The organism is Psychrobacter sp. TB20-MNA-CIBAN-0197 (genome assembly GCF_040309765.1).
In the GTDB taxonomy this organism is placed as follows: domain Bacteria; phylum Pseudomonadota; class Gammaproteobacteria; order Pseudomonadales; family Moraxellaceae; genus Psychrobacter; species Psychrobacter submarinus.
This window is the reverse complement of the sequence record NZ_JBEOPC010000006.1, coordinates 1-57,671: the sequence shown is the minus strand read 5'-3', so window position 1 is coordinate 57,671 and position 57,671 is coordinate 1. Positions and strand designations below refer to the sequence as shown.

44 protein-coding genes and 1 pseudogene (1 of these 45 running past the window's edge) are annotated in these 57,671 nt (G+C 45.9%); 22 read left to right on the top strand and 23 right to left on the bottom strand.

Annotated elements, in window-relative coordinates; genetic code table 11:
- Nucleotides 1–343, top strand: the 3' portion of a protein-coding gene (locus tag AAEY83_RS03070; protein ID WP_025646963.1) for a TetR/AcrR family transcriptional regulator. The gene continues 368 nt to the left of window position 1, outside the view; only the last 343 of its 711 coding nucleotides appear in the window; its start codon lies off the left edge, out of view; the stop codon is at nt 341–343.
- 181 nt (nt 344–524) lie between these two features.
- On the opposite strand, the gene AAEY83_RS03060 is transcribed toward AAEY83_RS03070, so the two are convergent.
- From AAEY83_RS03060 to AAEY83_RS03025, 8 genes are all read right to left on the bottom strand, one after another.
- Entirely contained in the window at nt 525–2,114 is a 1,590-nt protein-coding gene (locus AAEY83_RS03060; protein ID WP_227501960.1) for an AMP-binding protein, read from the bottom strand.
- Nucleotides 2,115–2,187: 73 nt separating this feature from the next.
- Entirely contained in the window at nt 2,188–3,276 is a 1,089-nt protein-coding gene (locus AAEY83_RS03055; RefSeq protein WP_025646962.1) for a CaiB/BaiF CoA transferase family protein, read from the bottom strand.
- Nucleotides 3,269–5,449 (bottom strand): 3-hydroxyacyl-CoA dehydrogenase NAD-binding domain-containing protein, encoded by a 2,181-nt coding sequence (locus AAEY83_RS03050; protein ID WP_025646961.1) that lies wholly within the window; start codon nt 5,447–5,449, stop codon nt 3,269–3,271. The genes AAEY83_RS03055 and AAEY83_RS03050 overlap by 8 nt, the downstream gene beginning before the upstream one ends.
- A 55-nt stretch (nt 5,450–5,504) precedes the next feature.
- Nucleotides 5,505–6,713, bottom strand: coding sequence for an acetyl-CoA C-acetyltransferase (locus AAEY83_RS03045; RefSeq protein WP_025646960.1), 1,209 nt, complete (start codon nt 6,711–6,713; stop codon nt 5,505–5,507).
- A gap of 280 nt (nt 6,714–6,993) precedes the next feature.
- Nucleotides 6,994–8,145, bottom strand: coding sequence for an acyl-CoA dehydrogenase family protein (locus tag AAEY83_RS03040; protein WP_025646959.1), 1,152 nt, complete (start codon nt 8,143–8,145; stop codon nt 6,994–6,996).
- A 546-nt stretch (nt 8,146–8,691) separates the two neighbouring features.
- The gene (locus AAEY83_RS03035; RefSeq protein ID WP_025646958.1) at nt 8,692–9,894 is read right to left on the bottom strand and encodes a 3-oxoadipyl-CoA thiolase; all 1,203 of its coding nucleotides are present in this window, start codon (nt 9,892–9,894) and stop codon (nt 8,692–8,694) included.
- A gap of 90 nt (nt 9,895–9,984) precedes the next feature.
- Nucleotides 9,985–11,565 (bottom strand): 3-hydroxyacyl-CoA dehydrogenase, encoded by a 1,581-nt coding sequence (locus AAEY83_RS03030; protein WP_037059738.1) that lies wholly within the window; start codon nt 11,563–11,565, stop codon nt 9,985–9,987.
- 45 nt (nt 11,566–11,610) lie between these two features.
- Nucleotides 11,611–12,387 (bottom strand): enoyl-CoA hydratase, encoded by a 777-nt coding sequence (locus AAEY83_RS03025; protein ID WP_025646956.1) that lies wholly within the window; start codon nt 12,385–12,387, stop codon nt 11,611–11,613.
- 365 nt (nt 12,388–12,752) lie between these two features.
- Between AAEY83_RS03025 and AAEY83_RS03020 the strand changes: the two genes are divergently transcribed.
- Together AAEY83_RS03020 and AAEY83_RS03015 are read left to right on the top strand one after the other, a co-directional pair.
- A complete protein-coding gene (locus AAEY83_RS03020; RefSeq protein ID WP_025646955.1) occupies nt 12,753–13,907 on the top strand; it encodes an acyl-CoA dehydrogenase family protein in 1,155 nt (384 codons plus the stop codon).
- A gap of 36 nt (nt 13,908–13,943) precedes the next feature.
- Entirely contained in the window at nt 13,944–14,762 is an 819-nt protein-coding gene (locus AAEY83_RS03015) for an IclR family transcriptional regulator (protein ID WP_025646954.1), read from the top strand.
- Nucleotides 14,763–14,799: 37 nt separating this feature from the next.
- On the opposite strand, the gene AAEY83_RS03010 is transcribed toward AAEY83_RS03015, so the two are convergent.
- Together AAEY83_RS03010 and cadR are read right to left on the bottom strand one after the other, a co-directional pair.
- On the bottom strand, nt 14,800–15,726 hold the full coding sequence (locus AAEY83_RS03010; RefSeq protein ID WP_025646953.1) for a bestrophin family protein: 927 nt from the start codon (nt 15,724–15,726) through the stop codon (nt 14,800–14,802).
- Between the two features lie 161 nt (nt 15,727–15,887).
- Nucleotides 15,888–16,310, bottom strand: coding sequence for a Cd(II)/Pb(II)-responsive transcriptional regulator (gene cadR, locus AAEY83_RS03005; protein WP_037059735.1), 423 nt, complete (start codon nt 16,308–16,310; stop codon nt 15,888–15,890).
- A 99-nt stretch (nt 16,311–16,409) separates the two neighbouring features.
- Here cadR and AAEY83_RS03000 point away from each other — a divergent pair, with 99 nt between their 5' ends.
- Nucleotides 16,410–17,066, top strand: coding sequence for an IS1595 family transposase (locus tag AAEY83_RS03000; protein WP_025646951.1), 657 nt, complete (start codon nt 16,410–16,412; stop codon nt 17,064–17,066).
- A 111-nt stretch (nt 17,067–17,177) separates the two neighbouring features.
- Here AAEY83_RS03000 and AAEY83_RS02995 read toward each other — a convergent pair whose 3' ends face one another.
- Entirely contained in the window at nt 17,178–18,086 is a 909-nt protein-coding gene (locus tag AAEY83_RS02995) for a LysR family transcriptional regulator (RefSeq protein ID WP_025646950.1), read from the bottom strand.
- 112 nt (nt 18,087–18,198) lie between these two features.
- Nucleotides 18,199–18,807, bottom strand: coding sequence for a YceI family protein (locus tag AAEY83_RS02990; RefSeq protein ID WP_025646949.1), 609 nt, complete (start codon nt 18,805–18,807; stop codon nt 18,199–18,201).
- Between the two features lie 703 nt (nt 18,808–19,510).
- On the opposite strand from AAEY83_RS02990, the gene AAEY83_RS19115 reads away from it, so the two are divergent.
- Both AAEY83_RS19115 and AAEY83_RS02980 read left to right on the top strand, forming a co-directional pair.
- Nucleotides 19,511–19,657, top strand: coding sequence for a hypothetical protein (locus AAEY83_RS19115; protein ID WP_413771578.1), 147 nt, complete (start codon nt 19,511–19,513; stop codon nt 19,655–19,657).
- Nucleotides 19,597–19,764, top strand: a pseudogene (locus tag AAEY83_RS02980) (YoaK family protein); the annotation flags it as partial. The gene AAEY83_RS19115 and the pseudogene AAEY83_RS02980, both read left to right, overlap by 61 nt.
- Before the next feature lie 111 nt (nt 19,765–19,875).
- Here AAEY83_RS02980 and AAEY83_RS02975 read toward each other — a convergent pair.
- Together AAEY83_RS02975 and AAEY83_RS02970 are read right to left on the bottom strand one after the other, a co-directional pair.
- A complete protein-coding gene (locus AAEY83_RS02975) occupies nt 19,876–20,202 on the bottom strand; it encodes a GNAT family N-acetyltransferase (protein WP_051397508.1) in 327 nt (108 codons plus the stop codon).
- A 347-nt stretch (nt 20,203–20,549) separates the two neighbouring features.
- Nucleotides 20,550–21,335 (bottom strand): UTRA domain-containing protein, encoded by a 786-nt coding sequence (locus AAEY83_RS02970; protein WP_025646946.1) that lies wholly within the window; start codon nt 21,333–21,335, stop codon nt 20,550–20,552.
- Nucleotides 21,336–21,586: 251 nt separating this feature from the next.
- Here AAEY83_RS02970 and hutU point away from each other — a divergent pair, with 251 nt between their 5' ends.
- From hutU to hutI, 5 genes are all read left to right on the top strand, one after another.
- Nucleotides 21,587–23,302, top strand: a complete 1,716-nt coding sequence (gene hutU, locus AAEY83_RS02965; RefSeq protein WP_198013376.1) for a urocanate hydratase — start codon at nt 21,587–21,589, stop codon at nt 23,300–23,302.
- Nucleotides 23,303–23,373: 71 nt separating this feature from the next.
- Complete coding sequence (locus tag AAEY83_RS02960) at nt 23,374–24,738, top strand: YjiH family protein (protein ID WP_025646944.1); 1,365 nt, start codon at nt 23,374–23,376, stop codon at nt 24,736–24,738.
- Nucleotides 24,739–24,866: 128 nt separating this feature from the next.
- Nucleotides 24,867–26,429: a histidine ammonia-lyase gene (gene hutH, locus AAEY83_RS02955; RefSeq protein ID WP_037059733.1), complete on the top strand. Its 1,563-nt coding sequence runs from the start codon at nt 24,867–24,869 to the stop codon at nt 26,427–26,429.
- 38 nt (nt 26,430–26,467) lie between these two features.
- Nucleotides 26,468–27,550, top strand: coding sequence for a formimidoylglutamase (gene hutG / locus AAEY83_RS02950; protein ID WP_025646942.1), 1,083 nt, complete (start codon nt 26,468–26,470; stop codon nt 27,548–27,550).
- A gap of 123 nt (nt 27,551–27,673) precedes the next feature.
- Nucleotides 27,674–28,969 (top strand): imidazolonepropionase, encoded by a 1,296-nt coding sequence (gene hutI / locus AAEY83_RS02945; RefSeq protein WP_025646941.1) that lies wholly within the window; start codon nt 27,674–27,676, stop codon nt 28,967–28,969.
- Nucleotides 28,970–29,080: 111 nt separating this feature from the next.
- On the opposite strand, the gene AAEY83_RS02940 is transcribed toward hutI, so the two are convergent.
- Together AAEY83_RS02940 and AAEY83_RS02935 are read right to left on the bottom strand one after the other, a co-directional pair.
- Nucleotides 29,081–30,934 carry a hypothetical protein gene (locus AAEY83_RS02940; RefSeq protein WP_025646940.1) on the bottom strand — a complete coding sequence of 618 codons (1,854 nt, stop codon included), beginning with the start codon at nt 30,932–30,934 and terminating at the stop codon, nt 29,081–29,083.
- 51 nt (nt 30,935–30,985) lie between these two features.
- The gene (locus AAEY83_RS02935) at nt 30,986–32,977 is read right to left on the bottom strand and encodes a hypothetical protein (RefSeq protein WP_025646939.1); all 1,992 of its coding nucleotides are present in this window, start codon (nt 32,975–32,977) and stop codon (nt 30,986–30,988) included.
- Between the two features lie 478 nt (nt 32,978–33,455).
- Here AAEY83_RS02935 and AAEY83_RS02930 point away from each other — a divergent pair, with 478 nt between their 5' ends.
- The 8 genes from AAEY83_RS02930 to cysE all read left to right on the top strand — a co-directional run bounded on the left by AAEY83_RS02930 (nt 33,456) and on the right by cysE (nt 46,581).
- Complete coding sequence (locus AAEY83_RS02930) at nt 33,456–36,098, top strand: alpha/beta fold hydrolase (RefSeq protein WP_198013375.1); 2,643 nt, start codon at nt 33,456–33,458, stop codon at nt 36,096–36,098.
- Nucleotides 36,099–36,104: 6 nt separating this feature from the next.
- A complete protein-coding gene (locus tag AAEY83_RS02925) occupies nt 36,105–37,295 on the top strand; it encodes a patatin-like phospholipase family protein (protein ID WP_025646937.1) in 1,191 nt (396 codons plus the stop codon).
- 112 nt (nt 37,296–37,407) lie between these two features.
- The gene (ggt, locus tag AAEY83_RS02920; protein WP_025646936.1) at nt 37,408–39,309 is read left to right on the top strand and encodes a gamma-glutamyltransferase; all 1,902 of its coding nucleotides are present in this window, start codon (nt 37,408–37,410) and stop codon (nt 39,307–39,309) included.
- Nucleotides 39,310–39,830: 521 nt separating this feature from the next.
- A complete protein-coding gene (dnaE, locus tag AAEY83_RS02915) occupies nt 39,831–43,517 on the top strand; it encodes a DNA polymerase III subunit alpha (RefSeq protein ID WP_025646935.1) in 3,687 nt (1,228 codons plus the stop codon).
- Nucleotides 43,518–43,600: 83 nt separating this feature from the next.
- Complete coding sequence (locus AAEY83_RS02910) at nt 43,601–43,999, top strand: Hpt domain-containing protein (protein WP_025646934.1); 399 nt, start codon at nt 43,601–43,603, stop codon at nt 43,997–43,999.
- Between the two features lie 2 nt (nt 44,000–44,001).
- Nucleotides 44,002–44,895, top strand: a complete 894-nt coding sequence (locus AAEY83_RS02905) for an RNA methyltransferase (protein WP_051397507.1) — start codon at nt 44,002–44,004, stop codon at nt 44,893–44,895.
- 66 nt (nt 44,896–44,961) lie between these two features.
- A complete protein-coding gene (locus tag AAEY83_RS02900) occupies nt 44,962–45,405 on the top strand; it encodes a YtoQ family protein (protein ID WP_025646932.1) in 444 nt (147 codons plus the stop codon).
- 240 nt (nt 45,406–45,645) lie between these two features.
- Nucleotides 45,646–46,581, top strand: coding sequence for a serine O-acetyltransferase (gene cysE, locus AAEY83_RS02895; protein WP_025646931.1), 936 nt, complete (start codon nt 45,646–45,648; stop codon nt 46,579–46,581).
- A 135-nt stretch (nt 46,582–46,716) separates the two neighbouring features.
- Here the strand turns inward: cysE and AAEY83_RS02890 are convergent, their stop codons facing one another.
- The 6 genes from AAEY83_RS02890 to pheA form a co-directional block, all read right to left on the bottom strand.
- Nucleotides 46,717–47,280 (bottom strand): 2-amino-4-hydroxy-6-hydroxymethyldihydropteridine diphosphokinase, encoded by a 564-nt coding sequence (locus AAEY83_RS02890; RefSeq protein ID WP_025646930.1) that lies wholly within the window; start codon nt 47,278–47,280, stop codon nt 46,717–46,719.
- Nucleotides 47,281–47,283: 3 nt separating this feature from the next.
- The gene (gene folB / locus AAEY83_RS02885; RefSeq protein WP_025646929.1) at nt 47,284–47,664 is read right to left on the bottom strand and encodes a dihydroneopterin aldolase; all 381 of its coding nucleotides are present in this window, start codon (nt 47,662–47,664) and stop codon (nt 47,284–47,286) included.
- Between the two features lie 66 nt (nt 47,665–47,730).
- Entirely contained in the window at nt 47,731–48,663 is a 933-nt protein-coding gene (rarD, locus tag AAEY83_RS02880) for an EamA family transporter RarD (protein ID WP_025646928.1), read from the bottom strand.
- A gap of 313 nt (nt 48,664–48,976) precedes the next feature.
- A complete protein-coding gene (locus AAEY83_RS02875; RefSeq protein WP_025646927.1) occupies nt 48,977–51,328 on the bottom strand; it encodes a bifunctional prephenate dehydrogenase/3-phosphoshikimate 1-carboxyvinyltransferase in 2,352 nt (783 codons plus the stop codon).
- Between the two features lie 172 nt (nt 51,329–51,500).
- Entirely contained in the window at nt 51,501–52,628 is a 1,128-nt protein-coding gene (hisC, locus tag AAEY83_RS02870; protein WP_025646926.1) for a histidinol-phosphate transaminase, read from the bottom strand.
- A 64-nt stretch (nt 52,629–52,692) separates the two neighbouring features.
- The gene (pheA, locus tag AAEY83_RS02865; RefSeq protein WP_025646925.1) at nt 52,693–53,832 is read right to left on the bottom strand and encodes a prephenate dehydratase; all 1,140 of its coding nucleotides are present in this window, start codon (nt 53,830–53,832) and stop codon (nt 52,693–52,695) included.
- 480 nt (nt 53,833–54,312) lie between these two features.
- On the opposite strand from pheA, the gene AAEY83_RS02860 reads away from it, so the two are divergent.
- Nucleotides 54,313–55,251 carry a transaldolase gene (locus AAEY83_RS02860; RefSeq protein ID WP_025646923.1) on the top strand — a complete coding sequence of 313 codons (939 nt, stop codon included), beginning with the start codon at nt 54,313–54,315 and terminating at the stop codon, nt 55,249–55,251.
- Between the two features lie 110 nt (nt 55,252–55,361).
- Here the strand turns inward: AAEY83_RS02860 and AAEY83_RS02855 are convergent, their stop codons facing one another.
- Nucleotides 55,362–55,931, bottom strand: coding sequence for an adenine phosphoribosyltransferase (locus AAEY83_RS02855; protein WP_025646922.1), 570 nt, complete (start codon nt 55,929–55,931; stop codon nt 55,362–55,364).
- A gap of 282 nt (nt 55,932–56,213) precedes the next feature.
- On the opposite strand from AAEY83_RS02855, the gene AAEY83_RS02850 reads away from it, so the two are divergent.
- Together AAEY83_RS02850 and AAEY83_RS02845 are read left to right on the top strand one after the other, a co-directional pair.
- The gene (locus AAEY83_RS02850; protein WP_025646921.1) at nt 56,214–56,378 is read left to right on the top strand and encodes a rubredoxin; all 165 of its coding nucleotides are present in this window, start codon (nt 56,214–56,216) and stop codon (nt 56,376–56,378) included.
- A gap of 276 nt (nt 56,379–56,654) precedes the next feature.
- Nucleotides 56,655–57,545, top strand: coding sequence for an alpha/beta fold hydrolase (locus AAEY83_RS02845; protein WP_051397510.1), 891 nt, complete (start codon nt 56,655–56,657; stop codon nt 57,543–57,545).
- Nucleotides 57,546–57,671 lie beyond the last annotated feature (126 nt).

The following is a 57,671-nucleotide window of genomic DNA, read 5'->3' as shown; positions in this document are numbered from 1 at the left end:
GCGTAAAACGCTATGGGTATGCTTAGATTTTGTCGATACGCATCCAGACGCGGTGATGGTGCTGTCTAAAGTCTCGATAGCGCGTTTTCATAACATCGCAATTTATAATAATAAAGAGCTAATTAATGCATTTTTAAGCGTGCTTGAAGATGGTCAAAAGCGCGGAGTATTAGTAGACACTGTGCCACTGCACATCTTATTTGATGTGTTTATGGGCTTTATTAGTCGCCTTGGTATTATGCAAACAATTCGTCAAGCAGAGGCACCACTAAACGCAAATTTTGATGCTTTATTTAGTATATTGTGGCGCTCTATGTCGAAGCCTGAGTTATCCGACTTATAAGCAGATCATTCATTCAAACCCAGCTATTAAAAAGCTAATTTAGTTAAACTCAGTTTTTTAATAGCCTTTAAACTAAAGCGTTTTTTACGCTTTATTGGCCGCTTTTCTCAGCTCATGACGTAATATTTTACCGACAGTAGATTTTGGCAGCTCGTCTATAAATTCGATATGGCGAGGACATTTATAGCCGGCTAAATTTTTCTTTACACAGCATTTTTATATCCTCCGCCATTAAGTTTTCATCAGCCTTAACGATATAGGCTTTGACCGCCTGTCCTTGGCTTTTATCAGCAATACCAACGACAGAGCACTCGGCAACATTGGGTTGAGTCTCGATGACGTTTTCGACTTCATTAGGATAAACATTAAAGCCGCTGACGATGATCATATCTTTTTTGCGGTCGTATATTTTGATGAAACCTTGCTCATTCATCGAGGCGATATCACCGGTTTTTAGGTAGCCATCAGCAGTGAAAAATTTGGCATTATCGATATTATGATAGGTTGTGATGACGTTATCGCCTTTGATACACATCTCGCCCACCTCATTTAAACCTAGCACCTCATCCCCATCATTGCGAATACTAATATCCACGCCAGGTAGCGGCAAACCGACGTTGCCCGTGTACTCGGTACCATCAAATGGATTGGCAGTTCCTACGCCTAGTGTCTCAGACATCCCCCAGCCTTCCAAAATAGGCAGTCCTGTGATTTCAAGCCAGCGTTTGGCCGTCTCAGGCGTGGCTGCCATACCGCCCACTACCGTTAATTTACATTCTGAGAAATCCAGTTTACGAAAGTCAGAATGGCTGACAAAAGCTTGAAACAGCGTGTTCACCCCGGGCAGCAGATGAAAAGGACGTTTGGCTAAAATTTTAATAAAGCTATCAAGGTCACGCGGGTTAGTGACTAAAGTCAGATGCTGACCGACCGTTAAGCCAACTATCGAGCAGATAAAAGCATAGATATGATACAGCGGCAGGGCAATAATGGTATTCATCTGCACGTTATCAGCCATACCAGCATAGACCGGTTTGAACCATTCAACGTACTGATAAGTCGCGGTGACGACATTTTTATTATTGATTAAGATACCTTTAGCAACCCCTGTCGTGCCGCCAGTATATTGCAACATGAGTAAATCATCTGGGCTGATGTCTGGACGCGTATAAGGTAGGATTTTGGCTTGTTTTAGTAGCGCTTTATAACTGATGACGCTGTAGCTAGCATTGGATGTCAGCTGATAACTAGGAACGGCTTTTTTTAGATATTTTGCGGCGATATCTATTGCCATCCCCTTAGCCGCTCCTAACATATCGCCAATTTTACTAACGACGACGGTTCTGATAAGAGTTTCATCGATTATTGTTTCAAGCGTATTACAAAAAGGTTCTAAAATAAAAATGGCTTTTGCATCGGAGTCAATCAGCTGATGCTTTAACTCGCGAGGGCTATACAGCGGGTTAATGAGGGTGGTCACCATACCTGCACGTATAACACCGATGACAATAGGCAGGTACTGATGAACATTCGGCATCATAATAGCTATGACTGAGCCTTTAGCGAGTCCCAAATTTTGAATCCAAGCGGCAATCTGCAATGACATGCTATCGATTTGCGCATAGGAGTAGCTGACGCCCATATTGCTAGTAAACTGACGATCAGCAAACGCTTGCAATTTATCATCAAATATATCTAGCACCGTACTATGTGGTCGATCTATATAGGCATTAACCCCCGCTGGATAACCCTGTGTCCAAAACTTATCCATAACTTACCTTCCTTGGTAATCGATTTATAGTAGATAATGTTGACCCTGCATCCACAAAAACTAGCTTTTAAATTCAGTCTTTTATAACTTGCCATCCTAATGTTGTCTGGTGCTCATCTTGATGGGCAAATAGTGGATGACTCTTGGCCTCCTCTAAGCTCAGTACTGGCGTTACACAAACGTCTGTAGTCTCAAAAGCTTGCTGCCAAAACTCAAGCGGTTGACTGGCAAACTTATCACTGACTTTTGTGGCCGCCTCACGGCTTTCAGGCAGGTTTGGCATCACCCCGCGCTGCCAATGCGCGTCTTTGAGCTCAGGCAGCCCCAATACCTCGCACAGCCCTTGCCAAAATTTTAGCTCTAGTGAGCCTACCGCTATGTAGCGTTTATCAGACGTTTGATATAAGCGATAACAAGGCAATAGTCCACCCAAGAAGTCATAATTTGGCGGCGGGTTTTGTCCTGAGAAGCTTTTGACGAGCTCCCCTGTCGCTTTTGGCATGACCATATGGTTATACAAGCTATGAGTCATACTCATCGCAACATGGCGACCTTTACCTGTGCGCTGTGCGGCGAATACCGCTGCTAACAAGGCAATTACTGCCGTATCACTACCACCTGCCAAATCGGCAAACTGAATGTTAGGCATGGCCTGCTCACCAGTTGCTGTGCGCAGCTGATCAAGTACGCCACTCATCGCCATAAAGTTGATATCATGACCGGCTTTATCTGCCCAGTCGTGAGCGATTTGAGCGTTATCACTATCGTTAGTCATGCCGTAACCCGTAATAGAGACGATAACCAATTTTGGATTAATAGCATGTAAGGTTTGGGCGTCTAACCCCATCCCTTTTAGCACCCCAGGGCGAAAGCTATCGAGCATGACATCAGCGTCTTTGAGATGCGCTTTGATAACCTCTATGCCTTTGGGGTCGCGAAAATCAACCTTACCGATAGTTTTGCCGTGATTTAAAGCTTCAAACAAGCCGCCTAAAGCGCGGGCAGGATCGCCGCTTTTTGGCTCAACCTTGGTAATCTCAGCGCCCAAATCCGCAAGCAGACGCGTGGCAAAGGGCCCAGGTAGGTTGCGCGTCAAATCTACAACGCGCAGTCCTTGTAAGCAGTCGCTCATACCCTCTATTGCGTGAGCTAAATTAGCCATCCACAAACTCCTCGCCACTTGCAGCCATATCTACCAAAATCTTAGCCGGCTCAAAACGCTCGCCATATTGCTTGGCTAGCTCACGGCTACGAGCGACAAAGCGCTCGACACCCATGGAGTTGATAAACTGCAAAGTGCCGCCTTGGTTTGGAGCAAAACCCCAACCAAAGATAGAGCCGATGTTGGTATCTGCGACCGAGCGCACCACGTTTTCTTCAAAACATTTCGCCGACTCGTTGGCTTGAATAAACATCAAGCGATCGACTAGATCTTGTTGCGAGGGCTGCTCGCTACTGGTTGGATAGAGCTCGGTCAGCTTAGGCCATAGATGCTTGTCGCCTTTGTCTGGATAGTCATAAAAGCCTTTGCCGTTCTTTTTACCTTCGCGCTCATGCTCTTTGACTAAGGTTTTAAGAATGTCGTAAGAGGGACGCATCGCCATGGTTTTACCCTCCACCTCCATATCTTTTTGCTGTTGCTCGCTAACATGCAGCGCTAAGCTTAACGACACCTCATCTTGTAGCGCTAAGGGCGGCATAGGCATACCCGTCTTTAGACCTGCGACCTCAATACTGCGGGGATGCACGCCTTCGCCTAGCATAGCGACGCCTTCTGAGACATAAGTACCAAACACCCGCGAGGTATAAAAGCCGCGACTATCATTGACGACGATTGGGGTTTTGCCGATTTGACCGACGTAATCAAAAGCTTTGGCTAAAGTTGCATCATCGGTTTGCGCGCCTACGATAATCTCAACCAACGGCATCTTATCAACTGGCGAGAAGAAATGCAGACCGATAAACTGCTGCGGGCGCTGGCTGGCCTCAGCCAGTCCGGTGATAGGCAGAGTTGAGGTATTAGACGCATAAACGGCCGTTTCTGGTATAACGGCTTCCGCTTGCTCAGTACACTTAGCTTTGATTTCACGGTTTTCAAACACCGCTTCAATTATCAAATCACAATCTTTTAGGTCGTCATAGGAGACGGTTGGTTTAATACGAGCTAGCAGCGCTTGTTTTTTGTCCTCGGTAGAACGTTTACGGCTGATGGCTTTATCTAAAATAGTCTCAGAATAGGCTTTGCCCTTTTCAGCTCCTGCTATATCTGTATCGAGTAAAACCACATCGATACCGACTTTAGCCGTGACATAAGCGATGCCTGCGCCCATCATACCCGCACCTAAGATACCCACCTTTTTGGTTTGATAGCGCTCAAAGCTATCAGGACGTGATTGGCCTTTTTTGATGTTGTTAAGCTGCGTCCAAAGCGTGCTGATCATATTTCTAGATTCAGGCGATAGCACACAAGCGGCAAAATAGCGCGACTCAAGCTCAAGGCCAGTGTCGATATCGACAATGCATCCTTCAAAGACGCAAGACATTATATGAGTGGTCGCAGGATAATTACCATGCGACTTTTGATTCGCCATCGCAGGCGCGATAGAGAATACTTGTACTACTTTTGGATGCTTGCTATCACCGCCGGGAATTTTAAAGCCCTTTTTATCCCAAGGCTGCTTTGCTTGCGGATTGGCTTTGATCCACGCTTTGGCTTGCGCTAACATATCTTCATTGTCCGTCGCTATAGCGTCGATAAGACCGATATCCATTGCGGCTTTAGGCCGTAGCTCTTTGCCTTGGGTCATTAGCTCTAGCGATTTTTGAATGCCAACTAGCCTTGGTAGACGCTGAGTACCACCGCCGCCAGGTAGCAAGCCAAGTTTGACTTCTGGCAGACCCAGCTTAGTCTTTGGCGAGTCAATCGCAATGCGATAATGACAAGCTAATGCCAGCTCCAACCCGCCGCCAAGCGCCGTTCCTGTCATCGCAGCCACGACGGGCTTGCCTGCGGTCTCAAGCCTGCGGAGGCTGCCTTTTAATTCTTCAACCAAGTCAAAGGCTTGCTGCGCGGTTTGTATATTAGAGAGCTGATCGATATCTGCGCCAACCACGAAACTGTTTTTTGCCGAGGTTAGAATTAAGCCTTTCGCAGAATCATCACCAATAAAGCTGTCCGTCACAGTCGCAAAAGCGTCGTTAAAACCATCGCCGATAACGTTCATTTTACGATCGCTTTGATCGATAGATACGGTGATGATACCCTCATCATCCCGCTCAGCTGAAAAATTTGCTAGCTTGTTTATTGCATCAAAGCTGTCTGTAGTCGTTGTCATTTTTTGTCCCTTAAATGATCTCTTAGTTATCACTATCTATTTAACAGGTAGAGTGTTATACGCGCTCAATGATGGTGGCAATACCCATACCACCGCCGACACATAAGGTAAGCATGGCGGTTTTAAGATCACGGCGCTCAAGCTCGTCGAGCACCGTTGTCATCAGCATCGCACCTGTAGCACCAAGCGGATGACCCATAGCGATAGCGCCGCCATTGACGTTGACGATATCAAGCGAGATGCCAAGATCATCCGCTGTATTCATAGGGACAGCGGCAAAAGCTTCATTAATCTCCCAAAGATCGATATCGGAGGCTTGCATACCCGCCTTGTCGAGTGCTTTTCTACAAGCAGGGGTTGGACCTGTGAGCATGATCGAAGGCTCAGAGCCTATGACTGAGGCCATCGTAATCTTGGCTCGTGGTTTCAGACCGGCTTTTTTGCCTGCAGCAGCGCTGCCGACTAGGCATAACGCGGCACCATCGACGATGCCTGAGGAATTGCCCGCATGATGCACATGATTGACAGTTTCGATAGTGGTGTATTTATCTAAAATCACACTATCAAAACCCATTTGACCAGGCATAGCAAAAGAAGGGTTTAGGCCTGCTAGCGTCTCAGGCGTCGTACTGGGACGAATAGTCTCATCTTTCGCTAATAGCAGCATACCGTTGAGATCTTTGACAGGTACTACTGACTTATCAAAATAGCCCTGCTCCCAAGCTTTGGCAGCTCTTTGGTGTGACTGGGTAGCGAACGCATCGACATCGCTGCGACTAAAACCTTTGAGCGTGGCTATGGTATCGGCACCCACCCCTTGTGGGACAAAACCAGTACCGTCATTGACCCGTGGATCCATGTACCAAGCACCGCCATCAGAACCCATAGGCACACGGCTCATTGACTCGACGCCACCAGCGACGACCATGTCCTCCATACCCGACATGACTTTTGCTGCGGCAAGGTTGATCGACTCAAGCCCTGAGGCGCAGTATCTAGACAGCGTGACGCCTGCAACGCTTTGATCCCAATCGGCATCGAGCACGGCAATACGCGCGATATCAGAACCTTGTTCGCCAACGGGTGTCACACAGCCGAGTACCACATCATCGACTAGACTTGTATCCAAATGATGACGCTGCTGCATCTCTTTTAATAAACCACGCACCAGCCAAATCGGCGATGCTTGATACAAAGAGCCGTCCTGCTTACCCTTGCCGCGCGGCGTACGGATACTGTCAAAAATATAAGCCGTCTCAGTCATAAAATTCCCTTTTTCTGTCCTTCAAATAAATTATTGTCACTAAGCCTTAATTCTAAGGCTGAACTTAATTGTCATAAATCCAGCTCTAGCTTTTATACTATATTCAGTTCGAAATACAACCGATACGCTAATGTATTCGTGCAGTTGTTATAAATTTTACTTGCGTGCTGTGTCGTTGCAGTCAGAGGCTGCGAAAAATTCATCCCAACCGCACTGTATCGTTTTTAAAGTGAATTAACTATAGCGATAATATCAATAAAACAGTGACTTAAAAAAATGGTTACATAAAGCGTGACGCCAGCTCTTTCATAATCTCATTAGTGCCGCCGTATATTTTTTGTACCCGAGCATCGGCATACATGCGAGCGATTGGATACTCTGACATATAGCCATAACCGCCAAACAGTTGCAGACACTCATCCATCGTTTTGCACTGTTTTTCTGTCACCCAGTACTTAATGAGCGAGGCTTGCGCGGCATCAAGTTTACCTTCTATTTGTGCCTCTACTGCTGAATCGCATAAGGTTTTTACCGCTAAATAATCCGCTTGCACCTCAGCGAGCTTAAAGCGCGTATTTTGGAAACCCCAAATCGGCTTGCCAAAAGCTTCACGCTGTTTGACATAATCGAGGGTCAGCTCTAAAGCCAGTTTCATAGCGCCGCAGCCACTCAGAGCAATAATCAGGCGCTCTTGTGGCAACTCCTGCATCATATGCATAAAGCCTAGACCTTCCATACCGCCGAGTATGTTTTTTTGTGGCACACGGACATTATCGAAGAATAGCTCTGAGGTATCTTGTCCGGTAAGGCCCGTCTTTTTGAGGTTACGACCGCGCGAAAACCCTTGTAGATCGTCTGTCTCAACTAGGATAAGAGAGACGCCTTGCGCGCCTTTGTCACGATCTGTTTTACACGCGAGTAGCACAACATTGGCATGCTGACCGTTAGTGATAAAGGTTTTTGAACCATTAATAATATAGTCGTCACCGTCTTTTGTCGCATAAGTCTTAATGGCCTGTAAGTCAGAACCCGTACCCGGTTCGGTCATCGCAATCGCGCCGATATAGTCGCCTGTTGCCATTTTTGGTAATATCGACTTTTTCTGATCTTCTGTGCCAAGCTTATAGATATAAGGCGCCACAATACCTGAATGCACCATACCGCCATACCCGGCTTGGTTCGCCTGCGCTTGCGCCAAAATGATAGCCGCTTCATGACCAAAATCACCGCCACCGCCGCCGTATGCTTCTGGTATTGAGGCACATAAAAAGCCCATCTCGCCCGCCTCTTCCCAAGCATCGCGATCGATCATGCCAGCCTCGCGCCATCCTTCGTCTCTGTCCTCCCAGCTTTGAAACATTTTTAGAGCACTGTCGTACACCATTTCGTGCTCTTCGGTCATCCACTTTGCTGAAAATGTTCTGATGCTCATAATGTCTTTCCTTGACAAGGTTTTCTAGTAATAATTAAATCAATAATGATAGTGCAAAACTTTTTATGGCAGGTTAATAATAAATAGTAATATTTATTACCCTTATAAATTCTTTGATACCGTCTTCAGATATCAAGCCATGGGATTTATACTAGAATAGCAAGTATTATGTTGCAACTCATATTTAAACAATGGTAATTATAATTACCATTGTTTAAATATGAGTTAATAGTTTGTATCAGTAACGCAATTGCTCATACTGATTATGAAAAAGTAAATAGCCGCGGGGTAGCAGCATAGGTAGATAAAATTAGATAACTGAAATGAGACTGAGATGAGATTGCTGGAGCTTTAAGAATTCTATATTAAGAGTCTTAAGTAAAGATGCTTGGTTAAAGAAGCTTAGTTGTGGAAGCTCGATTAAAAAAATGAAAATAAATCAGCATATAAGGGCCATATCGTTGATAACCTATCAAAGAATAGATAAGTAGAACAAGGTGAAAAAACAGGCCCTTTTGCATGAGATTTGAGAGATGACTTATAGGCTCAGACCCGCTCTATGACCATAGCCAGCCCTTGCCCGATACCAATGCATAAGCTAACGACCGCATATCGTCCACCCGTGCGCTGTAGCTCGCGCGCCGTACTTAACGCGAGCCTTGCACCTGATGCACCTAGCGGATGACCGACCGCAATCGCCCCGCCGTTTGGATTAACGCGGGTGTCATCAAAGTGAATATTCAAACCCTTTAGACAACCCAGTACTTGCGAGGCAAAGGCTTCGTTAATCTCGATGATGGACATATCATCAAGGGTCAAATTGGCACGTTTTAGTGCCAGTTTAATCGCCTCAACAGGACCCACGCCCATAATATTTGGCTCAACGCCCATCGCGCCTGAGGATAAAATCTTAGCGATAGGTTTAAACCCTAACCTTTCTTCTGCCTGCGTTGAGCCAATAATTAGCGCCGCTGCGCCATCGTTAATACCCGACGCGTTGCCTGCTGTGACCACGCCATTCTCATTCAAAGGTTTCAGTTTTTGCAAAGCATCCACAGTAGAGCTAGCGCGAGGATGCTCATCTTCCATTATCGCTTCGTCTGGTAATTTTTTACCTTGCGATACCCTAATGGGCGTGATTTCATCGTCAAAGAACCCGGCTTGTTTAGCAGCTTGATATTTCGCTTGCGAGGCGGCTGCGAATTTATCTGCTTCTTCTCGGCTGATATCGTATTTGCGCGCGACATTATCGCCCGTTTGCGGCATACTGTCGCTACCAAATGCTTTGGTTAAAACAGGATTGGGAAATCGGCTACCAATAGTGGTATCAAATACTTTAAAGTCGCGACTAAAAGGCTGCTCAGTTTTGGCAAACACAAATGGCGCGCGGGTCATGGACTCAACGCCACCTGCCAAAAATACATCCCCCTCGTTACAAGTGATACTACGAGCGGCATCAATGACAGTAGATAGCCCTGACGCACATAGACGATTGACGGTTTGACCGGGCGTTGTCACATCTAATCCCCCTAGTAATGCGGCATTGCGAGCAATATTGCGTGAGTCTTCACCCGCTTGGTTGGTATTGCCGATGAGCACTTCATCAAAGATATCGCTGGGCAGTTGGTGCTTTTCAACCAAAGCTTTTATCACTGCCGCGATCATATTATCGGGACGCACGGTGGCAAGTGCGCCGCCATGGCGACCAAAAGGGCTTCTTAAGCCATCATAAATATAGGCATCTAACATCACTTATCCTTGTTGTGTTTTAAGAGTGTATTTGATTAAAATATGGGATTTCGTAACTATACTTGGGCGCGCTAAGTCATTAATAAGCCATTAACCTAAATAGTTGTTTTGTTGAGTAAACAGAGAAATACTAAGCTTAGCGCGGCGCTGTAGCCAAGGGCTGGGACGATAGCGCGGATCACCTGTTAGGGCGTAAATACGCTGTAAGATAAGTAAAATACGCTTGGCTCCCAGCGCATCGCCCCACGAAATCGGACCGAACGGATAACCCAAGCCAAGCTTGACGGCATTGTCGATATCCTTTGGTGTAGCTATGCCTTGCTGCGCCATATCACAACCCAAATTAATTACCATCGCGACCACTCGCTGCGCCACAAAGCCCGTGCTTTCTTTAATTAGCGAAGCACCATCTGAGCCTTCATCCAAACTTTTACCGAATAAAGTATAAGCCTGCATGACAAATTTGTCCTCTGTAACAATACTAGGCATCAACGTACGATGCTTCGATAAGTCCGTTAGCATATCGATGGCAACTGCTTGCTTAGGATCAACTTGATAACGCATAGCGGCATTGGTGGTATCTTCGCCATAAATTGCTAGTAATATTAAACTGTTAGGGTTTGGGGTATTGTTATCGTCGATAGTGATGTCATTAGCGTTTAGATAATCAACCAGCTGTTGTTTATCTGCCGCTAAATCTGCGCCAATCCAAACTGAATTAACGGCTTTGTCAAACACAGCGTTAGAAAAAGACTCTTGAGCGGTATCTGCTGTTGCTTTTTTACCGTCTTGCTTTTTACCATCTATGTACTGATAAAACCCCTCGTCAACTTTACGACCCAGCTTGTTGCCTTCTAACATTTGCCGCGTCAACGGATGCGGGCGGTAGCGCGGCTCGAAGTAATATTGATTATAAATCGACTCCATAACGGGATGCGAGACATCGACCCCTGTCAGATCCATCAGCTCAAACGGTCCCATACGAAAGCCTGCGCCATCGCGCAAAATACGGTCAATCTGCTCAAGACTAGCGACTCCTTCGCCTAGTATTTTTAGCGCCTCTGTACCAAAAGCTCTACCACCATGGTTGACGATAAACCCTGGCGTATCTTTTGCCACGACACCTAAATGTCCCATACGTTTGGCTAAACTGGTAAGTGTCTCTACAACACAATGGTCAGTAGAGATGCCCGGAATCACCTCAACGATTTTCATTAGCGGCACAGGATTAAAGAAGTGAAACCCTGCTACCCGCTCTGGATGCTGACAAACCGAGGCAATGGCAGTCACTGATAGCGATGAGGTATTGGTTGCTAAAATGGTGTCGGTAGGAACAAGGCTGTCTAATTGCTTAAACAACTGCTGTTTGATCTCTAAATTTTCAATAATGGCTTCGATAACGATGTCTACTTCAGCAATTTGCGCGATATCTTCAATCACGGTTAAGTTTGATAGAGTCGCTTGCAATTGCTCATCAGTAAACTTCCCCTTAGCCGCAAGTTTTTCAAGCGTCGCTTGAAGCGATTGGCGTCCTTGCTCAGCGGTTCCTGCTTTGGCATCAAATAACAATACGTTAATGCCTGCTTGCGCGGCGATTTGGGCGATGCCCATACCCATGATACCCGTACCAACAATGGCTAATGATTGCATATCTGATAATGTGATAGTCATAATATTCCTTTATATGATTTAGCGGTGTCTTAAACCCTTAAACGACTACTGTCCTTTGTAGTTGGCGTCGCGCTTTTCCAAAAATGCTTTCGCGCCTTCTTTTTGATCTTCGGTATCGAATAAAATCTGAAAGGCTTTACGCTCTAAGGCCAATGCCGCGGGTAGTGGCATGTCTACCCCAAGGTTGGCGACTTCTTTGATTTGGGTTAAAGCAATAGGCGAATAGCTTGCCAACTGCTCAGCAATCTCGATAGCACGCTTAATAGTCGCCTCATCGTCCACCACTTCAGACACTAGCCCCATTTGATCCGCCTGATCAGCGCTTATCATATCGCCCGTTAAAATGAGCTTCATGGCTTTATGTTTGCCTATGACACGAAACAACCGCTGCGTGCCCCCTGCCCCTGGCATTAATCCTATTTTTATTTCTGGTTGTCCAAACTTCGCAGACTTGCCCGCGACAATGATATCGGCATGCATGGCAAGCTCACAGCCACCGCCCAGCGCATAACCATTGACCGCGGCAATAATGGGCTTACGGCAATCAGTGATGGCATCCCAATAGCGTTCGCTATGACGCAAATAAACATCGACGGTCTTTGCGGTCAAAAAGTCGTTAATATCGGCGCCCGCGGCAAACACTTTATTGCCGCCAGTGAGCACAATAGCCTTGGTCTTTGGGTCATTGTTTAATCGAATAAAAATCTCTGCCATCTGTGCGCGTAACTCAGCGTTTAGGGCGTTGCGCACTTTGGGGCGATTGAGGGTTATCACACTTACGCCATTATCTAGCGTCTCACAAGTAATAATGAGCTCTTCCATGATGCTATCCTTAATAGGTACTTGAGTAGTAGGTTTTTATAGCCAATCCAATATAAGATAAATACAGTGCTACTGGGATGAATTTTGCGCAGCCTCTGGGAACGCAGCACGCAAGGAAAATTTGTAGCAGTAGCACGCTACTGTAGCTATACTCTTTTTATTTAAGATTAGCTATATAACAATAATCCATAAATATCGCACTGCGGTTTTCATAACTGAAATCATTGTAATATGCTTTAGTATAGATTATGCTATTTAGCTCATACAAGCGCTTTATGTAAAACCGTTATTCGTACTATTAGTCATAAACGTCAAACTTATCCAAACTGTGTTTAACATTTACTCCCATCAGACAAGGAAGTCTCATGATTAGAGATCAAGAAGTCCTCGACCACATCGTCGACACCGTGCGCCAGTTTGTCAATAACCAGCTGATACCTATGGAGGATTGGGTCGCAGAAAATGATCGCCTGCCAGAAGAGATTATCGATCAAATGCGCGAGCTGGGTCTATTTGGGCTGACCATTCCAGAAGAATACGGCGGTCTTGGACTCACGATGGAAGAAGAAGTAATTGTCGCTTTTGAGATGGGTCGTACCTCCCCTGCGTTTCGCTCACTTATCGGTACCAATAATGGTATTGGCTCTTCAGGTCTGGTCATCGACGGCACCGAAGAGCAAAAGCAAAAGTACCTCCCCAAACTTGCCAGCGGCGAGATCATTGGCTCGTTTTGTTTGACTGAGCCTGAAGCAGGCTCGGATGCTGCGTCGCTTAGAACCACCGCTATCAAAGACGGCGATACTTATGTCATTAACGGCACCAAGCGCTATATCACTAACGCGCCAGAGGCCGGTGTTTTCACTGTCATGGCACGTACGGACCCTGAAAACAAACGCGCGGGCGGCATCTCCGCCTTTATCGTTGAGAGCGATACCCCAGGTATTACCTTAGGTAAGTGGGATAAAAAAATGGGGCAAAAAGGCGCCCATACTTGTGATGTCATCTTTGATAACTGCGTGGTGCCAGCGAGTGCTTTGATCGGCGGCGTCGAAGGTATCGGCTTTAAAACGGCGATGAAGGTGCTGGATAAAGGTCGCTTGCATATCGCGGCTGCCAGTACTGCCGCTGCCACGCGTATGTTAGATGATGCGCTGCGTTATGCGGTGGATCGCAAACAGTTTGGTCAACCGATTGCCAGTTTTCAGCTCATCCAAGCAATGCTCGCAGACTCAAAGGCGGAGATTTATGCCGCCAAATCTATGGTGCTTGATGCCTCGCGCCTGCGTGATGAAGGTAAAGATGTGGTGACTGAGTCCTCCTGTGCTAAGATGTTCGCCACTGAGATGTGTGGCCGCGTGGCAGATCGTGCGGTGCAGATACATGGCGGCGCAGGCTATATTGCGGATTATGGTATTGAGCGCTTTTATCGTGATGTGCGTCTGTATCGTCTCTATGAAGGCACCACGCAAATCCAGCAAATCATTATCGCACGCAACATGATAAAAGAAGCGAGCGAATAACCTTAACCTAGAATACTACCTACAATACTACGCCCTATGACGATTCGTAATACTACGAGCAGCGCTCTTGAGCTGCTAGAGCCTATAAGTGAGATGAAAGATCAAAGCGATCGGCAATTCGTCACCGCGCTCGCTCGCGGGCTTGAGCTACTCCGATGTTTTACTCCGCAGCAGCCCATGCTTGGCAATCAAGAGCTCAGCCAATTAACGGGACTACCGAAAGGTACGGTGACTCGCCTGACCTACACCTTAGTCAAGCTTGGTTATCTAAAGCAGGCGACAAACAAAGGCAAATATCAGCTAGCGGCTGGAGTTTTAGGCTTTGGCTATACGATGATCGCGAACATGGCTATCAATAACTTAGTCACGCCTTACATGGAGGCGCTAGCAGATTATGCCGATAGCGCCGTCGCTATGGCAACCCGCGATCGGCTGATGATGGTGTATCTCAATGTGGTACAAGGCGCTAGCGCCACGACGATGCGGCGTAACGTTGGCTCATATCTACCTATGTACTCAACAGCTATGGGCCGCGCGTGCTTAGCAAGCATGCCACCTGCTGAACAAGATTTTATGATGAATGCGATACGTCATAAGTACGATAAAGACTGGTTAAACATCAAGTCAAGCCTAGAGCAAGCGTTTAAAGATTATGAGGATTTTGGCTACTGCTTCTCATTTGGTGATTGGCAAAAAGAGGTCAATGCCGTTGCCACAGCTATCATGCACCCTACCGAGGGTCTACTCACCTTTAACTGCGGCGCGCCAAGTTTTGTACTTAGCTGTACTAAGATTGAAGAGGACATTGCGCCGCGTCTACTGCATATGAAGTATAATATTGAGAGCAGCCTTTAGTTCAATCAAGAAAAACGAGCACTTACACTCAAACCAACTACTGTAAATAACCGCCCTCAGACATAAGCTCAGGCGGCAGATCCGTTTCGCCCAGAGCTTCTAGCAAATTGATCTCGATAGTGCGAGAAATAGAAGTCAAAGCCAAATTATTAGCATCCACGCCAAATGGATTGGTAATTTCCTCATTGAGAGCATCTAAGCCAAAAAAGGTGTACGCAATGACGCCGCAGACTAAAGGGGTGACCCAGCCTAAAGACGTCGCCAAGCCAAAAGGCAGCATAAAGCAGTACAGGTAAGTGGTACGGTGCACCAGCAAGGTGTAAGCAAATGGCAATGGCGTGTTATGAATGCGCTCGCAAGCTGCCAAAACTATAGTCATCGAGGTGACGCGTTCGTCCATATTTTGGATCATAAGATCAGATGTCAGCTGCTCACGTCGACTACGGCTAAGCTCTTTGCCGATTAATCGCAAGAGATATTCAGGAAGGTTACCGGCTTTACGCATACTGGCGTGATGCTCCGGCGCTACAAAACGCTCAACATCCTCCCAAGGGCAAGTATTACGAAGTCTGTGCCTGAGGGCGTGAGTAAAAGCAATCGTCAGCTGCACCATAGAGCGCTGCGCGCGCTGTCCACTATCAGTGTCGTCGTCTATAAAGGATAGTACCTGCCGAGTAAAGCTACGAGCATCGTATACCAACTGACCCCATAAGCAGCGTCCCTCCCACCAGCGCTGGTAGCTGGCATTATTCCGAAAGCCGAGAAACAAAGATAAAGCAATACCCAGTAAGGTAAAAGGCGCAGCACCATAAGAGGGAAAGGAGCCTGGAATCCAGTGCTGGACGGCTGAGATGACTGCGCTAAGTAAAGTAATCAGTAAAACTTGCAGATAGATATGAGGAATGACAGAACCGCGTAAGGTGAAGAGTATTCTAAAGGCATTCGGTTTTTGCCAAACGATCATGACAGCTTCCTATAAATCTGATATCGAGGTACGCGGGGTCAACTACTTGGGTACTAGCTACTGAGAAATAATGACTGGCGATTTTAGCATGAAACTTTTCCATGCGGTGGCAGTGCTTAGGTAATAACTTGCATACCGTTATTAATCATTAGAATATTCGACTAATCATGACAAGAGTCATCCGCAAGCGCGTGTAGTATCCCGCACGATTCAGCAGGTGCCTCTGTTGTACACTTTTGGCGCAGCTGTATTAAGTGCTGCTTTAATTGCCGCAATTCTTGCATGCGTGTCTCTACGGTTTCAATATGCTCCTCTAATAACTCATTGACCTCTCCGCAGTTTTTATCTGGAGTATCCCAGTACTGCAGTAACACGCGCACTTCATCCAAACTCATATCAAGCGTACGACAGTGCAATATAAACTGCAGGCGCTCGATGTGCTCTTCACGATATAACCGATAATTGCCTTGGCTACGAAAAGGCTCCGGCAATAACTGCTCTTTTTCATAATAACGAATGGTCTCAACCGTCGCCCCTGTGCGCCGAGCAAGCTCACCGATTTTAATGGGTGCTTTGACTGCCATTACCCTCCCCTTTTATTGCTCTAAACCATAAAGTAGCTATAAGGTTCATTATAAAAATCTGGGGGCTATAGTAGATAAGCACTATGCTAGACTACTTTTATGAAGATAACCCGTTGTAAACTCAGTAAAAAAGTACAGAGACGACTGTTAGAGTTTTTCACAGCTGAAGTGACTGCTAGAACAGCCGCAGATTTGCTTGATATTCAGCCTAATACTGCTGCACTTTTTTATCATAAAATAAGACTTGTGATAGATTACCATCTCTCATTAGAAGCTGATGAACTTTTTGATGGTAAGGTCGAATTAGATGAAAGTTATTTTGGCGGTGTACGCAAAGGTAAAAGAGGTCGCGGGGCTGCTGGTAAAACCGCTGTATTTGGTATCCTAAAACGAAATGGTAAGGTTTATACCATTGTCGTAGCAGACACCAAACAAACCACCCTAATGCCTGTCATCAAGCGTAAAATCAAGCCTGACAGCTTTGTTTATACGGATAGCTATCGAAGTTATAATGCATTAGATGTGAGCGAGTTTAAACTCTTTAGAGTCAGTCACTCTAAAGAGTTTACTTGTGGTAAAAACAATCACATCAATGGCATTGAGAACTTTTGGAATCAGTCTAAACGACCACTCAGAAAGTATAATGGGATTGATAAGAAGCATTTCCATTTATTTTTAAAAGAGTGCGAGTTTAGGTTTAACTATGGCTCACCATCTAATCAGCTGAAAACCTTGAGAAAATGGTGTGATATTTAATCCTTATCTACTACAGCCCCTAAAATAATACTAGCAGCAATGGTTTACGCTTTATACCCGCTTTCACATACTACTAAGGTCTGCTTGCTTTTGCTTATCACTTATCCGCACTTATAGAGGGTTATCCCAGTAAGGATCATCACCCAAACGCTCAGCAATAAAGTCAATTAAGTAGCGGCAGCGCTGCGACAAAAATCGATTTTTTGGATAGACAGCATAAGCATTTAAGGTCGGCAGTTGATAGTCCTCAAGCAAAGATACCAAATCACCGCTTGCCAAGGTCTTATAGGTAATAAAAGTAGGCAAAAAAGCAATACCTTGACCCTTTACTGCCATATCGAGTAAAAAGTCGCCGTTATTGGCTTTTATTTTTGATTGAGTAGCGACTGTATGCGTTTTACCTTCGGCGTCCGTTAGCGCTATGCTGCTATCTTTGCCAAGGCCATACTGCAAAAACTGATGCTCCTTGAGATCTTCTAAAGTTGTTGGCGTGCCCATTTTTTTTAGATAATCAGGACTCGCGCACAGAGCGTAACGAATCAGCGCTAAACGCTTGGCTTGATGTGTAGAGTCTTGCAATTCTCTAATACGAATGGCCAACTCAAAGCCCTCTTCGACCAGATCTACATGACGATCAGAGAAGTCCAGCTCAAAGCTCAAGCCGGGATGCTGATTGGCAAAATCATCAATCACACCGCTAAGATGCATCAAACCAAAAGTTAACGGCGCGGTCATCTTCAGTGTACCTTCGATACGCGTAGGCGAGCCGCTGGTCTGCTCGTTGAGCGCGTCAACTTCGTTCAATATACTGCACGCTCGCTGATAGTACTGCTCGCCAGCCTCAGTCAGATTAGATTGACGCGTGGTTCGGCTGATAAGCTGATTACCTAAGCGCGTCTCTAAATCTTTTAGGCGCCGACTTACCGCTGACTTAGCGATATTTAATTGCTCAGCGGCTTTGGTGATACTACCTGCTTCGACAACACGTACAAACATCGACATGTCTTCAAACTGTCCCATGTTAACCGCCTTATTATGGTTTATTTCAAAAAAGTAAGGGAGATTCTATCTAGAGAACCTCCCTTACTCAATCAAAAGTTAGCTGACAAACTAAGTTAGCACTTAAAAGCGGCTATTTGAGATCAGCTTTTTTGCTACCCTCAACCTGCACCACTAGCTTGACGTTTTTCATGACACCGCCGTCTGTGTAGGTATCGATACCCCATTTGGTTCTGTCGATAGTGGTTTCAAAATCACCACCACAAGCCTCGACGCCTAATGCTGGGCTGTTGTAGCAATTGAACTTAGTGGCTGTCAAAGTTACCGGATGCGTCTCCCCTAGTAAGGTCAGATCGCCGGTGACTGTTTTGACTTTATCACCATCAAACTGCCAGTTGGTAGATTTGAAATATGCCGTCGGATATTCTTTGACATTAAAAAAATCTTCAGATTTTAGATGATTATCAAAGGCTTTGAGTCCTGTGCTCAAGCTGCCCATAGGAATAGTAATGCCAACGAAGCCCTTTTGTGCTTCAGGCGCGTACTCAAGGATACCTGACAAATCGTAGAAACCGCCTGCATTGGTAGAAGTACCGAAGTGATCTACGCTAAAGCGTACCGCAGTGTGGTTGGGATCGAGCTCATAAGTTGCAGCGTGTCCAACTGTGCTAAATACACCAAGACCACTGACAGCGGCGATAGCGACAGCGCGATTGGCTTGTTTTAAAAATTGTGAGGCCATATTGGATCATCCTTTTATTGAGTACAGACTAATTAAGTCAAACCGTTTAAATACAAATCAGTTAAGTGCAGTTAAGTTAAGTGAAACGAGCTAAGCACAGAGATTTGCATTCATGTAAATGCACGCTTTATTAAGCATGCCTAATAGATTAAGACACTAATTTTAGCAAAAACTAGAAAAAATAAATGCCGAACCTGCTAAAGATATGTGTCATTGCGTTGCTTTTTGTATGGTTTTACCAAAGCCACTTGTCAAATGTTTATTCTTACTATATAAGCCCTATACTAATTGCTTAGCTACTATATTAGTAGCGCAATTAATAATGTAATTTCAGTATCTTCAACACACATAAACACACATAACTTTTGGCACTTATAACTTAAAACACATCAAAGCTTGGTATAAAGCGCTTGGACTATAAAAGATTTAGGTCAAGCTCTCATACTGGTATAAGTTAGGTGAGCTAGTTACATGATTTAGATATTTAACCATACTTTTAACATTAGTATTGTTCTTATATAAAGAACTCATATTTGTAATTAATATGGTTTATTACTTTTTTGTTAAAAAATATAATAGCGCCATTATGCAGCTTATGACAAGCGTTTTACTTATAAAGTCTTAACTTATAAACTAATTTTGAAGAAGCACTATCGATAAATTACAAGAATTAAGTGCACCGATTAACCGTTTATTCATATCAATGGTTTTTATTTTTTTAGGGTTTTCGAAGATTACAGGATATGCAGGTACGGCCGACTATATGGAGTCTATGGGCGTATCTAGGGTTTGGTTAAAAGGGAAGATGGCTTGTGGATTAAGCTGGCATCGGTGCCACTGTTTATCTTAACGGTCGTTATTACAAAGGTATATATCGATAGGAGCAAGCAGCAACAGCGGGTACTCAGCCATTTATTACTCGCAGAAGCGCTATTTTTGACCGCTTTTATGATTGCAACAAGAAAAGAAGCCATGATTCGTCATGGCTTCTTTGTTGGCTATTACTATCGTACTATCTATATCGGCTTAGCAGCTTAAGTTAGTACCTTGATACCTTAGCTTAATACCTTAAGCTGTTGCGTCATGAAATACCGAATCGGCTTGGTATTCTGGATGCTTGTCGATATAGGACTTTACATAAGGACAAGTGGGTTTGACCCGTAAACCTTTGGCCGCTGCATCGTCTAAGATATATTTGACTAAGTAGCCTGCGATACCTTGGCCGCCAAGCGCATCAGGCACTTCAGTATGCTTATACTTAATACCCTTCTCGCTTTGAGAGGTGGTAAAGAATTCGTAATCCTCTAAAGCGATTTGATCATCGATATGAATTTCAAAACGTTTTTTGTCTTTATTATCAATAACTTCGTAATTCATCTCACCTTGATTCGACATTGTTACTCTCTTTTTATGGTTTGAATTTAATACGCCAATTCATATTAGGGCGTGTCCCTATTTCAAAAATGGTGATGAAAATGAGATAAATCGCAGGCAAACAAGGAAAATAGCGAAGGTAATATCAAGATATTGACCAGCTATTTGACACCGTTTGCCAAAGATTTAGCCATTTTTAGCCCATTTAGTCATAAACGCTTGAATTAGGGACACGCCCTAGTAGCTTATGTCAACAACAGCGCAGATATTATAGTACGTCAATTGTATGCTTTTTTTAGCTTAGCCTCTTTAAACTTGATAATAGCGATAAGCGTTTGATGACGGACTAAAATAACAATCATCACTAATCATAGCTCCCCTGCAAACTGATAGCGCTCGCCGGCATGCCACATCTTTACCACCGTTAGCACCTTACCCGCTGAATAAGTCTGGCGCTGGAGCATTAAAGTTGGCGAATTAGGCGCTATTTGTAGAGCTTGAGCGATATCTTTAGGCGCCGCTAGCGCTTGAATAGTATAGCTACCTCGCTCTAATGGAGTCTGCTCAATCAGATAGTCGCTAGTATTCACGACCCTAAAATCTTGCTCTATAAAATCAGGCAACTGCTGCGCGTCAACCCAGCGCTCTTCGAACTGTATTGGTAGTCCATCAGCCAAATGGATAATTTTCACCTCGTATACTAGTGCTTCTGGAAGATCCTCTTTTGCTAACTGAGCGCTATTACTTTGCTTAGACTTTACTAGGATATCGCTAAACCTATCGTACACTTCTTTAGGCAACTCGTTTGCTAAATTTTCTTGGGTAAGACTTCGCGTGCTCACCACTTGCGCTTGATAATCGCGATTGGCGGACTTTAGATCCTCGGCGATATTACGCACCTCGACAAAGGTATGATTAAACTGCTGCTGCGCTACAAAGGTGCCAGAGCCTTGGCGGCGCTCTAATACCCGCTCTTCACTGAGCTCTTTTAACGCCCGGTTGACCGTCATACGCGACACCCCAAACTCTTCTGCTAGCGCCATCTCGGTCGATATCGCCTCTCCTGCCTGCCATTTACCGCTATGAATGTTATGCAGAATTGCTGTCTTAATACGCTGATACGCCGGGCTTTTTTTACTATTTTTGGTAGTCATTTCAATTATACCTATTGCTTCGCCCTGTCGTTACAGGGCATCAGCCTGCACTGAGAAAACATTCTTATGAGATTATGAGCCTTACTATAACCATCATTATACGATTTTGACAGAGTCAATAATGATAAAAAGTACTTGCAAGCCGATTCAATTATTGATAATTTGTATATACAACTTTTTCATACGAATATGTATCGTGCAATTATTTACTAATACCGAAACTGCTTTTTAGATAATCATAAGGAATGATGATGACTACTCCATTAGCCCCTCAAGAGTCTACCTTTACTCGCCGTGATGACAGCCGTGAAATCGCTGCGCCTACTGGTAGCGAGCTGCACTGTAAAAGCTGGCTGACCGAAGCGCCGTTTCGTATGCTACAAAATAACTTACATCCTGATGTCGCCGAAAACCCAAAGAGCTTAGTCGTTTATGGTGGTATCGGCCGCGCGGCGCGCAATTGGGAGAGCTATGATCAGATATTAGAATCCCTCAAAGAGCTTGAAGATAACCAAACGCTGTTGGTGCAATCTGGCAAACCGGTGGGCGTATTTCAAACTCATGAAGACGCGCCGCGCGTCTTGATTGCCAACTCAAACCTAGTACCGCGCTGGGCGACATGGGAGCACTTTAACGAGCTCGATCGTAAAGACTTATTTATGTATGGGCAGATGACAGCGGGGAGCTGGATCTACATCGGGACTCAAGGCATTGTACAGGGCACTTACGAGACCTTTGTCGAGGCAGGTCGTCAGCATTATGATGGTGACTGGAGCGGACGCTGGATCTTGACTGCTGGACTTGGCGGCATGGGCGGCGCGCAGCCGCTAGCGGCGACTTTTGCTGGCGCAACCTCTTTGAATATTGAGTGCCAACAGTCGAGCATTGATTTTCGTTTGCGTACCGGTTACGTCGATAAGCAAGCGGACGATCTTGACCATGCCTACGAGCTGATCAAGCAGCATACTGCTGCAGGCGAAGCTATTTCTATCGCCCTACTCGGCAATGCCGCCGATATTTTACCCGAGATAGTTAAGCGCGCCAAAGACGGCGAGATACAACCTGATCTAGTCACTGACCAAACCTCAGCGCATGATTTAATCAATGGCTACTTGCCAAGTGGCTGGACGGTTGCAGAATGGAAGGCGGCGCAAGAAGACCCAAGTCAACACCAAGCTCTGACCAAAGCGGCGGCGCAGTCTTGCGCGGTGCATGTACAGGCCATACTAGATCTACAAGACATGGGTATACCAGCGACTGACTACGGTAACAATATCCGCCAGGTGGCGTTTGATGAAGGCGTCAAAGATGCCTTTAATTTCCCCGGTTTTGTCCCTGCTTATATCCGCCCGCTGTTTTGCCAAGGTAAAGGGCCGTTTCGCTGGGTCGCCTTATCAGGAGATCCTGAGGACATCTACAAAACCGATCAGAAAATCAAAGAGCTATTCCCCGAGAACACCCATGTACATCGCTGGCTTGATATGGCAAAAGAGCGCATTCACTTTCAAGGCTTGCCGGCGCGGATCTGTTGGCTTGGCCTTGGCGAGCGCGACAAAGCGGGTCTGGCGTTTAATGAGATGGTCAAAAATGGCGAGCTCAAAGGCCCTATCGTCATCGGCCGTGACCATTTAGACACCGGTTCGGTTGCCAGCCCCAACCGTGAGACTGAAAGCATGAAAGATGGCACGGATGCGGTCTCTGATTGGGCGCTACTCAACGCTATGCTCAACGTCGCAGGCGGCGCAACGTGGGTATCACTACATCATGGCGGCGGCGTTGGTATGGGCTACTCGCAGCATTCAGGCATGGTGATTGTCGCTGACGGCACAGATGCCGCAGCCAAACGCTTGTCACGCGTATTGGTCAATGACTGCGGCTCAGGCGTCATGCGTCATGCCGATGCTGGTTATGAGCTGGCGATCAAAACCGCAAAAGACTATGGCTTAAAGCTACCGATGATCAAATAATTTGCCCTCTGTCCTTATGAGCTTGTAGCTAGGCAGAAGGACATAATCGCCTATTTATCAAGGAGGATAATATGATTGAACAAGACACCACCTCTGATCTGCATGATGACCATGCAACGACATCGTCAAAAAAACTGCTATCAAAGCCTGTGGCACTGATACAGCTGATTGTCTTTAGTGCTATCGGTCTGGTGATGTTCTTTGTGCCGTTTACCATTGGTGAAAAAAGCACGATATTGTTCGATCATGGCGCGACCTACTTGGTGACGCAGCAGCATACTTTATCTGTCACGCTATTGTTTTTACTCATGCTCTACGGCGTGAGTAAACCATTTATCGACGGCTCGTGGCGTAAGAATATCACTCATATGATTATGACTGGTTTCAAGGTCATTGGTCTGATATTGGCGGTAATGTATGTTTCTGGCGCGGCACCTTCCTTTATAATGGAAGCCGATATGCTGCCGTTTTTATTTGAAAAACTGGCACTACCCGTCGGAATGATTGTACCCATTGGTGCGCTGATTTTAGCCTTTTTGGTGGGCTTTGGGCTGCTTGAGATGGTTGGTGTGCTGATGCAACCCATCATGAAACCCATTTGGAAAACGCCGGGATCATCGGCGATTGATGCCGTTGCTTCCTTTGTCGGTAGCTACTCTATCGGTCTGCTCATTACCAATCGTGTGTATTTGCAAAAACAGTATTCAGCGCGTGAAGCCGTCATTATCGCCACTGGCTTTTCGACGGTATCGGCCGCATTTATGGTAATTGTTGCCAAAACGCTTGGAATCATGGAATTTTGGAACCTCTTTTTTTGGTCAACACTAATCATCACCTTTTTGGTCACTGCGATTACTGCTCGGATTCCGCCCATTAGTCTGTTTGATGATAAGATGGAGCGTCCAACCCTCGATCACGCAAGAGGTAAACGACTAGCGGCAGCTTTTGATTTGGGTTTGTCCACCTCACGCCGAGCCACTGACCTCAAACAAATTTTGTGGTCTAATTTTCGTGATGGCCTGACGATGGCAGCGGCTATTGTACCCTCTATCATTGCGGTCGGCTTGACTGGATTGCTATTAGCAAAATATACACCCGTGTTCGATGCCTTAGGGTTACTGCTTTATCCATTTACATGGCTTGGCGGCCTACCAGACCCGCTGGTCGCTGCCAAAGGTATGTCAGCAGGATTGGCTGAGATGTTCTTGCCAGCACTACTACTGAGTGACGCAGATGTACTGACGCGCTATGTCGCAGGGGTCATCTCCATTAGTAGCGTGCTGTTTTTCTCCGCCATGATTCCTTGTGTCCTTGCAACCGAGATTCCAATCTCTGTTGGTAAAATGGTCATCATTTGGTTTGAGCGCGTGGTACTTAGTATTTTAATTGCCGCGCCTTTTGGTCAATTGGCCATCTACCTTAACTGGATTGGTTGATAGCAGTGACATCAAATGAGACGTATTAAATATTGAAGTACCTAAAAACACCTAGATAGCTCAACTTTATAACGATTTGTCTTAAAAATAATACCATTAACACCGCTTACAACCCTAGGATTACCCTTATGAGCAACATCAAACAACTAACCCTACACCCACGCCAGCTTAGCTTTAAGATGCTACGCGACATCTACGATCAGCCCGTGGTATTGAGCTTGCCTGAGAGTGCTTACGCGGATATTGACGCCTCGCATAACAATGTCAAAACCATTATTGAGCGTGATAAGAGCGCCTACGGCATTAACACCGGCTTTGGCTTACTGGCTAAAACCCGAATCAGCGATGATCAATTAGAGCTGCTACAGCGCAATTTGATCATCTCGCATTCAGTCGGCACGGGAGATGCCCTACCTGCTGATGTAGTCAGACTGATTATGGTAATGAAAGTTGCCAGTCTAGCGCAAGGCGTCTCAGGCGTACGTCGCCTCGTTGTCGACAGCTTACTGGGCTTAATCAATAACCAAATTACCCCGTATATTCCGGCTAAAGGTTCAGTTGGCGCCTCAGGAGATCTAGCGCCGCTCTCGCACATGACGTTGGCGATTATGGGCGAAGGGCAAGTATTTGTAAAAGACAAGCTCGTATCAGCTGCTGATGCGCTAGCGCAGCATGGTCTTGAGCCAATCACCCTGGCAGCCAAAGAAGGGCTGGCGCTCATCAACGGCACACAAGTATCGACGGCGCTTGCTTTGCGTGGTTATTTCCACGCGCGTGATTTACTAGAGTCAGCCACTATCGTCGGCTCACTGTCCATTGATGCTGCTAAAGGTTCAGATGCCCCGTTCGATGCGCGTATTCATGAAGTGCGTGGTCATCATGGGCAGATTCAGATTGCTCAGGCGCATAGAAGCTTGATCGAAGGCAGCGCGATTCGTGCCTCACACGCGGGCGAGCAAGATGATCGCGTACAAGATCCCTACTGTCTGCGCTGTCAGCCACAAGTGATGGGTGCTTGCTTGGACATTATCAATCAAGCCGGGCAAACGCTACTTATCGAAGCCAATGCAGTGACTGATAATCCGCTGATCTTCAATAATGAAGATGGCCCCGTGGCAATCTCTGGCGGTAATTTCCATGCCGAGCCGGTGGCTTTTGCCGCTGATATCTTGGCATTAGCGATTGCTGAGATCGGCTCGATGTCTGAGCGCCGTGTCGCTTTGCTGATCGATGCAACTTTGTCAGCTGGTCTGCCACCATTCCTAGTCGATAACGCTGGGGTAAACTCAGGCTTTATGATTGCTCATGTAACCGCAGCAGCACTGGCTTCTGAGAATAAATCTATCGCCCATCCTGGTAGCGTCGATAGCATCCCAACATCTGCTAACCAAGAAGATCATGTATCGATGGCAACGTATGCAGCGCGCCGACTATATGAGATGGTACAAAACACATCGACCATTGTCGGTATAGAGCTGCTGGCTGCCGGACAAGGTATCGATTTTCGACAAGGTCTTGATACCTCAAAGCCCCTACAAACCGCTCATAACAGCTTGCGTGATAAAGTGAGCTTTTATGATAAAGACCGCTATCTTGCGCCTGATATAGAAGCGGCCAAACAGCTGGTATTAAGTGGTGAGCTCACGCGCCACTGGCAAGATTTGCGCGCAGACTGGTATCTATCAAAGTAGCGCCTTGTATTAATAGAGCATTGTAAAGGAGCCCGATCATGCCAGCCATCATGGTACAGCATACAAAAGCAGATATGAGTCTGTGGACAGGCCGCGTTGAGCCGTTCGAGACACAGCGCGCCCGCTATTGGTATCAGCTTGCTCAGCCTTATAGCTTTAATAAAGCTGATGAAATTAATAAAGGTAATAAAGGCGACAAGCCCAGTCAACACATTGCTTTAGTAGGCTTTGCTTGCGATCAAGGCGTGCGCCGCAATCAAGGCCGTATTGGTGCACGGGCGGCTCCGCCACTACTAAAAAGCACCTTTGCTAGTCTCCCTGTTATCAAAGAGATTCAAGACAGCTTTGAGGGTAAGCTGACAACTTTAATGGCTGATGCCGGCGACATCGAGTGTGAGGACAATGATGAGTTTGCTGAACAAATCTTGGAGGAGGCGCAGCAGTGCTATGCTGATGTCATTACAAGTGTGATTAAACAAGGCAGCTTAGCGATCGGTCTTGGTGGTGGTCACGCCATAGCTTACGGTAGCTTTTTGGGTCTATGGCAAGCCATGCAAACAGCGCCGAGTGATCAAGACAAAATAAAAGCTCAGACAGTCATCGGTATTATTAATTTCGATGCGCACCTTGATATTCGTGCCGCCAATGCTCCCACATCTGGTACGCCGTTTCGGCAAATCGCTGAGCATCTACAAGCCTTTAATCAGCCTTTTCATTACTGTTGCATTGGCGTCAGTCGTCTATCAAACACTGCTGCCCTATTTGATCGCGCCGATGATTTAGGCGTGCAAATCATTAGCGATGAAGACTGTAATCATAAAAAATGGAAAAAGCTAGCGTCGCAAATCACTAACTTTATCGAGCAAGTGGACATTATCTATCTTACGATTGATATGGATTGTATGCCAGCAAGCGTGGTGCCTGGTGTTAGCGCTCCGGCAGCTTATGGTATCAATTTAGGTTTTGTGGAGCGCGCGGTCAAACTCATCATGGACTCAGGCAAAGTTAAAATAGCAGATATTGCCGAGATTAATCCCACTTATGATATTGACAACCGCAGTTGTAAGGTGGCGGCGCGTCTATTATCTACCATCGTTGAACGCTGCTTACTAACTATATAATTTAATAAAACCTGAATAATTTAATAAAACCTGAGTTAAATAGTGCATGAAATGCACTCTACCCCGTTTCGATTGAAAACTATAAACGCGCTAGCTTTCACCTAAAATGAGCAGGAGCATATTATGACCAACTCTACCAAACAGATCAATAATGATGACGCTATGACATCGTTTGACAGCCTCATCATCAATGCCAATCTCGCGACTTTTTCGGCTGAGTATGGCTTTGATATAAGTGCAGATAATAACAGTAATAATATGCCCTACGGTCAGCTAGAAAATGCCGCTATCGGTATTAACAATGGCAAAATTGCTTGGATAGGCGCTCAAGATGAGATATCAAGCTTTTTATCTAGCTATCAAAACCAGCAGATTACTGATGCTAAGGGCAACTGGATAACGCCAGGTCTCGTTGATTGTCATACTCATCTGGTATATGCCGGTAACCGCAGCAACGAGTTTGAAGCGCGCCTACATGGTGCCAGCTATCAAGACATCGCCGAGCAAGGCGGCGGTATTGTCTCAACGGTGAGATCAACCCGCGCCGCCAGTAGCGATGAATTATTTGCACAAAGTGAGAAGCGGCTACTTGCACTCATGCGCGAGGGCGTGACTAGTATCGAGATCAAGTCCGGCTATGGTTTAGATTTGGAGACTGAGCGCAAAATGCTCACTGTCGCCCGTCAGCTTAGCGAAAAACATCATATCGATGTCCGCACCAGCTATCTTGCCGCCCACGCCTTGCCTCCAGAGTATAAAGACCGCGCTGATGAATATATCGAGCAAGTGTGTGAGTGGTTGCCTATCTTGCATCGTGAGGGCTTAGTCGATGCTGTCGATGGCTTTTGTGAAGGGATAGCTTTTAGTAGTGAGCAAATCAGAAAGGTTTTTGAAGTGGCGCGCGCGCTTGAATTGCCGGTCAAGCTGCATTCAGAGCAGCTCTCTAATATTGGCGCGAGTGCACTGGTCGCTGATTATCAAGGACTATCTAGTGATCACTTAGAGCATTTATCAGAGGACGATATCAAGAAGATGGCCGCAAGCGACACCGTCGCAGTATTATTACCCGGCGCATTTTATACGTTACGTGATACTAAGCTGCCACCGATAGAGACTTTGCGTCAGCACAAGGTCTCAATGGCTATCTCCACCGATTGCAACCCTGGCACCTCACCCCTAACTTCTTTGCTGCTCGCGATGAATATGGGCTGTACGTTGTTTTACTTAACGCCAGAAGAGGTGCTCGCAGGAGCTACGGTTCATGCGGCCAAGGCACTAGGATTAAACAACAAGGGCAGAATCGCTGTCGGCTGCGATGCAGACTTAGTGCTGTGGGACATCGCCCGCCCTGCTGATCTGGCTTATCAGATCGGGCTCAATCCTATCCTAGGAACGATGTATCAAGGTCAATGGCGCTAATTTATAACCATAAGACTTATGACTTAGGTCTTGTTGAATATAATAATCGCTTGAAGCTATCGTTAAATAGCGCCAAGCGGTTATTTTATACTTAGAGTTTAGCCAAAACCACTACTCTGCAATCTCTTCCTCAACAGCTTCTAGGTTCGTCTGTTGATACTGTGCTTGCTCCACGGTTCCACTGTACATGGTCTTGGCCATAGGCAAAGTGCTATAGAGCATTTTTCCAATTGCAGTACCATTGCCTTCTTCATAATACTGCATCAGCTCACGCCCGTACTCTCTAATATCGATACTATTACTAGCATTGGGGATTTGTTTATCCGCTGGCAAGTTTGGGAACGCTATAGCTGAGGAGACAGGCATATATTGCTGCAGAACATCGATTGTCAGCCCTTTATTGACTTTTTGTGAGTCTGCATATTGGCTGCGCTGATGCTGCCATTGTATCTGCCCGCGTGGGCTCAAACCATATAGCGTTTGAATCATTGGCTGCTGGTTTGCAACTTTATTATTCATCGCTTCATTATCAGAACGCGCTGCGCCTTCGAATACGTCATTGACGATACTATCTGCTTGTCGATCAGTGACGTTTTTCATCAAGGATAAAGCTTGCTGCACGAGTACTTTGCTAGTGAGCTTAGTTGCATCAGGGCGAGGAGCGCTTGGCTCATAAGCCTTGGCTTCTTTTATAAGCTCAGGATACTGATTAGTCATCCGCTCATAAAAGATACTGACGTAATCTTTATAAAACTGCTCATAGCTCTCAGCACTTTGTACGCGGCGGATGATTTGCGGCGTTTGCTGCATAGTATTTAGCTGCGGCGTAGGCAGTTTGGGCGATAGAGTCGCTAAAGTCGTCGGCGCAATATAGTCAAACTGACTCTCGGGCGCCGCTTCATAAGTGCGGTCTAAGGCTTCAAAGTGCGCCTTAATCACTGACTTACCGAAGCCTTTGGGCAAGCTACCGTCATCAAGCGCTAAGCGTAGCCATTTGTTTTGCCACTGAGTGCCAAGCTTATCATCGGCAAATTCAGAGGTCAGTAGTGCAAAGTTATCAGCCCATAGATAGATATTACCGGTCTTAAAATCGACATAGATAGGCTGACTAATAGTAGTACGATTATTACGCGCATGATACTGAGCGCTCATCAGCATCGTAAACCTGCCAGCTAGCGGCTGATAAACGCCTTGCGCATTGATGGATAAAGGCTTGAGCAAATACGCGTCAAGCAATTGCGCTTTTTTAATATCGAGTGGCGTTGATTTATCCTCATAGTTATTAAATAGCTGCTGATAATAAGGGCTTACCGCCTGTGAAGTACTTCCATTCTGTTTTTCATTAAGAGGATTGCCCTTTATCATACTGGTTTCAAGGATAGTGGCGCCCTCTTGCCCTTCCGCTTCGATAGCTAACGGTTCACTGACTTCGACTATAGCTTCATTCTCGTCACTGTCATAGTCATCATAGCTATCATAATAGTCATCAGCTCTCTTAGCCTGCCAAGCTTGATAAGCGTCCCTACACGCTAAATATTTGTTTTTAAGTGCGCTGCGCTGTACCTTATACTGCGGTGCGGACAGCTCTAAGTTTTGCGCTTGTGCTTGGGCAATCAAATCTGCATAGGCCTGATCATGGGTCTCTTCACAATATCTGGCGGCAGTCTCTGCGGCGACTAGTTGCGTTTGGTCTACATTGGTAAACTGCTGCTCATTGCTGATCTCAATGTTGCTATGGTAACTAAACGAGCTACGGCGCTGTTTTTTTAGAGCGCTCTCTAAGCTTGTTTTTGCCGCGTTTTGACTGGCGGCAACATTAGTCACACTGCTTGAGTTGGTACTCATAGACTGGCAACCCGTTAGCGCTACACTACCAACCAACAAGGCGCTACTGACTAGCGAGCGCTTAGCCATAATGGTATTTGTAGCTACAGATAACGCTACTGGCTTGATTTGAGTTTTCATTTTTTATCCTTAAAAAGCTTGTTACTAATTTTAAATTAGTTATATCCTTTATTAATCTGCGCTATTAGTAGCGTTATCCATGTCGTTGTCATCGTCAGCACTTTCATAGCCATTTTCGTATGCGTCTTCATAAACATCTTCATAGGCATCTTCATAAGCGTAGTCATAACGTGCGTAGCGAGCCTGCTCTAATCTTTGTTTTTGTTGATGCTGCTCGGCAAGCCAAGCGTTGCCATCAAGTGCGGGCTGCGAGTTTGCGCCAAATGTTTGCGTCAGTAGTGGAGTTAATGGACTACTCTCAAAGCTGCGGCGATCATAGCGTACTTGGTTCAATACAGTCGTGTTTGAGCCTATCAAGTCGCCACCGAAATTGATCCGTTGCTGCTTGCCCAATAAATCATCTGAGCTATCAAGGTAGTAGTAATTCACTTGATTAAAGGAGATAGGGAAGATCGCTTCTACCAGCTGCAATAAGGCACCGACATCAGCGCTTTGATAGCCCTTGTTGTAGAGCTGTATTTTATCTATTGCCTTTTTTAGCATAGCGTTATCTGGGTACTGAGCAGGATTAGCGTCGACATATTGTTGTAGCGACTGGCTCATATATTTGAGCATTTTGCCGATGATCTCGCCTGTTTGCTTGCTACCAAAGTTAACTTTGACTGCTCGCGCGGCGCCCACTTGTTTTGCAAATTCATCTTCTCGAATATCAACGGCGCTGAAGTGTTCGGGCGCCAACTCTGCCATGCTTGCCTGCATAGCATTGATAGCAGCGTCATAGATGACTGCAGTTGGCACTTGAGAAGTGATAGCCTCAGGTAAACCAAAGTCCACCGTATGCGCTGTCATCTGCGTCGGCGTATCCTCAGGATTGGCTAAAGCCACCAGCGGCATGATAAGCGCTGGATCTAAGGTGACTTTACTGGTATTGAAATCTAAAGCTAACGGCAACTGCACCGATGAGCTAATAGTAGGTGCAGCGTAATCGTAGCTGTAGACGATCTTAAACTGGCGCTGTTTTGGTAGATATTGACTAACGCTATTAAAGGTCAAATATTTATACTGATAAGCGTTGGTAGCTGCGACTTGCTCGGGGGTTTTATGCAGCATATCTAAAACCATACTGATAGCGCCAGGAGAGGATTTGACCGGATTGGCTGCAGGGTTGGTTGGTTTAACCTTCTCGCTTTGTTTGGCCGCTTGCAGTGCTTCAAAATCTGCCAACCACTGTTTTGGATTGTTACTGGCTATACGCGCGCGCAAGCTAGTATCGCGGCTGCCATTGTTATAACCCTCTGCGGTTTCACCGTAGTAATCATAGCCTTCTTTGTCATAGCCCTCCTCATCAAACCCGTCATAATCGTAGCCGCTGCGATCATAACCGTATTCGTCATAACCATCGATATCGTAGCCATCGCTATCATACTCATAACCATCCACTTCATAAGCGACTTCAAAGTCAGCCGCTGCGCTCACTGCATCTGCAGCGGTTTCGTTATGGCTTTCATAGTCGTTATAGTTATTATAGTCATCATAGTCATCATAGTCATAATCGCTATGATTTCCGTAATCATCATTCTCTTGCGCTTCGCGATGGCCGTAGACTTCAAGAATCGTTCTGAGTAACCCTGTCGAGCCAGCATCGATACTATCGGCATCGATAAAAGGCACGGCATTATAGTTAGCCTGTGCCACCGCGACATGACCAGTCGCTAAATGTTGACGAATAGCACTTATTAAATGCCGTTTGGCTTGGCTATCACTATTAGGGAAGCGGGTTTGATCGAAGAGCCGCTCATAACGCTCGTCGTGCGCTTGTAGGCTTTGATTAAAAGCTTCACTTTGTGCTTGCATAACCGCAGGGTCGACAACGCTAAAATCGATGAGCGCAGCGGAGCTGTGATTAGAGCTATCTAACGACTTATTAGACTGACAACCGCTCATAACCGCAGCGCTACTCGCTAATAGTAACGTATAACTGGCGCGCGATAGCCATTTGCGTTTGGTACGCTGCAGATGCGCCATCGGCATAGAAATTGGCATCAACTTTAGCATTGAAAGTGAATATGGTGATTTCTTGTGATGAATAACTGACATAAAAATCCCTTTTTTTGTTTTAAGTTATCTAGTGCTATACAGGGTTGCTACCATTTGCTTCGGTTAATTTAGCTCCATTGTAGTTGCTTGATACAAGAAACGTTACGATTGAGCAACATATCAACAAGTTTAAGGGATATTACGAAAAAAAGGAGATATTTATTCAAAAAAACATTAGGGACACGCCCTAATTCTGTTCATACAAAAATTGGCTAAATCATCCCTAGAACTAATGTTTGATTTTATTTATCTTAACGCTTTATAGTTGTGGTAGGATTTGTTAGTACTTTTACATCTGCGCTTATTGGTCAGTTGTCATTTTATCACTCGTATCTGAACCTTATTGACTATGTCTATATATCAGCTAAAGACTCAATTTCAAAATCAGTTGCGGCCTATCAGTGATGCCTTGGTAAGTTTTGGCGTGAGTGCCAATCAAGTCACTGTTAGCGCTATTGTGCTTAGTGCTGGTAGCGCTTATGTTATAGCCAATATAGCGCCGCAAGCGAATAATAACACCCTAACGAACAACCCTACTGAGCGAAATGCGCGTATCTGGCTCATATTACCTGTAGCGCTCTTTGTGCGTATGGCATTAAACGCCATCGATGGCATGATGGCAAAGGAGCACCAGCAAGCCTCAAATCTAGGAGCGGTGCTCAATGAAGGTGGTGATATAGTCTCAGACTATTTATTAATAGCGAGTTTGTCCCCGCATATACCTACCACTACTGGCAACAAGCTATATTTTAGTCCTAAGGCTTTACAGCTTCCACAGGATCTGTCTTCCGCCAAACTCTCCAATCACACTCATCTAAAGCTCATTAATAGCTTAAGTATGCTAACGGAAGTGGTGGCCATTAGCGCCAGTCTAACCACTGGTGAACGCGCCAATCATGGGCCATTGGGTAAAAGCGATCGAGCCTTTGAGTTAGGCGCTATTGGGTTTTTTATGGCCTTTGCTCAGCCTTGCGTTAATTGTATGGCTCATCGTCAGCCTCGTATTGGTTATATAAAGCCTTTATTTTTGCTCAATCAGCTATTACTCATCAAGACCTCGCTTAATCGCCTCGCTTTTATCGCAAAGTTTTACTTCAACCACTATCATCCGCCGCCAATAGCCAAGTCTGTCGAGGCCTCTTCCACCATTCGCTCACAAGGACGCGCTAATATGCCAACCGAACCTACTAATAAAGCTGAAAAAAACTCTGTCAAAGCATCAGCCAATACCGCTAATATATCAGCTCGTATTATCACTGAGCACAGCTGCTTTAATGCTTACGATGGTACGGCGCTCTATTATCGCTATTGGTTAACCATGCCATTAGCGCAATTGGCTAATCTATCTAAGCAACAGCCCGAGCAAAAGCAAGTCATCCTCTTGCACCGAGGTCATGAGCATTCGGGACGTTTAACAGAGTTAGCAGAGCGCTTTGTCCAAGCCGGTTATCAAGTGTTTGCTTGGGATGCACGCGGTAATGGGCGCTCAGGCGGTATCAAAGACCACGCCGATAGCGTTACAGAGCTTGAGCGCGACCTCAATGACTTTGTGACCTTAGTCACTCAGCAAACAGGTATTGGCTTAGAGGATACTGTGATCGTGGCCAGTAGTATAGGAGCGGTATTAACTGCCGCTTGGGTACACGATTATGCGCCAAATATTCGCGGTATGATCCTTGGCACGCCGGCGCTCAGCATCCGTCTATATATTCCCTTTGCGATTCCGGCTCTTAAAGTCGCGCGTAAATTTGGTTTGATGTCCAGAGTATCGAGCTATGTCAAAGCGCAAGTCCTGACCCATGATAAAGACGCGCAAGCCGCTTATAATGCAGACCCACTGATTTCAGGATCAATATCAAGTGACTTGCTTATTGACACTCATGCAACTGGTCAACGTCTGCTTGATGATGCTGGCGCTATTACCGCGCCAACTTTTATACTATGCGCGGGCAAAGACTATGTGGTCGACAAGCAAGCTGAACGTCAGTTTTATGAGCAATTAAGCTCGCCTAATAAGCGCTGGCAGCTATACCCAGATAGCTTTCATGCGATATTTCATGAGACTAATAAGGCTGACATCTTCGCTGATTGTATCGACTTTGCCGATAGCTTATTCGCGAACAGCACTGATAAAATGGATCTAACCGGCGCTCACCTCAATAGCGCCAGTAAAGATAAAGTCGATCGCCTTGCCCTTAAACCCTTTAACCCAAGCTTTGCTATGACCCGCTTTGCTATGCAAAAATTTGGCCATGTCAGCGATGCTATCGCTACCGGCCTAGAGCATGGTTTTGACTCTGGCAGCTCGCTTGACAAAGTCTATGCCAACGCGCCAAAAGGTAGCAATGCTTTTGGTAAAGCGGTCGATAAGTTTTATCTGAGCAATATCGGTTGGCAAGGGATTCGGATACGCCGTCAGCATTTGTTAGAGCTTGGGCGAAAGGCACTGGATCAGCGTATGCAAATCCTGACTACAAACAGCGAAACCGAAAATAATGAGTCAACGTTAAGTATTCTCGATATTGCTAGTGGTAATGGCTATTACGTTTTTGATTTATTAGCAGAGTATGAGCAACTACAAGCTGAGATGCGCGATTATGACGCGCACAATGTGCAAGTGATCACAAATAAGGCAGTCAAATTAGGCTTAGATAATCGGGTCAATGCGGTGCAAAAAGACGCTTTTGACGATGCCAGCTATAAAGATAATCAAGGCAATAATTTACCAAATGTCAAAAATAGTGCCGCAAACGCCTTCGATGTAGCAATCGCTTCAGGGGTGTTTGAATTATTCTCCGACAATACCTTGGTCAGTACTGCGCTCGCAGGTATAAATGACAGCTTAGCGCCTAACGGTTATTTGCTTTATACCAATCAGCCATGGCATCCTGAGCAAGAGTTTATTAGCAAAACCTTAAACAATCATCGCGGCAGTAGCTGGGTGATGCGCTGCCGCTCGCAAGCAGAGATGGATCAACTTGTCACGCAGGCAGGGTTTAAAAAGATTGATATGCGCATCGATCGCTTTGGTATTTTTACCGTATCTTTGGCGATAAAAGTGGACTAGTCTCCAATGAATAACGATAGCTTACTTGAGTCCAAACCTTATCAACGCGTGCAGCTATTCTCGGGTGGTGGCTACCGTTTTGGCTACTATTTAGGCAGTTACGCTGCTTTGTGTGAGTACGGCCTAAAGCCTGATTTGATACTAGCCACTTGCGGCGGGAGTCTAGCCAGCCTTTTAGTCAATATCGCCCCAGACCCAAAAGATCTAAAACTATTAATTGAGAGTAAGGCGCTCTATAACGTCGTAAAAGCCAGTCGGCATCGGCAAGATTTTACGCTAAGCGCAAAACAACGAAAACCTAGCTATTTTTATCAAGGGCTAAAACGCTTAGGACTATCAACAAGCGCTTCTAGGACTTTAAAATTACATCAGCGCGAAACTTATGACGAGCTGTTGGCAGAATTACATAATTTTGCCATGTTTGAGATTGCCGACGAGACGACTTGGCTAGATGAATTGATCCAGCTACAACCAAGCCTTGACATGAATGCTTCTCCTGATACTGCGATTATTGCTAGCCGTCTTGTGCCCACAGAGGACTCGCTAAAACAAACACCTCAAGCAAAAAACCTGCAGCTGGCGGCCAAATTACAAGAAGTGTTATTCACCCCAGCTCACCTGCGCGCTTGTATCGATAAGCAAACTTTAGCTTGCCCTACTCATCGCTATGCGCCATTAAGGATTAAAAAACAGATTCATCTCGTTACGGATTGTGATATTGCGCAAGCGGTCAGAGCATCGATGGCAGATATGTACTATCTGCAGCCGACGTTTATCGAAGGGCTGGGTTGGAGCTTAGGCGGCGTTATAGATTTGACACCTATCGAGTTGGCAGCTCAGTTTGGCAATAGCGTATTTGCTGAAACCAAAGCGGGCTATGATAAAGTACTGGCGGCACCTGCGATTCAGCGTATTTTTGGCTTTGATCCTAATGAAAGATTAGCTGAGGTTTTGTCCTTTAAGACTGATAAGAATAGTACTAACGATATTAAGCAAAATAATATTCATTGGTTGCCCTTCGCTGATAATGGCAAAGCCCTAGCCGGTCAACATGTACGTAAACGACTGAACATACGACAGGGACGAATTGATCTCATTCATGCTGATTACGACGACTTTGTCCAGCAAATGCAAGCGCAGTGGCACTATGGCTATCAGCGTACGCTTAAATATTTACAGAGAACTAATTTGGCTTAGTTATTTTTATCTCCTATAGAGCGCGTCCTCATTTTGAGAGGATATAAACTCTATCGTTAACTAAAATACCTGCTCGCTAGTCTCTACTCTAACTCGTTAAAAGGACGTTACGATGCTACCTTCAAAAATCAATTTTAACAGGGCTACTTTACTTCTAAGTAGTACCCTCTTGCTAGCAATATCTGCTCACGGCGCGGAAAACCGCCCAGTAGTGACGAATAACACCTCTATCAATACTAGCGCTATCAACTTAGCGGCTATGACTGAGAACCCAACCCTCATCTCTGAAACTCAGCGCGTAACTGCAGCTAAGTCAAATGCGGCACCCAACGCTTTGTCCTCTCCTGCTACCGCTAAAGCCGAACAAGCTATCTATTCAGGCGCGGCTATTCAGCATCCGTTATGGGCCAAAAACGGCATGGTCGCAAGCCAAGAAGCACTGGCCTCAGATATAGGGCTACAAATTCTAAAAGACGGCGGCAATGCTGTTGATGCAGCGGTCGCGGTAGGTTTTGCTTTGGCCGTGACCCTGCCGCGAGCCGGTAATATTGGCGGCGGCGGTTTTATGATGATTTATGATGCCAAGCAAGATAAGACCATTGCCCTTGATTATCGCGAAAAAGCGCCTAGTCGTGCGACGCGCGATATGTATTTGGATGCTAATGGCGAAGCGATCAGTGATTTGTCGCGTTATCACGGCTTAGCGGTTGGCGTGCCGGGTACCGTTGCCGGACTACTTAAAGCGCTTGAGGATCACGGCACTATGACGCGCCAGCAAGTGATGGCACCTGCTATAGCGCTGGCAGCTGATGGTATTGATGTCACCGCAGGCTTGTCTGAATCTTTGGAGGCTTTAAAAGAGCGGCTACAAAAGTGGCCAAGTACCAAAAAGATATTCTTCAAACCTGATGGCAGTACCTATCAACCTGGTGAGCGTTTGCGTCAGCCAGAGCTTGCGCGCTCGCTACAGCTTATCGCTGATCAAGGCGCAGATGGTTTTTATAAGGGAGATACTGCAAGCAAAATCGTGAAAGCGGTCAACGCGGCTGGCGGCGCTATGAGCTTGCAGGACTTAGCAGATTATGAGGCCATTGCCCGCGAGCCTGTGACCGGCAACTACCGCGGCTATGAGATTGTTTCTATGCCGCCGCCGTCCTCTGGTGGCATTCATATCGTGCAAATCCTAAATATCTTAGAAGGCTATCCGCTAGGGGACTATGGGCAAAATAGCGCGCAAACGATACATTTAATGAGCGAGGCGATGCAACTGGCGTATGCTGACCGTGCAGAGTATTTAGGCGATTCTGACTTTGTCGATGTGCCGACTAGCGGACTGACCGCCCGTCCTTACGCTAATAAACTACGCAGCCTAATCGATCCTAATAAGGCCACGCCAGCGGCTAGTATCAAAGCCAATAACCCACTGCCCTATGAGAGCGATCAAACCACGCATTTTTCTATCGTTGATCAAGCCGGTAACGCAGTAGCCAATACCTATACGCTCAATTTCTCTTATGGCACCGGCCTTGTCGCCGAAGGTACAGGCATACTGCTCAACAATGAGATGGACGACTTCTCTGCTAAGCCTGGCACCCCAAACGCCTATGGACTTATCGGCGGCGCGGCAAACGCCGTTGAAGCGGGCAAACGTCCTTTATCTTCTATGAGCCCGACCTTAGTATTTAAAGACAGTAAGCCCTATATCGTCACTGGCAGTCCCGGTGGTAGCCGCATCATCACTACCGTTACCCAAATCATCTCTAACGTTATCGACCACGATATGAATATCGCTGAGGCCACGCACGCGCCGCGTATCCATGATCAGTGGCTGCCTGATGAGATTCGTGTTGAGAAAGCTCTCAATATCGATACGGTAAAAAAACTAGAATCTATGGGGCATAAAGTCAGCCCCAAAGACACTATGGGCTCGACTCAGTCTATTATGCTGACACCTACTGGGATTTATGGTGCTTCTGATCCGCGTATTGTCGATGCAGCGGTGGTTGGCTATTAGTGGTATCAAGCTATGAATGCGCCCTATAAAATAAACGTAACGAGCCCTCTTTACTATGCAGGTATAGAATGCAGGTATAGAAGGCTTTTGTCGTCGCTAATAAGTATAGAACACTCATACGTTTAGATGCGCTACTGGTATGCACTTTACTTATTTTCTATTTGCTTGCTGCTTGCTTCCTGCCTGTCTTTGATGCTGCGCAAGCTTTATTGAAAATTAAACCTCTCAGTCGTACGTTATCGTTTATAGTGTATTCACGATATGTTATCCATTTATCTTCTGAACTTCTTACGCCATCAATAGCGTTTGAAAATGTAGCTGTCAGTATCAAAAAATGCTATCATTAACGGCTGACACAAAAGCTGTCGCTATTGTATTAATAGCGCTTGTTGCGAGGTAAATTCCTGATAAGAAGCGCTATTTTTGATAAGAAACTCATTACGACGTGATGAACACAATAGCAAAATAGCACCTTTATCTGATCTCCAACTCGCTTTTCTCCTGGCTTTTAAGAGTACCCTATGGCATTTGTACACCTTGGCATTCATAGCGAATATTCTATTACTGACTCTATCGTGCGTATCAAGCCACTTATTAAGGCGGCGACGGCAGATAATCAGCAAGCACTAGCACTGACTGATTTATCCAACCTTTATGCGACAGTGAAGTTTTATCGCGGCTGTTTGAACGCTGGTATCAAGCCTATCATCGGCAGCGAAGTCATTATGGACGATGAAGACACGAGACTGACGTTACTGGCTATGGATAATGAGGGCTATCAAAACATCACTCGTATCGTCTCGCTGGGCTTCACCGAGGGCCGCGCTGATCCTGCCAATCATGGCACCCCTATCGTCAAGCGTAGTGACATCCTTGCTCATGCCGCCGGCGTTATTGTCTTATTTACTGAAAAATCTGATGTCGGACAGGCGCTTATTGGCTCTATGCCAGAGCGCGCAGATGAGCTCCTTGTTGAATGGCAGGCCAAATTTGCCGATCGCTTATACTTTGCAATAAAACGTACCAATCGCAGCGGTGAAGACGCGTTTATTCAAGCGGCTATTCATGCTGGCGCTAAGCATCGTATAGCACTAGTGGCTCACAATGACGTGCGGTTTTTGGAGCAAGAGGACTTCGATGCTCACGAAGCCCGCGTCTGTATCGCAGGCTCGTACGTACTGGCTGACCCTAACCGTCCGCGCTTGTATTCAGATGAGCAGTATCTAAAAACCCAAGACCAAATGGCGCAACTGTTTGCCGATATTCCGCAGGTGGTCGACAATACCATCCGCCTAGCCACCCGCTGTAATGTGACACTAACGCTAGGCATCAACGTGTTGCCTGACTTTCCTGTACCAGAGGGCGAGACCATAGAGTCGTTTTTTCGAGCCGAATCGCAGCGCGGTCTTGAGCATCGACTGGACAAGCTGTTTCCTGTGGCTGAGCGCGACGAGAGCTGGAGCGACTTTCGTAAGCAGTATGATGAGCGTTTAGAGTATGAGCTCGATATTATTTTGTCTATGGGGTTCCCCGGTTACTTCTTAATCGTTATGGACTTTATCCGCTGGGCAAAAGCCAACGGCGTGCCTGTCGGTCCGGGGCGTGGCTCTGGCGCTGGCTCCTTAGTGGCCTATGCACTGAACATTACTGACCTTGATCCCATCCATTATGACTTGCTCTTTGAGCGTTTTTTGAACCCCGAACGGGTATCGATGCCCGATTTCGATATTGACTTTTGTATCGAAGGTCGCGACCGCGTCATTGATTACGTGGCGCAAACTTATGGTCGTGAGGCAGTCTCGCAAATCATCACCTTCGGTACTATGGCGGCTAAAGCGGTGGTGCGTGACGTGGCACGAGTACAAAGTAAGTCGTACTTTTTGGCCAATAAAATGTCCAAGCTCATTCCTAAGACGCCTGGCATCACTCTCAGCCAAGCGCTAGAGCAAGAGCCGCAGCTCAAAGACTTAATCTCCAATCCAGACAATATGGACTATGAAGATGCCATCGAGATTTGGGAGATGGCGGTCAAATTAGAGGGCGTGTGCCGTAACGTCGGTAAGCATGCCGGCGGCGTACTGATCGCGCCGCATAGGATCACTGATTTTAGCGCTATTTATTGTGATGACGAAGGTCACCGTGTTAGTCAGTTTGACAAAGACGATGTCGAAGATGTCGGACTAGTGAAGTTTGACTTTTTGGGACTACGTAACTTAACTGTCATCGATGCGGCAGTGAAAAACATCAATGAGCGCCGCGCTCGTGAAGGTAAAGAGGCTTTAGTATTAGAAGATTTGCCACTAGATGACAGCAAAGCCTATAAACTACTTCAAGATGCCAAAACCACCGCCGTGTTTCAGTTAGAGAGCATGGGTATGAAAAAGTACCTAGCCAAGCTGCAACCGACGAACATCGAAGACGTCATCGCCATGTGCGCCCTCTACCGCCCCGGCCCTCTCGATGCCGGCATGGTAGAGATGTACATTGACCGTAAGCATGGCCGCGAAGAAGTCATCTACGATCATCCCAATCTTGAACCGATACTGCAAAACACCAACGGCGTTATTGTCTATCAAGAGCAAGTCATGCAGATCTCGCAGGTAATGGCCGGCTACAGTCTCGGCGGCGCGGATATGCTGCGCCGAGCTATGGGTAAAAAGAAACCCGAAGAGATGGCCAAACAGCGCGATATCTTTGTCACTGGTGCCACCGATCAAGGTATCGATGAGGTCACCTCAGGCGGTGTATTTGATTTGATGGAGAAGTTCGCCGGTTATGGTTTTAACCGCTCGCATTCTGCTGCTTATGGGGTGCTCGCTTATCAGACCGCTTATCTTAAGCAGTACTACCCTGCCGAATTTATGGCTGCGGTACTGACATCCGATATGAACAACACCGACAACGTGGTGTTCTTTATCAATGACTGCCGTGAAAACTTTGGATTGACTGTAGACAATCCATCGGTAAACCGCAGTGAATGGCACTTTGTCGCTGATACCCCGACCAATATTATCTACGGCCTAGGCGCAATCAAAGGCGTCGGAGAAGGCGCGGTTGAATCTATTGTCGAAGCGCGTCGCCTTGATGGACCTTTTACCGACTTATACGACTTTTGTCGCCGTGTCGATATTAAAAAGGTCAATAAACGCACACTTGAAGCTTTGGTCAGTGCCGGCTGCTTTGATGACTTTGCTGCTACGCTACGGCCTGACTTGCCAAGCGATGCCGCTTATGAGATACGCGGGGCATTGATGAGTCAATTGCCAAGCGCGGTGCAAGCCGCTGAGCAAGACCGCAAAAATGGTGAGCTTGGCATGATGGATCTGTTCGGTGAGATGGACAGCGTGGTTGCTGCGCCGCCGCTGAAAATGACGCCCGAGCTAATTTGGGGCGATAAGCACCGCCTAAAAGCTGAGAAGAATACTTTAGGCCTGTATCTCACCGGTCACCCGATTAATGAGTATTTAGATGAGCTCAAACGCTATACTTCAGGGACGCGGCTCAACAAACTCACTGACACCGGCTATAACGGTAGCTGTCATTTCGCGGGTCTGATTATCGACATGGCAAACTTTGGTAATCGCCATGTCATTACCTTAGATGATGGCACCTCACGGCTTGAGGTCAGCTGCTATGCTGAGCGTTTTAATCGCGTCAAAGAGCAGTTAAAAGTCGATGAGGTGGTCATCATTAAAGGCAGTATCCGTGAGCGTGATGGACGCCTATTTGCTCGCCTTGATAATGCGTTGACGATGGTCGATGCGCGTCTACGCTGGCTTAAAAAGATCAGTATCAAAGTGCACCATGAAGATCTTAATCTGCTTGCTCGCTTGCAGCCTTTATTAAAATCAGCACAAGCTGACATCATTCCAGCGCCAAGACTATCCCACTATGGCGAGGATGATGAGCTAGAGGGCGGCGCTCAAGACTATTACGATAGCGCTATGGGTGCAAGCTTATATGACGAGGACGGCAATGACCTTATGGCCTTAGATACAAATGCTGCTAATACTGCTGAAGATAACTTTACTTCTAATGATGGCGTCATAAATGACAACTGTACGCCGCTTGGCCTCAGCGTCTACGCCGATTATGGCATCGCCAATGTCGGCTTATCAGAGCATTGGCGCGTCTATCCTAATGATGATAATCTACAACAGTTGAAAACAATGATCAGTGATGACAACCTACATTTTCATTACAACTAAAACCTGTACCACTGATGGCAGTATAAGTCGTTAGTAAACTTAACTTAGTTCACTTTTTCTTACCCTTATTGGACCTTTTTATCATGACGGATGCTGAGTACAAAAACATTAACACGATTGGCGATAGCTACCACGATAGCGCTCACGCCATCATTGATGATGCCCAGTTCGAAGAGATGCGCGACTTACTAGAAGAAGACTTTGCCGATTTAGTACAGACCTTTGTCAACGACAGTAAACAGCGAATTGTACTGATGCAAGCGGCGCAAACCAATAACGATAATGCCAATGGCTTTGAATTTGCTCACGCCTTAAAGGGGGCTAGTGCTACTTTAGGCGCTACGCAATTAGTAGCGCTCAGCGAGCAGCTAGAGAGTGCTTGTCGTAGGCAGCAGATAAGCCACCAAAGTGAGCTAATTAAGCGCTTGTCAGCTGCACTTTTGGACGTCGAACAAGAGATCAACCAACGTTTAGGGCTATAGATATGACATCTACCTCTTCTGCACCCAGCGCCCTGAAAGTTAGCGATTATTTATCCTGCCTGCAAGTTGTGATGGTCAATACCACCCTACCTGCCAATATCGGTTCAGCAGCGCGAGCTATGCATACTATGGGTTTGTCTCATCTGACGGTCGTCGACCCTAAGCTGCCGATAGATGAAACTAGTGTCTCGCACGCAGCGGGTGGTAGTGAGATATTAGCAGCTGCTAAAATCGCACCGACTCTAGAAGAAGCAATTGGTGATTGTCAGCTAGTGTTCGCCGCCAGTAGTCGTAGTCGTCATCTGCCGCGCCCCGTGGTGACTCCGACGCAGGCGGCTAAGATTATGTTGGACTTTATAGATATGCAGGCTGATATTAGCGATCAGTCCGAACTCTCAGCAGCGATCCGCCCTAAGATTGCTATCCTTTTTGGCCGTGAAGATCGAGGCCTCACCAATGACGAGCTGGCCTTTGCCGACTATCATATCCAAATCGACGCCAACCCTGACTACCCGGTGCTCAATGTCGCCTCTGCCGTGCAAGTCATCGCAAGCTTTATTTTCGCGTATGCGCAAACTCATAAAGCGGGTGCGAATCCTGAGCTCATTGATGAGAGCAAAACAACCACTAGTAGTCATGACGAGGACCAAACTGCTTCACCCCTAGTCAACACTTATATCCGTCAGCAATGGGATGAGCCCGCTATTACTCAGCAACAACTGCAAAATCTCACGCAGCGCAGCACTGAGCTGATGGTAGCGCTCAATCTTGCTAATAGCGAGCACCTAAGATCCCTGCCAGCACGCTTATCGCGCCTAGGCTCACGTCTTCAGCTTGATCAAAAGGAATATCAGCTGCTAAGTGCTTTAATAGCTAAACTATCCAAGGATCGCTAAACTCATAAACACCTAACGCTGTTATATCTTAAAGCGCTATGCACTAAAAACTAAAAGGAGTTCATTATGAATTGGACAGTATACTTATCAGGCGAGATCCACACAGACTGGCGCGAGCAAATCATGCAAGGCGCAAAAAATCATGGCCTTAATATTAAGTTCACCTCAGCTGTGACTGACCACGACGCTAGCGATGCTGCGGGTGATCTATTGGGTGAGAACGACAAACAGTTTTGGCGCGATCATCAGTCATCTAAGGTCAACTCCATCCGCACTAAGACCTTAATCCAGAACTGTGATATTGCCATTATTCGTTTTGGTGATAAATACAAGCAGTGGAACGCAGCCTTTGATGCCGGCTTCTGCGCCGCCTTAGATAAGCCCTACATCACTCTACATAATGACGATATTATTCATCCGTTAAAAGAAGTCGACGCGGCCGCTATGGCATGGGCGCAAACCCCTGAACAAATCGTCGAGATTCTTAAATATATTACTAGTAATACTTAAGCAGTCGCCATTTAAAATAAAACTAAGCAGAATGTTACGATGAGCTGTATGGCTAGGTTGTGCGCCTGTCAGCATAACGACACTATACATTCTGCTTTTAGTAAATAAATCTACATTATCTATGAATCTGTTATTATTTATGGCTTATAGCTATATTTTGTCAAGCAAAGCTGCTATAACTAAAATGATAAACAAGCAGTTTCATTAAGTATGTCATCAAAGAATATGATAGGACGCGTTATGCCATCGCCATCTACCCTACTTAAATCGCTCAAGACGTTCAAAAAAGATCTTAAAGAAGACATTGATGCGGTCTTTAAGCGTGACCCTGCCGCCCGCAATAGCTTAGAAGTTATTCTGACTTATCCCGGTATTCATGCCTTGATACTACACCGCGGTGCCCACTACTTATGGAATCATGAGCAAAAGCTCGCTGCGCGCGTGATCTCTTACGGCTCACGTATCGTGACCGGTATTGAGATACATCCTGCCGCGCGGATTGGGAAACGTTTTTTTATCGATCATGGCGTCGGCGTGGTGATTGGCGAGACCGCTGAGATTGGCGATGACGTCACCTTATATCACGGTGTCACTTTAGGCGGCGTCTCACAAAATAATGGTAAACGTCATCCTACGCTAGAAGATGGCGTCACCGTTGGTGCGGGCGCAAAAGTTTTAGGCCCATTCGCGGTCGGCAAAAATGCCAAAATTGGTTCGAATGCGGTAGTGGTCAAGCCGGTACCTGCTAACGCCACTATGGTCGGTAGTGCCGCGCGTATGATCTCTGAGTACCACGATGAAAAAGGCAACCCTATCGTTGCAAAAATCAATGACTCTAAGCAACAAGAAAAAGCGGCCAAAGGCACTATCACTGATAAGGATGAGCCTAAGAAAACCGAACAAGCCGGAGACGATAAGCCTTCTACAACATCAGCACGTGATACAACTTTCCAAGCTTATGGTATCGATCCTTATTCACAAGACCCTGTTGCTGAAGCTTTTGCCAAAATGCTTGAGCATATTCAGCAGTCTGAAACGCGCTTAGACCAGATGCAGCAAGCTATGTGCAAGCTCGATCCTGAGTTTTGTCAAAAACAGTACGATAAGCTGTGTTTAGAAGATATCGATGTCATTGGCCAAAGTGATCTGGATCAAGCGGATACAACTGAAAAATAGTCATCGATATAATTAGCAAAGTGAGGCGTGATGTCTAAACCACTTCTCACTTTTATTCACTCTTGAAATAATATTGCATTTTATATCGTGCATAAAGAATGACTCCTTTATAGAACACTACCTGTATTTAAACCTTTAAAATGATGAATTCGGTTGTGTTAAAAACTCTAGCTCTTTTTTGAGCGCTTTTATCCCAGTCATCTCATGGTCTGCAAAAGGAAAGCGCTCCGCTATAATAATCCATTTATCCTTACTACTGCTTAGGCTATTTTGTTGATCTTCTAGCTTAACCATCAAAATATCGATATCCATACTCACTTTGGTAACTGCTACTTGCTGACCGGAGCCTTGTGACTTCTGTGCACGCGCCCTACCACACTCGTCTTCTAAGTTTTTACAAAACGTCTGTAGCTGCCCTAAAGTCATATCTTTGTTCAAAGCTAAATAAACGCCTTGATTGATATAATCAGGTTTTGGCTGCTCTTTGCTAGCGGTAATATCAGGATTTTTAATGGCGCAAGATAGCTCAATTTCGCCAAGCTTAGCTAGAGTTGACCGGACATTCGCCAAGTGATGATTCGCTTGATAGTTACTGCCTAAAGCTAACCATACTGCACTCACTGGCAGTGCTTGCAGTTTACCAAAACTAATCTTTGGTAAATGCTCTAGCGGCAAACCCACTAAATTATTATTGCTCATTGTTTACATGTTGCCATTTTTTGCAAAACGCGTGATTTGTACCCCTACTGCGTTTGCTTCTTTAATAGCTGTCGGCTTAGCGACGCTTAGGGTCAGTTTTTGGCAGTTATATTTGGCTAATAGTTTCTCGGCAAGTTGTTCGGCTAGATGTTCAAGCAGTTTGGCTTTGAGCTCTTTGCACCACTCTGCCACATCATCACAGACGTCTTTATAGCTCAAAGCATCTTTGACGTCATCTGATAGCGCCGCCTTGCTGATATCGGTTTCAAGCGTAATATCTATCATGATTGGCTGTGTGATTGCGCGCTCCCAGTCGAAGACGCCAATGACTGCCTCAACGCTCAAGCCTTTGACAAATACGACATCTGCTTCGTTAGGTAACATGTGCTTATCCTTAAAGTTCTCTGCTAATAGTCATATGAATGCATTAAGATTATAAATTTTATAGGGTTAGTGTTTGGCTTTTAGCATTTTACTTGGACGATGTCGCCATAAATCGATGCTAAACAATAATAAGCCGAACCATATCAAGCCAAATACGGCTAAGCGATGCAGATCAAACGGTTCTTTATAGTAAAACACCGCTAAGAAAAAGATAAAGGTCGGCGTCAAGTAATTCATAAAGCTTAGAATACTATAAGCGACGAGCTTAGTGGACTTATTAAACAGCAGTAAGGGTATCAAGGTAATCGGCCCTGCCAGCATCAATAGCCAGATATTGGAGGTGAACCAAAAGCTGATCTGACTACTGACGACATCCGCCTGCCAAAACCACCATACGCATATCGGTACGAGCATCGCGGTTTCGATAAACATTGCATCAACGGCAGTTAGCGGGGTTTGCCGCTGAATAGTGCCATAAGTGCTAAAACTAAAAGCCAATATCAATGATATCCAAGGCAGGCTCCCTAGCATAACGACTTGAATGAGCACCGACACCAAAGCAAAGCCAATCGCTACCCACTGCAACGGCCGCATACGCTCTTTAAATAAGATCATCGATAGCGCTACGCCGACCAAAGGCCCGATGAAATACCCTAAACTGGCTTCTAGTATCTGATCGTGATTCACCGCCCAGACGTAAGTGAGCCAATTAGTTGCGATAATCAAACCAGATAAAAAAGTTAGCGCTAACCATTTTGGGTTTTTTTTAAGGGTGTTAATCCATTGCCAACGTTTGGTTACGACTAAAACCACTAATAAGCATAAAAATGTCCAAATAATACGATGGCCGATGATCTCGGTCGCGTCATATGCGCTTAGTTGCTTAAAATACAGCGGAAACGTGCCCCAAATGGAGAACGCTATCAGCGCCGTAATAATGCCGCGTCTTGTGGTTTGCACTACGGCTACTGGTTTTTTTAGCACATTTTGGGTAGTCATACATCAGACAACTTATTTAGGCAAAGCGCATTTTATGCTCTTTTATATCTCCTGCATTTGCTTACAGGCAGGTAAGTAAAAGGAGAAAGATGCGTTTGTGAGATAAAGAGTTTTATTATTTGGACTTTGTTATTTTGGTTTTATTATTTAGATTTTATTACTTACATTTTATTACTGAGCGCTTATGACTTAAATAGAAAAGCAATGCGTCAACGTCATAAGGACATCAACACATTGCTACTTACCAATTACTTATATCATCAAGCTTTTTTTAATCGCACTTTAACTGATCAATAATAAAATATAGCAAGCTTTAGGCGTTATCAGTTTCAGCGCCTTTATCTACCTCAATAGACATCCCCACTTGATTGGCGAGCTCTGCAAAACCTGGGAAGCTGGTATTCACCGTCTCCACGCCTTCGATAATGATCTGCTCGGAGGCACGCAGGCTAGCAACCGCAAAGCTCATCGCGATACGGTGATCGTGATGCGAGGTAATATGACCACCGCCAAAGATAGGCTGCTGGTTATCAATCTCATCGCTTTGACCTTGTGTGCCCTTGCCCTCAATGATTAGCCCATCTTCAGTTACGGTGCAGTCAATCCCTAAGGTTTGTAAGCCATCGGCCATGACCGCGATACGATCAGACTCTTTTACTCTTAGCTCTTTAGCGCCTGTTAATACGGTACGACCCTTTGCACAACTGGCAGCGACAAATAATACTGGGAACTCATCGATTGCCAGTGGCACTAAGTGCTCAGGTATCTCAATGCCTTGTAGGTTTGAGGAGCGAATAGTAATATCAGCGACGGGCTCGCCGCCAACATGAGTTTCATTGCTTAGACTGATATCTACATTCATCAGCTTTAGGATATCGATAACGCCAGTGCGCGTTGGGTTGATACCCACTTGACTCAACGTCAGCTCGCTACCTTGACTGATCGCTGCCGCCACCATAAAAAATGCCGCTGAAGAGATGTCGGCTGGCACGGCGATATCGCCAGCGGTTAACTTACCGCCGCCCTCCACGCTGATACGATTGCCATCGACGCTCACGTCATAACCAAAAGCCGATAGCATACGCTCAGTATGGTCACGGCTGACTTCCGGCTGCGTCACTGTCGTTGTACCTTCACTCCACAGACCAGCTAATAACAAGCAAGACTTGATTTGCGCAGAAGCCACTGGCATCTGATACTCAATACCTTGCAGCGGCTTACCCGCTTTGTCGCGGCCGGTGATACTAAGCGGTGAGGTGCCACTAGTGCCCGTGCTTTGGATGATAGCGCCCATCTGCCGTAGTGGCGCGGCAATACGCTCCATTGGGCGTTTATTGAGGCTCGTATCACCGGTCAATACGCTATCGAATTCTTGCGCGGCTAAGATACCAGCCAGCAGGCGCATACTGGTGCCAGAGTTGCCCATATAGATAGGTGTCTTGCTCGGCTTTAGCCCATTCATCCCCACGCCATGAATAGTGAGCTTACCGTTGTCTGGCCCTTCGATAGTCACGCCCATATCTCTGAATGCTTGTAGCGTCGCTAACGCATCTTCCCCTTCCAAAAACCCAGTCACGCGCGTGACGCCCTCGGCGATACTACCGAACATGATACTACGGTGCGATATCGACTTGTCACCTGGAATGGTGATCGTACCATTGACGGCATTACTGGTATTAGGAGAAATAATATAAGAAGCTGACATAGCAGAGGTATCCGTATAAGGGGTGCTGGTTAGCATATGACCAAAATGTCGCCGTGCGGCTTGCGCGCGGCCCAAAAGGCCCATCAGGGCAGTTGAATCTTTATCAATAATAAGTTGACGTATATTTTGTAGATAATCGCTGTATTCATCGAGTGCATCGATTATCGCATTTTGATTGGCAAAGAAGATATCATGCCACATCTTAGGGTCACTCGCCGCGATACGGGTAAAGTCGCGAAAACCGCCAGCGGCATAGCGAAACATATTTAAATTGTCATCGTGGCTGGCCAGTTGATCGACTAGATTATAAGCCAATAAGTGCGGTAAATGACTGGTATGGGCCAGCACCGCATCATGATGCTGAGCGTCCATCGACATCACACTTGCCCCGACCGACTCCCATAACTGCCGCAACTTAGTGATAGCTGACTCATCGGTGCTCGCTAATGGACAAATAATGACGCTATGGTTAATAAATAAATCGCTGCGGCGGGCATGATAGCCTGAGTTCTCAGCGCCGGCAATCGGATGCGCAGGTACCAATCCAGTAGGCAAGCCCTTTCGTGAAGTCGCAAAAACATCGTTAGCAGCGGCGATGACATTGGCTTTGGTGCTACAAACATCGCTGATCACGCAGTCATAGGCAAGTATACCGCTCTGCATTGCCGCTTTAATCTCAGTGAATGCCGCTGATACCGCTTGCACTGGGATGGCGATAACGATCAAATCAGAGCCACTCACGACTTGGGCTAGAGAGCTACCGCCAGCATCGAGCAAACCCTGATCAAGAGCGGCGCTGATGCTCGGCTGATGCTTATCGACAGCGACTAGGCGTTTGCTTAGGCTATTATCTTTAATCGCTTGCGCAAGACTAGACCCGATCAGCCCTAGACCTATGATACAGACTTGCTCAAATAACGGCTCTGTAGTGAGATGGTTTGTGGATTTTAGATAGCTCATGGATCTCTTATTATAGGTATCTTATTATATGTATCTTACAAATTGATCTAGTGTCTCGGCTAAGGCGTATTGAGCAGTCATCATAAAGCATATCAAATCTTCAACCCGGCCTAGTTTAATACCGACTAGATGGAATAGCTAATAGATATAAATGAGTGACTATTAAAAGGAGTCACTCTGCATTTAAGATAGATTTTAAAGTATCGATCAAGCGTGTATTTTCTTCTGCTAAGCCTACGGTAATTCGTAACCAATCCTCTAGACCATAGCCTTTTAAAGGCCGTACAATCACCCCTTGCTCTAATAACGCTTGGTTAATATCAGCCGCACCTTCTATTTTTAGCATAATAAAATTGGCATATGATTTGATAAATTCAAGTCCTAGCGCATCAAACTGCTTCTCAAGCCAGCGCATTTGTCCGGCGTTGATTTTTCGCACTTCGCTAATAAAGCTTTGATCCGTTAGTGCCGCTGCTGCTGCCGCAAGAGCGATACGGCTAACATTAAATGGCTGGCGAATACGGTTGAGCAAATCCGCCACTAGCGGCGAGCTGAGCGCATAGCCGACACGTAGGCCGGCTAAGCCATAAGCTTTGGAGAAAGTACGTACTATCACCACATTATCAAACTCGTCTAATAGCGCCCGATTATTACTCTCAGGACTATACTCGATATAGGCTTCGTCTAGTACCACTAATACTGAAGCTGGCATGCTTGCGACAAACTCGCGTAGCGCCTCGCTATCTAATAAAGTGCCCGTTGGGTTATTGGGATTGGCGATGAATACGATCTTGGTATTGGCATTATCTAGGACAGCTTGACGCATCGCTTTTAGATCATGACCAAAACGCTTCGCTGGTACCTCAATACCAGTCGCGCCCTGCATCTTCGCTAGCATCGAATACACCACAAACCCGTACTGACTATAGACGATCGCATCATCAGCACCGACAAAGCTGCGCGCTAAGATATCGAGCAAGTCATTAGAGCCATTGCCTAAAGTGATGCTATCGATACTCATATCGGTAAAGTCTGACAGCGCTTGCTTGAGATAATAGCCATTACCATCCGGATAACGCGCCAACTGACTTAACTGCTCCGTTATCGCTAAAGTCACCTTTGGTGAGCAGCCCATAGGGTTCTCATTACTTGCCAGCTTGACCACATCTGAGACGCCATATTCACGCGTCAGCTCTTCTACCGGCTTACCCGTTTGATAAGGTGCTAGCTCCATTATACTCTCGTAGGCTGGCGTTAGTGGCTGAAGTGTCTTAGCTTGCAAGTTTTTGGAGGATGGCATGGCTTTGTCCTTTTTTACGCTGACTCAAATAGATATCTTGTTACGAATGACCACACTCTATATCTTAAAGCACCGCTTTTGGATAAGAGCCCAAGATGCGCACGTCTTTGACCAATGGACGTATATCAGCGATAGCGGCGCTGACGTTAGGACTATCAATATGGCCTTCCATATCGATAAAGAACACATACGCCCACTTGTTCGGGCGCTCAGGACGGGTTTCAATGCTGGTCATCGACACACCATGATAGGACATCGGCTTAAGTATTTCGATCAAGGCACCGGCTTTGTCATGAGCGGAGACCACAATAGAGGTCTTGTCTTGGCCTGATGGCGCGATAGCTTCGTGGCCGATGACTAAGAAGCGCGTGGTATTGCTCGGGTTGTCTTCGATATTCGAGTACAGCTTATGCAGATCATATTCAGCGACTGCCACATCCCCGGCAATAGCGGCTGAATGCCATTCGTTCTTAAGGCGGCGAGCGGCTTCGCCATTACTTGAGACGGCCACACGCTCGACACTAGGATAATTGACGTCGAGCCAATGACGACACTGCGCGAGGGACTGTTGATGCGAATAGATACGGCTGATACTGTCGATCTTAGTATGCTCAGCGACCAAGAAGTTTTGATGAATCGGCAGCTCAACCTCGCCGATGATCTTCAGCGATGAGGATAAGAATCCGTCTAAAGTATGATTCACCACCCCTTCAGAGGAGTTTTCGACAGGTACGACGCCATACATCGCTGTACCCGCTTCGACTTCACGAAACACATCGGTAATCGTAGTCAGCGGCATAGTATCCGCCGCTTTGCCAAAGTGTTTTAATGCAGCCGCATGAGTGAAAGTGCCAAGCGGTCCCAAAAAGGCAATACGCTGCGGCGCTTCTAAATCTAGACAGACCGACATAATCTCACGAAACAGACGCGCCATTTTTTCATCAGAGATAGGCCCCTCGTTACGCGCCATCACCGCTTTTAGTACTTGCGCTTCACGCTCAGGACGATAAAAGATAGGATGGCTATCGGACTTTTGCTCCGCTAGATGCTCTTTTTTAGCCACCGCTACTTTTTGGGCTAATTTTGCTCGATTATTAATCAGCTTATGAATCTCATTATCCACTGCGTCTATGTCTTGACGCAACTGATTCAAAAGCTGTTGATCGGTTGCAGCGCCGCTGACATCAGTACTTACTGACGTCATATTGTCTGGTTTTTGCTCTGCCGGCGACTTACTCATATCCTGTATCCTTTTTGAAACGGTTAACGTTTGCTATATTGAAGAAAACTAACGTCTAAATCTAGTGATTGTCTCTTGATTCTAAATTTAGTCATTCACTTTTTATTATTGATGTTTGGTTATTATTAATATTCGATTATCATTGATGACCTATCGGCTCTATTATCCGCTTTACTCATAAAAGAATCGGCCAATAAGGCAGGTAAACAATGGATCGCCCCTACTATAGCAAAAACTGCTGACAGTGCCCATGCAAAATAGCTATCGATAGCTGAAATAAAGTAAATGAGGGCATAGCTTTTTGTGGTATGCGCCTCATCATAAGAAATACTCGCAATCGCTATGACTAGCAGTAACCCCACAAGCAAATCTGTGTTAGAGTCTTAAAGACAATCTACGAGTAACCCCAAGGTTTAACCCTTATTATAATGACAAGGATATTTAATGAGCGCATTACAACAGCTTCGCACTATGACTACTATTGTCGCTGACACTGGCGATCTAGCCGCTATTGAGCGTCTCAAGCCTATCGATGCGACCACCAATCCAAGCCTCATCACCAAAGCGCTGATTCACCCTGATAATCAATCGATGCTAGCAGAAACGATGAGTCGTCAGCAAGGTGATGTCGATGCCGTTATCGATGCCTTAACGATCCAAATCGGCTGTAGTATTTTAGAGCTTATCGAAGGCCGGGTATCGACTGAGGTAGACGCGCGCTTGTCTTATGATACTCAGGCCACTATCGATAAGGCTTTGGAGTATATAGAGGCTTATCAAAAGGCAGGAGTTGACTCAGATCGAGTACTCATCAAGATGGCAGCAACTTGGCAAGGTATTGAAGCGGCCCGCTATCTTGAAACTCAGAACATACACTGTAATCTCACCTTGCTATTTGGTCAGCATCAAGCAATTGCATGTGCTGATGCTGGTGTCACGCTGATATCGCCATTCGTTGGACGTATCTTAGACTGGCAAAAACGCCAACAAAATCGCCAAAACGTCCCTGTCGCCGATGATATGGGCGTGCAATCGGTCAAGCTTATTTATCAGTACTACAAACAACACGGTTATCAGACGCAGGTAATGGGCGCAAGTTTCCGCTCGGTAGAGCAAATATTAGCCTTAGCGGGCTGTGATTTATTAACTATCGCGCCAAACTTAATAGATGAGCTTGCCAACATGGATGTCGAGGTCACCCGCCAGCTCTCGCCTACGATGTCGACGGATCTAGATGCTATGAGTAAAGTCAGTTTAACCCATGAAGAGTTCAGCGCCGCCTATCAAAACGATAAAGTGACCCAAGATCTATTACCAAAAGGTATTGATGGCTTTATTAGCGCTCGTGAAGAGTTGGCACAAGCATTAGCAGCTATGCGTTAGTTCAAGTAGATAATCCAAACAAACTGAATCACCCGAAAAGCGCTCTATTTCGAGCGCTTTTTTATCTAAATACTTGCTTTGCAATATCAATACTTGCTTTGAAAGTCTACTCAGGCTTTCAAGACCGTATAAACCGGCACTGGGAACTCGCCATGCAAGTCGACTAAGTCTAATAATACCAGCGCCCCTACCACATTATGATCCGCGGCTTTGCACAGCTCATAGGCGGTGCGCAAAGTGCCACCAGTGGCCAAAATATCATCAACCAAGAGTAAACGCTCAGGGGGCAAGTTACTTTGCATCTCAAGCGTATCTTTACCGTACTCTAGCGCATAAGCCTTATTAGCAACTGGTGGTGGCAGCTTGCCGGGTTTACGAAGTAGTATCATGCCTTTACCTAAGCGGCCTGCTAGTAAGCTTGCAAAGACAAAGCCGCGCGCCTCAACTGCTCCTAAGCAGTCCACCTCATCCATGAGACCCTCTGGCAATGCCGCTAACAGTGCATCAATTACCTCATCAATATGACTGCGCAGTAGAGGGGTGATATCATAAAAGTCTATACCTGGCTTAGGAAAGTTGGGTACAGTACGGATAATTTGCCAAAGCGGATGCTCTTTATTGATGACAGTAGTATCGTTAGTAGCAGTCTTAGCGGATGATGTCGCTTTTGTAGCGCTCATAAAAGTCCTTATAGGATAAAAATATAGCGATTATAACCAAAATTTAGCGGTCATCATAATCGCTCGTTATAGTAGCATAATTGCTGTACTAACAGTGATGACAGCTAAAAATGACGGCAGCTTCACTATTGAATATAGCGATAGGGCTTTAATAAAGGCTTACTTATCTCAATATACAAGTGTAAACTTAAATGAGCTAAGCGGCGATATATGCTACACTACGCGCGCTTAGATCGTCTTAAAACCCTAATGATAAATGAGCAATGATAGATAGGATTATGTATGAAACGTTATGAATGTATCGTCTGTGGCTGGATCTATGATGAAGAGCTGGGCTGTCCTGAAGAAGGTATTGCCCCTGGTACCCGCTGGGAAGATGTTCCTGATGACTGGATCTGCCCTGAATGCGGTGTGGGCAAGCTTGATTTTGAGATGGCAGAGTTTTAGAGCTAGTACCTTGATAACTAGGTAACTTGGACCCTCTAAATAGGACACTTTATGACGAATTCAAACTCTTCTGATACAGATAGCAGCGTTGATAGTAGTATTAACGAACATCGTGTCAACGCTAGTCACAGCATGGCTAGTGACGACACTACTAATCATGACGCGGTGAATACTGCTGCTACTAAAAAACAAGTGCAGTATCCGACTTCAGACTGGCAGAAATTCGGTGAGCATCATTGGACACCCTCAGATCTGAGTAAAGATCTGTATCAAACAATGATAGATATTGGCGATGGTATCGAGCTTTGCGTCGAAGCTGGCGGCAACCCTGATAATCCGCCACTGCTAATGATCATGGGCTTAGGCTCACAAATGATCTTTTGGCCCAATAGCTTTATAAAAAGGCTCATTGACGCCGGCTTCTTTGTGATACGTTTTGATAATCGGGATATTGGTCTGTCCTCGAAAGTGCAGATTGATGGGTTACCACGCGTCAATCAGCTAAAGATGATGTTTCGTCTGCAGGCGGGTCTGTCCAATAAAAGTGAGCAAGTCGCTTATAAGCTTACCGATATGGCAGAAGATACTGTGCGTTTGATTAAGGTTTTAAACCTTGGGCGTACGCACCTGATAGGCGCTTCTATGGGCGGTATGATTGCCCAAATTGTCGCCGCGCGTTATCCAAGCTTAGTTGATCGTATGGCTTTGATGTTTACTACAAACAATCGCGCCTTTTTGCGGCCACCGAAACCCAAACAATTATATACCTTAATCAATCGTCCTGAGAGTCACTCTGAGCGCGATATCGTCCGTCATAGTGTTTGGTTTATTAAGACAGTTGGTACGCCTGGGCATATAGATATTCGGGCAGTACGTGAAGTGGCAGAGCTGCGCTATCAGCGTAGCTTTCACCCGCTAGGCACGCTGCAGCAGCTCAATGCTATTTTGGCGTCTGGCTCCATTGCGCGATTTAGTAAAAAAGTAAAAGCGCCGACTATCGTTATGCATGGTAGCGCCGATGGGCTATTGCCTGCATCGCAAGGCAAAGTAGTGGCTAAGACTATCCCTAATGCTAAGTTTTATCTCATCGATGGTATGGGTCATGACATTCCAGCTTACTATCAGCCTTATATGGTTGATCTGATTCGTAATCATCTTTTAGGGTAGCTCATATTGCTAACGGCCTAGTTTTTTAACAAAAAAAGCGGCGTATTACCTAGGGCGTGTTGAACATTCGACCATGGCACTGACAGAGACTATTTTTTAGGCGATTTGCAGATAAAAATGGTAAGT

Excerpts from the sequence above, each read along its gene's own strand:
- AAEY83_RS03060 (WP_227501960.1), bottom strand. The coding sequence starts at position 2,114 with ATGGATAAGTTTTGGACACAGGGTTATCCAGCGGGGGTTAATGCCTAT.
- AAEY83_RS03055 (WP_025646962.1), bottom strand. The coding sequence starts at position 3,276 with ATGGCTAATTTAGCTCACGCAATAGAGGGTATGAGCGACTGCTTACAA.
- AAEY83_RS03050 (WP_025646961.1), bottom strand. The coding sequence starts at position 5,449 with ATGACAACGACTACAGACAGCTTTGATGCAATAAACAAGCTAGCAAAT.
- AAEY83_RS03045 (WP_025646960.1), bottom strand. The coding sequence starts at position 6,713 with ATGACTGAGACGGCTTATATTTTTGACAGTATCCGTACGCCGCGCGGC.
- AAEY83_RS03040 (WP_025646959.1), bottom strand. The coding sequence starts at position 8,145 with ATGAGCATCAGAACATTTTCAGCAAAGTGGATGACCGAAGAGCACGAA.
- AAEY83_RS03035 (WP_025646958.1), bottom strand. The coding sequence starts at position 9,894 with ATGTTAGATGCCTATATTTATGATGGCTTAAGAAGCCCTTTTGGTCGC.
- AAEY83_RS03030 (WP_037059738.1), bottom strand. The coding sequence starts at position 11,565 with ATGACTATCACATTATCAGATATGCAATCATTAGCCATTGTTGGTACG.
- AAEY83_RS03025 (WP_025646956.1), bottom strand. The coding sequence starts at position 12,387 with ATGGAAGAGCTCATTATTACTTGTGAGACGCTAGATAATGGCGTAAGT.
- AAEY83_RS03020 (WP_025646955.1), top strand. The coding sequence starts at position 12,753 with ATGATTAGAGATCAAGAAGTCCTCGACCACATCGTCGACACCGTGCGC.
- AAEY83_RS03015 (WP_025646954.1), top strand. The coding sequence starts at position 13,944 with ATGACGATTCGTAATACTACGAGCAGCGCTCTTGAGCTGCTAGAGCCT.
- AAEY83_RS03010 (WP_025646953.1), bottom strand. The coding sequence starts at position 15,726 with ATGATCGTTTGGCAAAAACCGAATGCCTTTAGAATACTCTTCACCTTA.
- cadR (WP_037059735.1), bottom strand. The coding sequence starts at position 16,310 with ATGGCAGTCAAAGCACCCATTAAAATCGGTGAGCTTGCTCGGCGCACA.
- AAEY83_RS03000 (WP_025646951.1), top strand. The coding sequence starts at position 16,410 with ATGAAGATAACCCGTTGTAAACTCAGTAAAAAAGTACAGAGACGACTG.
- AAEY83_RS02995 (WP_025646950.1), bottom strand. The coding sequence starts at position 18,086 with ATGGGACAGTTTGAAGACATGTCGATGTTTGTACGTGTTGTCGAAGCA.
- AAEY83_RS02990 (WP_025646949.1), bottom strand. The coding sequence starts at position 18,807 with ATGGCCTCACAATTTTTAAAACAAGCCAATCGCGCTGTCGCTATCGCC.
- AAEY83_RS19115 (WP_413771578.1), top strand. The coding sequence starts at position 19,511 with ATGGTTTTTATTTTTTTAGGGTTTTCGAAGATTACAGGATATGCAGGT.
- AAEY83_RS02975 (WP_051397508.1), bottom strand. The coding sequence starts at position 20,202 with ATGTCGAATCAAGGTGAGATGAATTACGAAGTTATTGATAATAAAGAC.
- AAEY83_RS02970 (WP_025646946.1), bottom strand. The coding sequence starts at position 21,335 with ATGACTACCAAAAATAGTAAAAAAAGCCCGGCGTATCAGCGTATTAAG.
- hutU (WP_198013376.1), top strand. The coding sequence starts at position 21,587 with ATGACTACTCCATTAGCCCCTCAAGAGTCTACCTTTACTCGCCGTGAT.
- AAEY83_RS02960 (WP_025646944.1), top strand. The coding sequence starts at position 23,374 with ATGATTGAACAAGACACCACCTCTGATCTGCATGATGACCATGCAACG.
- hutH (WP_037059733.1), top strand. The coding sequence starts at position 24,867 with ATGAGCAACATCAAACAACTAACCCTACACCCACGCCAGCTTAGCTTT.
- hutG (WP_025646942.1), top strand. The coding sequence starts at position 26,468 with ATGCCAGCCATCATGGTACAGCATACAAAAGCAGATATGAGTCTGTGG.
- hutI (WP_025646941.1), top strand. The coding sequence starts at position 27,674 with ATGACCAACTCTACCAAACAGATCAATAATGATGACGCTATGACATCG.
- AAEY83_RS02940 (WP_025646940.1), bottom strand. The coding sequence starts at position 30,934 with ATGAAAACTCAAATCAAGCCAGTAGCGTTATCTGTAGCTACAAATACC.
- AAEY83_RS02935 (WP_025646939.1), bottom strand. The coding sequence starts at position 32,977 with ATGCCAATTTCTATGCCGATGGCGCATCTGCAGCGTACCAAACGCAAA.
- AAEY83_RS02925 (WP_025646937.1), top strand. The coding sequence starts at position 36,105 with ATGAATAACGATAGCTTACTTGAGTCCAAACCTTATCAACGCGTGCAG.
- ggt (WP_025646936.1), top strand. The coding sequence starts at position 37,408 with ATGCTACCTTCAAAAATCAATTTTAACAGGGCTACTTTACTTCTAAGT.
- dnaE (WP_025646935.1), top strand. The coding sequence starts at position 39,831 with ATGGCATTTGTACACCTTGGCATTCATAGCGAATATTCTATTACTGAC.
- AAEY83_RS02910 (WP_025646934.1), top strand. The coding sequence starts at position 43,601 with ATGACGGATGCTGAGTACAAAAACATTAACACGATTGGCGATAGCTAC.
- AAEY83_RS02905 (WP_051397507.1), top strand. The coding sequence starts at position 44,002 with ATGACATCTACCTCTTCTGCACCCAGCGCCCTGAAAGTTAGCGATTAT.
- AAEY83_RS02900 (WP_025646932.1), top strand. The coding sequence starts at position 44,962 with ATGAATTGGACAGTATACTTATCAGGCGAGATCCACACAGACTGGCGC.
- cysE (WP_025646931.1), top strand. The coding sequence starts at position 45,646 with ATGCCATCGCCATCTACCCTACTTAAATCGCTCAAGACGTTCAAAAAA.
- AAEY83_RS02890 (WP_025646930.1), bottom strand. The coding sequence starts at position 47,280 with ATGAGCAATAATAATTTAGTGGGTTTGCCGCTAGAGCATTTACCAAAG.
- folB (WP_025646929.1), bottom strand. The coding sequence starts at position 47,664 with ATGTTACCTAACGAAGCAGATGTCGTATTTGTCAAAGGCTTGAGCGTT.
- rarD (WP_025646928.1), bottom strand. The coding sequence starts at position 48,663 with ATGACTACCCAAAATGTGCTAAAAAAACCAGTAGCCGTAGTGCAAACC.
- AAEY83_RS02875 (WP_025646927.1), bottom strand. The coding sequence starts at position 51,328 with ATGAGCTATCTAAAATCCACAAACCATCTCACTACAGAGCCGTTATTT.
- hisC (WP_025646926.1), bottom strand. The coding sequence starts at position 52,628 with ATGCCATCCTCCAAAAACTTGCAAGCTAAGACACTTCAGCCACTAACG.
- pheA (WP_025646925.1), bottom strand. The coding sequence starts at position 53,832 with ATGACGTCAGTAAGTACTGATGTCAGCGGCGCTGCAACCGATCAACAG.
- AAEY83_RS02860 (WP_025646923.1), top strand. The coding sequence starts at position 54,313 with ATGAGCGCATTACAACAGCTTCGCACTATGACTACTATTGTCGCTGAC.
- AAEY83_RS02855 (WP_025646922.1), bottom strand. The coding sequence starts at position 55,931 with ATGAGCGCTACAAAAGCGACATCATCCGCTAAGACTGCTACTAACGAT.
- AAEY83_RS02850 (WP_025646921.1), top strand. The coding sequence starts at position 56,214 with ATGAAACGTTATGAATGTATCGTCTGTGGCTGGATCTATGATGAAGAG.
- AAEY83_RS02845 (WP_051397510.1), top strand. The coding sequence starts at position 56,655 with ATGATAGATATTGGCGATGGTATCGAGCTTTGCGTCGAAGCTGGCGGC.